Raw genomic sequence first — 56859 nt, 5'->3', positions numbered from 1 at the left:
ATCGCGTTGCAGAACGTACCGGAGAACGATCCGGCCCGCGACGTGATGGTCAGAGAAGTGGCGATGGCTCTGGCCCTGGAAACGGCACTGGCGGGCGAGGACCAGTAAACCACGTCATCGAGCCCGGCGGGCTTGAACTGGCGCGCGGGGAAAAGACCCGCGCACGAGAGAGCATTGCGGCGATCCGCACCCTGCGCACCATCCAGCAAGAGGGTCGTCCGGCGACGGCTGAGGAACGCGCGACCCTCGCCAAATATGGCGGCGCCGGCACCTTGGCGGGCACCCTTCCGCGCAGCGATGGCACCATCCGTTTTCCCGATCTGGCCGCTGAAATCGAGACCATGACAACGCCCGAGGAGCGGGCAACCCTTTCGCGCACCTCTCAATACGCCTTCTATACCGCAGAGTCCGCGCTGCGGAGCATGTGGACACTTGCCCAGCAGCTTGGGTTCACCGGCGGGCGCGTCTATGAGCCAGGAATGGGGGTCGGCGGCTTTGCTGGCACTATGCCCGGAAGCCTGAACGCCACCTACACCGGGTTGGAGCTGGATCATATCACTGCCCAGATCGCGGCAGCCCTGTACCCCCGGCACAACATCAAGAACGGCGACTTCATCAAGGAGAAGCTGCCGCAAGGGTTCTACGATCTGGTTATCGGCAACCCTCCGTTTGCCGGAACACAGATCAAGGCCGATCCCGACTACCCGCAAGGGTTCTTCATCCACGACTATTTCTTTGCCAAATCGCTGGATGCCGTGCGCCCAGGCGGGGTTCTCATGTTCATCACGTCCGCAGGGACCATGAACAAGATGGACAGCAAGGCACGCGACTATCTGGCTGACAGGGCCGATCTGGTCGGTGCAATCCGGCTGCCCAATACAGCCTTCAAGGAAAATGGAACCGAAGTCACTACCGACATCATCGTGCTGCGCAAGCGCGTGGACAGTGAGGCCGAGGCCAATCCGGCATGGCGCCAGTCCGAGGTGATCGACCTTCCCGGCAGTGACGGCACCACTGGACAGGCGGCGGTGAACCGCTATTTCATCGAAAATCCCGATATGATCCTTGGCGAACAAGGGCTCTATGACACACTCACCGCCGGGGCGCGCGTTGGTGTGCGCCCGCGCCCGAACGCCGATCTGCGTGCCGACCTCAAATCGGTCCTGTCGCAGTTTCCCAGCAACATCATGTCGGCCCCACCGGAATCGGTGAAACTGGACGCGCTGGACGCCGATCACGCCGAGACCAAGCCTGGCTCATTCTACCTGAAGGATGGCGCCCTGTGGCTGTTCGACGGCAATACGGGCCGAAAGGTCGAGCCGCGCAGCCGCGAAAACACCAAGGGGATGCCGAAAGCCGCCATGGAGGCGGTGAAAGCCCTGATCCCGATCAAGAACGCACTGCGCGATGTGTACGCCGCCGATGTGGATGGGAAGGATGCGAGCGCCGCCCGCAAGGCGCTGAATGATTCCTACGATGCTTATGTGAAGGAGCGTGGCCCTATCGGCTTGCAGCATAGGCGCACGCAACGACCTAGCATCGTGGAGCAGGAGAGCGCGCGGCAACAGGCCGAGAACGATGCCCGCGCCGCTGGTGAACCCTTCGATATTGGCAGCTTCGATGCCGGTCCAATGATCGAGGCGGGCGCGTCCATGGCGGAAATCGCGCGGGCACGGCAGGAAGCACGACAGGCGCCCGGCTATCGTGAGGGCACATTCGCGCCAGAAGCCATGGACGACAAGATCATCGTGACGCGGCCGAATATCGACCCGTTCATGGATGACCCCGAGTCCTATCGCCTTCTGGCCATCGAGAAGTACGACGAGAAAACGGATACCGCGCAGAAAACCCGCGTGTTCACCGAGAATGCTGTGAGGGTTTCGTCGCGGCCCCAGATCAATAGCCCGGAGGATGCGCTTCTGCACCTGCTGGGCGAAACCGGGCGCGTCGATCCCGGCAGGATTGCTGCGCTGTCCAACAGCACATCGGAACGGGTGATCAGCGAACTGGAAGGCAAGATCTTCCAGAACCCGCGCACAAGGGAGTGGGAAACCCGCGCGAGATACCTGTCTGGCAACGTGGTGGTGAAACTGGAAGAAGCCGAGCGCGAGGCGCGGGCGAACCCAGAGTATCAGCCGAACGTCGATGCCTTGCGCGCAGTGCAGCCCGCGCCCGTCGCGGCGCAGGACATTTCCGTCCCGCTTGGCGCCCATTGGTTTCCTACCTCGATCTATCCGGACTTTGCCGAGGCTCTTGGCCTGGAGTTGCAGGTCGAATTCAAACCGCGTCTTGGCATCTGGCTGGTGAACGGCACCACCACCGGCGCGAAGGCCACCTCGGAGTTCGGCACCGAGGATCGCCCCTTTGGCGAGTTGATGGGGCTGGTCATGGCGAACAAGAAGGTCGAGGTGCGCCGAACTCGCCGCAATCAGGATGGAAGCACAGACTCCTGGGTCGATGAAGAAGCCACCCAGGCAGCAACCGACAAGGCCAATGAATTGCAGACCCGATTCCGCGACTGGTTCTGGTCTGATCCCGCCAGAACGGCGGAGATGGAAACCCTCTACAACCGGACCTTCAATGCGGAAGTGGCGCCGAAATACGATGGCGAATACCTGACCACGCCGGGCATCCATTCCGATTGGAGTTGGCGCCCGCACCAGACGGCAGTGATCGCCCGGATCCTGCAATCTGGCGATACCTACATGGCGCATACCGTAGGGGCCGGGAAAACCTCCGCCATGATCGGCGCTGGCATGGAGGCCAAGCGCCTCGGGCTGGCACGGAAGCCTTGGTACACTGTGCCGAACCACATGCTGATCCAGTTCGCCACCGAGTTCTATCAGCAATACCCATTGGCGAAGGTTCTGGTCGCGGACGAGAAGCGGTTTCATACCTCGCGCCGCAAGCAGTTCGTCGCGGATGCCGCGCTTGGTGACTACGATGCGGTCATCATCACCCATTCTGCGTTCCAGTTGATCCCGGCATCGGAGGCATCCAAGAAAGCTGCCGTCGAAGGCATGTTGCAGGATGTGCGCGATGTTCTGGAAGGGCTGAGCGGCGGCCAGTTTGGCGAGGATGCCGGGATGGAACGTTCCGTTCTTGGCGCCCTCCACAGCATGGCGGCCACGCTGGGAGTTGATGTAAAGGGCATCACCAGCGGGGAGACCAAGACCCGCAAGAAGATCGAGGCCCTTCTTGAGGCGGCTGAACAGCGGATCGCACGGCAAACTTCGGACAAGGGCAAGGACGCCGTGTTCGATTTCGATGAGACCGGCGCCGACATGTTGTTCGTGGACGAGGCGCACCTGTTCCGCAAACTATCCTTCGCCACCAGCCTTGGCAGCATCAAGGGGGTCGATCCGCAGGGCTCGCAACAGTCGATGGACCTGTTCATCAAGACCCGCTCGCTTGCACAACGCAATCCGGGGCGCAGTCTGGTACTGGCATCCGGCACGCCCATTACCAACACGATGGCGGAACTCTATTCGATCAGCCGGTACTTGCAGCCGCAGGCGCTGGATGATCGCAACATCTCGGCCTTCGATTCCTGGGCAGCCACCTTCGGCACCACGGAGAACGCCTTGGAGCAAGCCCCCGATGGGGGGTACAAGCTGGTCACGCGCTTCGCCAAGTTCGTGAACACCCCGGAACTGTCGCTCATGGTGCGGCAGGTCATGGATGTGGTGTCGTCGAAAGACCTTGAACAGTACGTGACCCGGCCTGCGCTGAAAGATGGCAAGCGCAACCTGATCGTGGTGGAGGCTTCGCCCGAGCTGAAGGCGTACCAGCAGCAGTTGGGCGCGCGGATGCGCATGATCGAAAATCGGAAGGGGCCGGTGAAGAAGGGTGACGACATCCTGTTGTCGGTCATCAACGATGGTCGCCTTGCAGCCATCGACATGCGCCTTGTCGACCCCAGCGCCGGCGAGAACAACTCCAAGCTGGAGCGGATGATCAACAACATCTACCGCCGCTGGAAAGAAGGCGCCGACGCCCCACTTTACGGGGTGAAGAAGGAAGGTGGCTACACCGACGAACCGTTGATGCGTGGCCCGACCACGCAAATGGTGTTCTCGACCCTTGGCGTGAACCCGTCGAAACACAACCCGTCCTTCTCGGTTCACCGCTTCATCAAGGCGCAACTGGTGGCCATGGGCGTGCCAGCCGACGAAATCATCCTGGCCGAGAATCTGACATCCGATGCGCGCAAGCAGCGGGCGTTCAATGACATGAACGAGGGCAAGAAACGGATCCTGATCGGTTCCAAGACCCTGTTCACGGGCGTCAATGCACAACGGCGCATCACGGCGATCCACAACCTTGATCCGTTGTGGTTCCCTGCCGACGACGAGCAGAGAAATGGTCGCGGCATCCGGCAGGGCAACATGAACCGGGAAATCGAAATCCTCGATTACTCGGCCAAGGGTACCTACGACGCGACCATGTGGCAAATGATGGCGCGCAAGGCCGGGTTCATCGAAGGGTTCTTCCGTGGCGATCCCAATGTGCGCGACATGGAGGATCTTGGCGAGGCCAGCCAGTATGAGCAAGCCAAAGCCATGTCCACCGCCGATCCTCGGGTGCTGGAACTGACCGAGTTGCGGGCGGAGCGCGACAAGTTGCAGCGCCGGGCCGGGGCAGCGGTGCGCGAACGCCAGCAGATGGAGGCGAAGGCGCGCGGACTGGGCCGCGCCATTGCAATGGACCGTGAGGAGTTGACCTTCTGGCAGCCGCAAGCCGCCAAGGTACAAGACCTGTCAGGCGATGCCTTCGAGGCGCGCATGGGCGGCAAGACCTATACCGAGCGCAAGGAGTTCGGCGCCGATCTGATCAGCGCCGCAGAGGACGCCTTGGCCGGGACGGGTTTCAGACATCAGGATAAGGTCGGAACCGTTTCCGGCTTTCCGCTGCACATCGAAGTGTCGCACGCGATGAATGCCGTGACCTACTATATCGCCCTGCCACGCGACAACGAGGTCATGGTTGGCTGGTCCGAGGATCCGGTTGGCATGGCCCGGAAGGTCGAAGGGGCATTGTCCAAGATCGAGGCCACGCCGCGCCGGATCGAGGCCGATATTGCCCGGCGCGAGCGCGAGCGCGCCGATGTGATGGAAGGTCTGGCAAAGCTGAAAGGGTTTGCAGACCAGGACAAGCTGAACGAACTGGCAGAAAAGGTCGATGCACTGGAAGGCGCCCTTCTGGCGGAGAACGCGCCTGACGAGGCCAAGGAATCCCGCTTTGATGATCAGGAACCTGCCGCGCGCCTGACCGGCGACGAACTCGGGCCGTGGGAGGACATGCTTGATCTGCAACGCAAGGCGCGTGCGTGGTATCGCGACAACCTGCAAGGCAGGAAGGTCACGAACACTTCCACGGGCTGGGAGGTGTCGTTCACGCGCGCCGCTGCGGGCAAGATCGGCGGGAAGCCGCTCGACTATCTGCTGCGGGCCGTGCCTGCGCTGGAACAGATCGTCGCAAGCGCGGAGAAAACCGGCGAGTCCGAGGACCGCTTCGGCCGCGCGCATGTCCGCAAGATTCACTATTTCCAGGCTCAGGTTTCTGTCGCCGGCCGCCAAGAGCCCATCCATATCGTCATCCGCGAGATGGACAACGGCAGGATGTTCTATGACCTGAACTTGGGCGGCAATATCGGCGCCCCGGCACAAGGCCAGATGGACGCGCGGGAGACCCGCGTGGAGCCAGAATTACAAATCGGCGCCGACACGCTGAACCTACAGCTTGCACCACCGAAAATCAACGCCGCCGCCGTGCCGGTGGATTCCCTGCGCGACATTGCGCGGATGGCCGAGGCCGAGGTTGCGGCGGCCGGTCTGGCTGGCAAGGTGACGCCACGTGTCGTGCGCGGGCTGCTGGGGGCGTCGGGCGTACCGATCCAGGGCCGTCAGCGCGGGGCCTTGATCGAGTTGAACCCGGCGGCGCGGGATGCGCGCGGAGTCATGCGGCATGAGATTGTCCATGCCTTGCGCGATCCCGACCTGTGGGGCCAGCCCTATGGCCTGTTCACCGCCGAGGAATGGCGGGCGCTGGTCCGGGCTGCACGGGTCGATGCCGATCTGATGGCGCGTGTCGAGCGGGCCTATGGCGACAAGGTCACTTCGGTGCAGATCGAAGAGGCGGTTGCCGAGATGTACCGTGAATGGGCGACTGCACGCGATGCGGCTGGGCCCTTGGCGCGGATCTTCAACAAGGTGCGGGGATTCCTGCAAGCCATTGCGTCCGGGCTGCGCGGTCAAGGCTTTGTGTCCCCTGCGTTGGTGATGGAGCGGATCGCGGGCGGCACAGTCGGCGGGCGCGGGCCGGATGGGCCGGGTGCCGGGCGGATGGATGACCGCGAAATGCGCGATGCCCTGATGCGCAGCGGAGCGAAGGCCAAGGGCCTGATTGGCAGTCACCACTGGAAGGAACCCGGTGCCTTCGTGTCCTCGATCCTGACCGACGCCATGGTCGGCAAGGGGCGCGATGGCGAATACAACCTGCTCTCGCTGGTACCGGGCCGCCCGCTGTTCATGGAGCTTGGCAAGCGATTGGTGTCGGCGCGGGCCTATCTGCGGACCAAGGAGGAAATGGATGCCTTGCGCAATGCCTGGCATGGCCGAGCGGATGCCGTGGCGCAGGAATGGCTGGATCTGCGGCGCAAAGACCCGAGGGCGAATGACGACATGATGGACCTCATGCACCGCGCCACGCTGGCCGGGGTCGATCCCTCCAAGCCTTTGCCCTCCGATCATGTCTGGCTGCAACGGGCGCGCGAGGAACTGTCCCGGCGCGGGGACAGTGCCGAGGCATGGGCACGCGCCACGCTGGAGGCCGCGGCCCGCAAAGCCGAGGCCCACATGGAGTTGAAGCGGGCCTATGATGCGCTGCCCGAGCCATTCAAGGCGATGTATGGCAAGGTGCTGGCCGAATACACCGCCATTGCGGACGACTTCGACAAGGCGGTGATGGAGAACCTGCAAAACGCAACGCGGATCGGGTTGAAGCGCGCCGAGCGCGCCTTCCACAAGGAAGCCCGGCGGATTCAGGATGAGGGTCTGACCGGGCAGGAAAAAACCGATGCGCTGGCAGAGGCACAGGCAAAGCTGGATGCGGTGAAGGCGCGCGGTGGATTTGCGGCGCGGGCACGCCTGACGGCCCTGCGCAAGATGTTCGAACAGAACCGGATGAAGGGGCCTTATGTGCCCTTGGCGCGCTTTGGTGACTACTTTGTCACCGTGCGCAACGAGCAAGGCGAGGTGATGTCCTTCTCCCGCTTCGAGCGCGAGAGCCAGCAGCAGGCGTTCGTTCGTGAACAGGAGGCACTGCATCCCGGTCGCGTCCAGCATGGTCTGGTCTCGAACAAGGGCGCGCTACGGTCACAGGTCGATCCCACCTTCGTTGCCGATGTGGAAAAGGTGCTGGCCGAGTCCGGGGCCAATTTCGAAGTGATGGATGCGGTCTGGCAGCGGTGGTTGGAAACCTTGCCGGATAGCTCGATCCGCACCTCGAAGGTCCATCGCAAGGGGCGTGCTGGCTATAACCGCGATGCCTATCGCGCCTTTGGCAAGCACATGTTCCATGGCGCGCACCAGCTTGCCCGTCTCAAATACGGCATCCTGCTGGAAGATCACATGGACGAGGCCGAGCTTGAGGCGCGCAAATCGGACAATCCGAACCGGATGGGGGCAGTTGTGCGGGAAATGCAACGCCGCCACGACTTCACCATGGAGCCCCTGACCAGTGCCTGGGCGGCTGGCCTGACCAACCTCGCCTTCATCTGGTATCTTGGCGCAACACCGGCGGCGGCGGTCGCCAACCTGACGCAAACGACCGTGGTGGGCATCCCGTTGATGGCGACACGGTTCAGGAAGGCGGGCGTCTCTGGCGTATCAGCGGAACTGGCGCGGGCATTGCGCGACTTTTCCAAGGGTCGCGGCGCCAACTGGCGCGAGACATGGAGCGCGGCCAATGCCGAAGGACTGGCACAAGACGAACGCGATGCGCTGAACGAGGCCTATCGCCGGGGCACCATCGACAAGACCCAGGCGCATGATCTTGCTGCCGTGGCCGAAACCGGCGTGGAATACAGTGCGGTGCGTGAGCGCGTCATGCGCAAGATCGGCTGGATGTTCCACCATGCCGAACGCCTGAACCGGGAGGTGACATTCCTTGCGGGCTACCGGCTGGCCAAAGCGGACGGGTTGAGCGGGCTGGCAGCGATCGATGCCGCAGCCGACATGACGTGGGAGGTGCATTTCGACTACCAGTCCAGCAGCCGTCCCCGCGCAATGCAAGGGGATCTGGCGCGCATCGTGACCAGCATGAAGAACTTCGTGGTCAACATGCTGTGGCGGCTGTTCCGCGATACCCATCAATCACTGCACGGGGCCAGCAAGCAGGAACGCGCAGAAGCCCGGTCGCAGTTGATCGGCATCACCCTATCCATGATGGCCCATGCCGGTATTCGCGGCACATGGGGCTATGGCCTGCTGATGATGCTTCTTGGCGCCTTCTTCCCCGGTGGGGGCGACGATGCCGAGGAATGGTTGCAGGATGCCTTGCTGATGGAGGGCGACACCCCCGGCGTGGCGGCCTGGAACTATGCCATGGGCATGGCCATGAGCGGCGTACCTGGCCGGGTTCTGGGCGCCGATCTGACGGAGCGTGTCGGGATGCCAAACCTGTGGTTCCGCGGGGATGACCGCGATCTGGAGGGGCAGGATCTCTACGACGCCCATATGCGCGAACTGCTTGGGCCGGTCGCGGGCATTCCCCTGGGGTTCTATCGAGGGCTCGACTACATCGGAGATGGGGACTGGTGGCGCGGGATCGAGGCGGCAGTGCCCAAGGCCGTGCGCGACCTGATGAAGGCTGGCAGGTTCAGCACCGAGGGTGCAATCACTCGCAACGGCGATCCGCTGATCGAGGATGTCAGCCCGTATCAGGCGATCATGCAGGCCAGCGGCTTCACACCCGCGCAACTGGCCGAGCGGTATCGGATCAACAACCGGCTGAGGAATGTCGAGCGCCGCATCACCGATGAGCGCAAATCCTTGCACCGTGAGGCAGGCGATGCCCTTCGGTCGGGCCAGCCGATCCCGGAAGGCGTGATCGACGCAATCCGCGACTTCAACATGCGCTACCCCGAATATCCGATCACATCGGACACCCTGCGGCAGTCGATGCTGGGGCGCATCCGGGCCAGCGAGCGCAACGAGTTCGGCGTCTCGCTGAACCCGAAGCTGAACGACCGGATCAGGAGCGAAAGGGCACCGGCAATCTTCAACTAGCGGGCCGCATCCAGATTTGGTATGTGTGGGTCAATCGACGCATAGGACGTGCGCGGGACGTGCCTTCGGGCATGACACGCAGGAGTCCGAATGCCGTCGCATATTCCCCCCCGCGCAGATTGGGTCGATCCTCTGGACGATCTTCGTCTGCGGTTCCGCTATCAGGCCGAAGCCACGGATCGCTGGACCATCCTCGATGCAGAGGATGGGCCGCTGATCGGTGACTGCGATGATTTCGCACTGACAGCCGCATGGATCCTCAGCCAGCGGTCCTGGTGGAGATTGATCCTCAATATCGCCGTGCTGCGGATGGCGCTGTGGGTCGGCAGGACCGACCGTGGCACCGCCCATGCCGCGCTGTGGGTGCGTGGTCGGGGCTGGATTTGCAACATCCATCCCATGTTCGGCCCGCGACGCCTTCGGCGCCGACTGCCCTATGTGTTGCCGCTGTTTCTGGCCGGGGCAGTCGTAAAGGGGCTGCGCCGTGCCTGATCATCTCCTCCCCGTCCTGAACGACTTTCTGGTGCTGGGTGCCGGCGCCATCGCCTGGCTGAGCGGCGAGGCCGGCCGCATTGTCGTAGCTTCCGGGGCTGGCGGCCTCGTTCGCTGGCTGGCCTCGGAACGCAAGCGGATCCGCGAAGGCATCCTGTCCGTCTTCACCGGCATTCTGGTGGGCAGCTACCTCTGGCCGCTGGTTCTGGCGGCTATCGGGCTCTTGCCCGGCGTGTCGCCGGAGAGTGGCGACTCCCAGGCCATGGCCGGATTCATCGCAGGGATGATGGGGATCAGCGGCGCAAAGATCGTCATTGCCGTCATCGAGGCGCGGGGGCGCCAGCACACATCGGGAGGTGGGGATGGGCAAGACCGTGGAGCGTAAGCCATCCAGCCCGATCCAATGCGCCCTGCGCGAGGAAGCGCGGGCCTGGATTTTTGCCGGGGCTGTCATCGCAATCTATCTGGGGGTGAAACTGTGTCTGCCGTTCTGACGAAAGATGCCATCAAGGCCTTGCAGGGGCTCCTGACTGCTGCGGGGTTCGATCCCGGTCCGGTTGACGGCCTCTGGGGCAATCGTACCGCGTCGGCGGTGGCTGCCTGGGGGCGGGAGAACGGGCAATCTGCACCGGCGCCCCTGGCCGCGAAAACGGCCTCTGTCCTCTATCAAGGTGCAGCACGCTATCCCGTCGAGGAAATCGTGGTACATTGCGCGGCAACCTTGCCCGATTGGATGGCGGGCCGCCCCCTGTTGGAACAGGTTGCAGAGATCCGCCGCTGGCATGTTCAGGGCAATGGTTGGCGCGACATCGGCTATCACTGGATCATCGGGCGCGATGGTCTGATCCTGCCCGGTCGGCCCGAGACCCAGATCGGGGCGCATGTGGTCGAGCGCAATCAGGGCAGCATCGGCATCTGCCTGATCGGCGGACATGAAGCCGCCGCATCGGACAGCTTCGAACGTCACTTCACCCCTGAGCAGGCCGTGACGCTGCGCCAGCAGATCGCAGCCATTTCCGGCCGAACCCGGATCACGCGCGTCAGCGGGCACAATGAATATGCGGCGAAGGGCTGTCCCGGCTTCTTCGTCCCGGACTGGCTGGGACGGCCATGATGTTGCGGATGCTGCCCAACCCCTGGTTCATCCTGGCCGCGTTGGCCTGCCTCGTCAGCGCGTTCGGCACGGGCTGGCGCCTCGGGGCAGGCTCTGCGGAGGATCGCCATCTTGCCGCACTTGCAAGGGTGCAGGCCGAGGCCCTGGAGGCTGCCCATGCAGCGGCAGCGATCGAGGCAGACCGGCTGATGGCCGAGGCACAGGCGGCAGAGCTTGCACGACAACTGGAGGACATGGCCCATGCGGACCCTGCAACTGGCTGCGGCCTGCCTGCTGGTCGCGTCCTGCGGCTCAACCGCTACTGATGCCCCGCGGCACGCCCCGCCGCCCAGCCTGATCCTGCCCTGTGCCGTGCCGGTGGCACTGCCAGAGCGCAGCTTGACCGATCAGGAGGTGGAGGTGTTCTGGGGCCGCGACCGAGCAGCCTTGCGCGCCTGTGGCAGCCGTCAGGCCGGGCTGGCAGGGTGGGTGCAAGTCGGTAGCCACTAGATTGCTGCTGGCTCGCACCGGCGGCTGGATTCGGAGCCGTTCCTCTCATCCACATGCCTCTGGACTGCGCGTCGCCGCTTTCTCATGCGTGGTGAAATCTTGATCTTTACAAACTCACGAATGCGTGAACTCTTGTCTCTGCCAACTTGGAGTTGAACGTGAAGAAGATTGTAATCATTGCCGCATTGCTCGCATCAGCGTGCGCAAAATCACCGGATCAAATCGCAGCCGTAGATATTGGTTCCGGCATCTACCGGGGACAAAGCTGCGCCCAGCTCGCCCAGCAGCGACTGAAAATCAGCCACGATCTTACCAATCTGAGCGCTGAACAGAAGTCCGCGCAAAACGGCGATGCACTTGGCGTCTTCTTGCTTGGCCTGCCGCTTTCGAGCATGTCCGGCAACGACAAAGAGGCAGCAATCGCGGTTGCGAAAGGACACATTCAGGAAATTGACAGCGAGCGCCAGAGAAAGGGATGCCGCTGACCCCACTTGCCGAATCTCTCCTGCGGACACAAGTTGCCCGCAGGAGGTTCGATATGGCGAAGGAAGAAGAACTTATTCGACTGGAGCGCGAGCTCGTCGATACGCGGAACGCGGCCGTGGCAATGATCCTCGGGATGGCAGAGGGAATCGTCAGCAGCCCGGCAGGCCGCGAGGAACTGGCTTCAGGCTTCGAAGCCGCCGCGAAAGATGCAGATCAAGTGACAAAGCGGCTCGCAACCTTGGTCAGCCTAGCACTGCGGAATGGCGGGCGTTGCTAGCTGATAGCTGGTCCGGTCGGTCGTCCCACCCCCTCCAAGATCGGGCTTTCCAGAATCATCTGCGCGGTCGTAGCCTGTTGGCGCGAACTTCTGCGTCAGCCGATTTCAGGAAAGGGATCCCAACATGTCCATGTTTCCGGCGCGGGCCGCCTTCGTTGCGATTTTGCTCTCCGCGACCACCTCTGGTCAGGTGTCAGCCGACCACTGGCGCCAGACCGCCGACCCGCAGGTCGTTCAGGCGCTGAGCGAACTCGCCATGGTCTATGGCACCTACTGCCAGATGGGCAATCCACAGGCCTGCCAGGCCCATCAGGCCGTCCAGCAGGAAGGCCTGGCGATGCTGAATGCTGGCTACGACTGCCAGGTTCAGGGCAACCAGCAAGCCTGCGCCTACTACCAGAACGCCTATGGCCAGTTGGTCAACACCTACCAGCAGGTGCAGGGCATGGTGCAGCAACCCATGGCACCCGGCGTGAACCCGCTGGGTGCCACGCATGGCGAGCGTATGGGCGCGATTCAGCAATGGGGGCAGGACCGGATGCAGTGGGGACAGGACCGGATGCGCCAGATGGACGCCGATCACGAGCGTTTCATGCAAACGCTGCGCAACTGAAGGCCTTCGGGGCCCGACGCCGCCACGCCAAAGACACCACTTGCCAATCTACGACAGCAGATCATCCTGTTAAGCGACGAAAGGGAAGCTGAACTTGGCAGGTTGGGCTCGGCCCAAAGCAGCCTTTCACCTTTGGGAGCAAATTCAGCGGTTTGGCCCCTCGGAACGGCTATTAGCCGCGACTGCTAGATCTCGCTGCAAGTGAACTCACAATCTGCGGACAAAGCCCTACTTCGCTGTGGTCGCACGGATGACCGGAATACGTCAGGAGTATGCGAGCGTATGGCCTTTAAAAATATGAGGTAGCTTCTGGTAGGGGGCAGAAACCCATTTGAGGCTGCCACTTAACTAGGATAGAGCCTTTCCCCACCTTTCCATTCGAAAGCCGAGTAGACCTCGAGTAGTGTGTTGCGCAGGACGTCGATAGTTTGCACTGACACGTCTACTGCACCGTAGTGGCCATCAGACATCGTCGTGCCAAATTTATTCCCATTCAAGGCCATATTTACGAGAGCAGTGCCTTCAATGCCGATTTTGGACTTATCGACCCTCTTCAGATTTATCTTCTTTCCATAGTGTTCACCCTTGGATCGGTCTTCGGAATGTTGAATTGAGTTGCGAATCCCTCGCAAATCAGGAAGAGAAACGCGGAAACTCCTGTGAATGTCTTTTATGCTATTTGGCGCGTCTAGATCCTTCGCTATGTCTTCAAGAAACTTGTCAAACAAATCCAATGCGTGAATGAACGCTTTCGCAAAGATAAACGGCGGCTTGCTCAGAAGGCTCTGAGGCAAAAATCCGCGCTGCCACATCTGGTGGCGAACCTTAGCATCCACAAGAAGTCTTCTTTTGTCGAACTCTTCTCCAAAATCCTCATTCGGCATTCCCGTTGGCATCATGCCGTCGGGAAATAATTCCGCTTCTACTTCGCGGGATATTTTTCTGCGAGCCTCAAACTCGCCCCTATCGCGCTCCATATTCTGCCTAGAAGCTTGAACTTGATCGAACATATTGAGCGTTACAATTGCCTCTAAGATTGCGCCCTCCAGACATTCTATTTGCCTGCTGATTCGCCATGCCGCATCTTTGTCTATGCCCTCAATCCATATTCCGGGTTTAGTCCACTCTAGTATTACCAAGTCAAAATCCTCAAAGTTTGCGGATTGCTTCTGAAGGCATGATGCAACCCAAATTCTACCGTACAACCTCTTGCTATTGCCGCAAACGGACTATTCTGCCCCCACGACATCATACCCTAAAATTGAGCTTAGGGCTTCACCCTCACTCCCTACAAGCGTAATCAGTAGGACTTAGGCACGACAAGCTAGCCTTAATGGCCTTTGCGGCATCGGTGTTCTCGTGACAGGGCCGTGAATGGCCGCTTATTCCTATCTGACAGGAGCCTCTCGCAGATGTGGCGAAAGCCCGGAAACCGCACTTTGTACTGGTCTGGGCCCATAGACATAGGCAGCCCGAAGCCTACTGTCGCACTGTCAAGATGCTTCTTCGTCACGCGCCCCAAAGCCCCCGTTCATCGGGCACGCAGCAGAACCCGGCCGACATGCTAGCGATGGAGATGGAGCTACTGCTAGCAGTTCCGGCAGAGGAGCCGTCAGGGCCAGAGTGCGACCGGCCATCAGAACTCTGTGATCCGCTGGCAAGGTGATTATGCGGGCATCGTAGAATATGCTGTTTTGTTGTTGCCACCTGGCGCTTAAGTCTTTTGATCTGCAATAGCCTCTCTTAACACAAGAGTACGTCGCCATATCCCAATTACCACACCGCAGAGCGCAGCGGATGAAATCCAGAATGCAAGACTAAAGAATAGAATATTTGCCCGCGCATTCCTCTGATCGAACGCGGAATTGTAATGCGCAACGCGTGCGGCGAGTTCAGGAATGCGACTCACATCTGAATTAACCCGCGATGGTGACTTGGAAATACCCCTAGGGTTAGCAATGGCTACTATTTCACGTTTCACTGCGGCACACTCGGGCTCGCGGCCACATCCTTCTTCCAAGAACAGATAAAGCTCAGCGCGTGAATAAAATAAGTCCTTGTCTTTGCCAGTCGCATCAATGAAGATTTGGTTAATCTGTCCTTGTGTCGCCATAACAAGCATTAAAACTGTTGCAGATGTGAGTATATAGGATATTAGGTCCAACTGCGCCAAATATATCTTACTTCTCCCTCTGCGCGCGGAGAGGCCAAGCAGGGCAAGGATCAAGACCGCCACATTCAAAATTACAACGATCAAATACATTATTTCTCCCAAATGACGTTACAGGACCTACTTTAGGTATGGTTGCTGATCAGCGTCAGGATTGATTGACGTTACCTCACCAGAGTACTTCGGGCTTTGCAAGTCCATATCGAGTTCCCTCCGGCAAGCACAGCGCGGTCCTGCCAGTTGGTATCTGCTTTTCAGTCGTGCGAGCGAAGACTGCGGTTCATTACGGTGTCGTTGAAAGTCCCTGATTGGCTCCTTTTGACGACTCTTCAAACTGTTCGGCCAGCGCGATCGGGCGTCTGCTTGTGATGTAGCCTATGATGCAGACTCGCCGCCCGCTTGCCGCCCTTCGGAACCTACGCCACCCTCCGCGCAGCACCAGGCGGACCCTGTGTGCCTTCCAGCCATACTGCCGGTTGGGGTGCTTGCATGGCAGCAAGATAGGAGATCCAAAATGGCCACGGCGCGACAACTCCCTCATCGCTTTGGTGCCTTGAAGGCCCCCTGTGCCCAGTAGACCTCAGTGCGAGGGTGGGTCTGGCCGCAGTTTTGGCATCGCATCCGGGCAAGCCCCTCTTCGGTGATCGACCCCATACCATGAAGCCACAGCGGGATATCGTCCAGCCACAACACCACACGCTTGCCGCAACCGCGACAAGCAACCCTAACCTTCCAGCTTCCACGCTCCAGTACCATAAAGAACGTATGCGGAACGTCCTGCGATTCTGGAAATCACATCCGCTGTGCTAGGGTGCATGAGGAATCGGGAGGGCAGATCATGTGCGGGCGCTATGTGGACCCGAACCTGCGCAACACAGAATTCGACATGTCGCAGATCAAGATCAACCCGATCCCGCGCCGGTTCAACGTCAAGCCGACGCAGGACGTCTATGTGCTGCTCAACGGGGAACTGGTCTGGGCGCGCTGGGGGCTGATCCCGGCATGGCACCGCGGCGAGATGAAGGACTGGAAGGCGGCCACGATCAACGCCCGGATCGAGGAGGCCGCCAACAAGCCGAGTTTTCGCGGCCCATGGCGGAATGGTCGGTGCCTGATCCCGGCAGGCGGGTATTATGAATGGACGGGCGACAAGACGCCCAAGCAGCCGCATTTGTTCCAGTCAGATGGCAACGAGGCCACCCTGTGGTTCGCCGGCCTGATCAGCCAGTGGCGCGACTTGCTGACCTGCACCATCATGACCCGTGCCGCGAATGACAGTGTTGAACCGATCCACGACAGGATGCCTGTGATCCTTGATACCAACGAGCGAGAGGCTTGGCTGGGTGGGGCGGACGATCTGTCGCTTGGCGCTGAGGCGCGGGTGCGGCATCATCCAGTGCGACGGTTCGGGATCGGGGACGAGGGGGAGGGGCTGCTGGAACCTGATCTTCATGGGTAGAGTTCGGCCTAGAAATGAAGTTCATCCACCCTGCAGTTGTGGCGCCGCAGCATCCTCTAGTCAGTCATTCACGCAATTTCCACGGAATCGCCCTTCGGAGCCCTGAGGTGACGGTCAAAAGTAACTCGGATGCGAAGGAAGCGGACCAGGTCTTAGGCAAAACTTGCGCTGGGTCGGGACGACAAGATGATAAGAACGTATGCGATGCCGTTGGGAACAACTATCAGCTAATCTTGCTGGCTAGTCGATGAAGTTTACACGCTCAAATGGCTGGCCGGACGCATTGAGGATGCGACAATAGTAAAGCGGGAGGCCCAGCTTCTCGAAGAAGTTCATCTCACAGTACAGGTGCGAATGGTTCTCCTCCTCCATGGTGTAAACTGCCGCGGCAGCCCGATGTCCCAATAGCTTTTGCCTCTTCCTAGAAAACATATCCTGATAGTAAATTTCATTGCCCCTCACTTGGTACAATTCAGTCGTCCCGAAAATGAACGCCTTTGCCGCAGACGCCTCTAGGCTATCTCGATCTGTTAACCAGAAGAATCCATAGGCAGTTTTCCATATGGTTCGCTCGAAGTCCCCATTGACTTTAAATGGAAGAGATTCCATGGTGACGCTGTGCGCCTTGTACCGCCTCAGGATCGCGTCTACCCTTCCATGAAATCTCTCTCTGTCGATCTGCGTCACTTCAAGCTGGCCGAGAGACCAGATTCTCCCCTCAGCATCTTTCTTGTTGTCCGTCCTGTAAATCGGAGCGACAATGACAATTGGCGCGTCCGATAGGGGTACCAGTACCTCCCTCTTTGGGCCATATTTACCGAAGAGGACATTCACGGCGACCGTTTTCGGATACTCCTTGGGGCGCCGAGTGGGCATTTTGTAAAATGCTCGAGCCAAGTGAAAGATGCGACGGCTCACACCGAGCTCTAGTAAGGAAGTGCATCGGCAACAAGCCGAGCACGACGCTGCCTCAACTACAAAACGACCGCCTAGGCTGGCGGCAATGAGGTGCTCCTTGGTGCGCGCATCCTCAACATTATCACAATAAATGCACGATGTAGCGTGCCCGAGAACGATGTCAGCCAATTTTGCTCCGCTCTGCTTAAGGTATCGGGCCTCTGGCTATTAACGTACTTCCAAGCGGTCATATGTTCAAGTTATGCACTCCAAATCAGGCGGCAGCCCCCCCTCTGAGAGCAATCCTTCTGCTCTTGCAGCAGAAGGCGTGGCCGAGAATATGTCCTGCCCCTCGTAATCCTCGCCCATAGAGCAGCTCAGCAGTTAAGGTACCGGATGGGGTTTTGGCTCTTCAGTTTGCTGGATTCCGGCAGCCGTTTAGCGCGCTCGCCTACATAGTGCTTCCAGTTCTCGGCCGGCGCTACAATGCCGTCAGATAGTCTATTACCCTCGAAACCTCTCTCCCATGCCACAATAACTTCAGATCGAATTGAAAACTATTCGGCTTCTGCGACAGCAGCACACAACTGGTGTATTGAATTTACAATTTTTGTAAGTTCGTCATCAATGATCATAGCCGACATTGAGATATCGTTGACATACTTGATGTCAACGCCTTGTGACAAAGTGAGATCGATGGCTTGATCAATGATAGCGTCAAGCTTCTCACCAACACCAATAATCTCAGGAGCGAAGTCACTACATTGCTTCAATTGCCAACTAGCCGCAGAAATGGAGGTGACGGAGATGAGGTAAATCGCGCCTATAGACAATATTTTCAAGTATTCCTCCTACGATCTCTGTCGATGCCAACCTTTTAGGGTACGTGAATTTATACTGAATTTAATCCGGACAGTCGGTACATGACGTCGCGAATTCGAAGTCGTCCCCCCACCTTTTGATCCTACGTCCATCGTCCATATCTCGCATATAATCATCATCACCATGCGGAGCGTAGTCAATAGGGCAGTGAAGGCCACAACGCCTCCCTACCCGCCTATCCGCAATCCTCACCGTTGATGGAGAGATGCATCCTCCTCCTGCGCTGCCGGGCGTTCTCCGCCTTCCAATCGTACTGCCGCGTCGGATCGGGGATGCCAGCCCTGCGCAGGATGGCGCGCAGCTTTTCGTTCTCGTGGCGAACAGCATAGACATGGCGTTCCAGCCCGCGGATCGTTTCACGTGCTGTATCCTCGTCCCATTCCCCGCAGGTACAGGCGGCGTCGGGATCATGCACCCGGTTCCAGCAGCCGGGAATGAGGATGGAGAACCCATCCTCCCCCATTGCCCAATAGCAACGATCCAGCATCGGACCGGGTTTCACTAGCCTGCTCATGGCACGACTCTCACCTTGATCGGCACAAGCGAGGGCGCGGCCTTGATCCTGACGGTTTGCACGTTTGAGAAGCATCCGTGCAGGGCAATTCCGTAGAATATGATCCAGGCCGCCTTTTCGATGTTGCCAGTCACTCCTCTACCTTCGGATCCTGCGTTGCGAGGATGGCGTTATAGCCTGATGGGGGCGTCGGCAACGCCATCCAGTGGGTGATTTCCTCAATGAATGGGGGCACGCTCCCCCCATCTTCATCAACACCCATCCCGAACCCGCCGGCTTCTCGCCAGACCACAGCGTAATCCCATATTTTCGGGTGGCCGGGGCCGTTGTCATTCATTCCGACAATCAGGAACTCCCCGTCATTCACCCCTGGCGCGCTCTCGATGGCGCGCCATCCCGGCATATCCGCCACCTCTCTGCACCCCTCGTTGCGCTCTGATCGTTCAGCGCGACGAAGGGCCTCGTCGCGTTCGGTCATCAAATATTGGATCAGATCAGCGGCATTCTGTCCGATCCCACAGGTGCATCGCGCGTCGCCGTTCGCATGGCACCCGATTGTGCGCAGTTCTTCCAGCAGCGCCGCGATGTCCTCGGGGGTGGGGTTGACGGGGTGGGTCATTCTTCGTCTCCATATTTGTCGGCACAGGTTTTCAGGGGGTCAGCCATTTTCGTCCCCCTGGATCACCGCCCCCACGAGTCGCCATCCGGCTCCGTTGATCCTGTTGCGCAACTTGAGCCATGCCGCGTGGTCTTTCGGATTGAACCGCGCACGAATGGCGTCGTGGATGCGGAGCCATTCTGCCGGGCTGAACTGTGGGCGGGCTCCGATGCACAGCGCGTAGCAGACACCCACGCTGGCAACCGTGCTGCTTGGATCGCGCAGATGCGCGTTCAGGATAGCCTCGGCCTGATGCATCATTCGCCTATCCCCGTAGCAGGATGCCTCGGACGATCACGCAACGCGGCGATCACCTGCTCGGTCTGTGCGTCATTCAGGCCCATGCATTCGCAGGGTGCCAGCCGGAGGCCTGGTACTGGAAAGGTCAGATCGTCATATAGTATTCGCCGGGCTTTGCCGCAGAATCGACAGGGTATTTGGCGGCCAATATTTGATTCGCAATTTGATACACATTCTGATACGCTATTTCGGTCTAAGTAATTGATTTTATTATTGTTGATTGCGTCATTGGCGGACTCACTGTCCGCCACTTGCCCTCGCGAAAGCGTTCTCCCGATCCGGCTGCGGCCGGATTTTCTCGTTGTTTTCGAGGGTTATGCGGGAGAGGCTGTTAACCGGTCCGTGTGCCGCGAGGGACGAAAGCGGTCTCTAAGGGCCGATATTCTCCGGAGCTGATGACTGCGCCGCTTTGGTGAATTTATCAGAAGCCATTGAAATAGCGTCAGTTAATCTCCTGCCTTCTGAACACTTCGATTTCAGGGTCGCGCTTCGAAAAGGAACTGAAATCGAACATTATCTAGGTCGGCGCAGCGCGAGTTGACCGTTCAGCCGCCGCGATCCCCACCGGTGGCGATGATCCCGCCATGCAGTATGTCGCTCTCACCGATCTCAATGGTGACAGGCGCCATGGGCAGCCAGGCTGCGAGAAGATCGGTTGTGGCGCTTATCTGTGTAGGCTTCCGCAGGGCGCACTCCCAAATCGTCGCTACGCGCCATCCGTCTTCCAGAAGTGTCGTACGCACGGCGCTGTCCCGAGCGATGTTTGCCTCGAACTTTGTCTGCCAGAACTCCGGCCGGGTCGATGGGCTGGTCGTGTAGCGACAGCCCTCGTGGCGATGCCAGAAGCAGCCGTGTACGAAGACCACGGCGCGATGCTTCGGAAGAACGAGGTCCGGCCGCCCGTGAACCTTTCCGGAATGAAGCCGGAAGCGAAAGCCGCGCGCGTGCAATGCCCGCCTGAGAGCCAGCTCGGGCTTCGTGTTCTTTCCCCGTATTCCCGACATCATCCGGGAACGGGTTTGCTGGTCCACGATATCGGTCATATCCGTCCTGGTCTTCGTCCCTGAACCTGGTATACACCGGCTGAATGAAACTCGTCAGGAGCCTGATTTGCCTTCAACTTTCGGAATTGTCGATCTGTTTGCCGGTCCCGGCGGACTTGGCGAGGGCTTCGCTTCCCTCGTGGAGGACGGCCATGCGCCGTTCCGGATCGGCATTTCGGTCGAAAAGGAAGCATCCGCTCATCGGACCCTTACGCTACGGGCGTTCCTGCGCGACTATCGTGCGCGTCATGATGCATTGCCCAAGCAGTTCATCGATTTCCACGCAGGACTTACCTCCGAACCGGACTGGTCAGCCGTCGACACTGAGGCGTGGCGGCATGCCATCGACGAAGCCCGCGCGCTCGAGCTTGGCACTGAGCATGCGGCAAGCGCCATCGATGGTGCGATTGTAGAGCTGAAGGACAAATACGACGACACAATCCTGATCGGCGGCCCGCCCTGTCAGGCCTATTCCCTGGTGGGGCGCGCCCGCTCCAAGGGCAAGGTCGGCTATGTCCCCGAGGAGGATGCGCGGCATTACCTGTTTCGCGAGTACATCCGGGTGCTCGACAGGCTTCGCCCAGCCGCCTTCGTGATGGAGAACGTCAAGGGTATGCTGTCCTCGACGGTCGAGAGCCGCCTTGTCTTCGAGATGCTCATGGAGGACCTGTCCTCACTCGGCACTGGCCACGGCCATCAATACGAACTGCGCGCCGTCCGGATCCAGAATGGCAAGGCCAGCCTGCAAGAGGCGACACAGCCTGCGGACTTCATCGTGCGCGCCGAGGCATTCGGAGTTCCGCAGCGGCGCCATCGGGTGATCATTGTCGGGATCCGGTCCGACCTCGCGCGCAAGGCCGCTGATGCCGAGGTCGCCGTGTTGGGTATGGCGCGGACAGTCGGCGATGCAATTGGAACGTTGCCCGCCCTGCGCAGCGGCATCAGCCGCGGCCTCGATGACGTGGCTGCATGGCGAAGGGAGGTCACCGACGCCGCGAAGTTGCTCGCTGGCATCTGCAAGGGGAAGGACGACAGCGCGCTCCGTGAAGCGTTCCTTGGCGTTTCAAGGGGACTGAGTGACGAATCACCGAGCCTTCGGGTCGCGTCATGGTTGCAGGACGGCTATGGCACTTCGAACGATGAACTGCTGCGTTGGCTCGAGCGGCCGAACATGCGCGCGATTGCCCAGCACGAGACGCGTGGGCACATGGCTTCAGATCTCGGCCGCTACCTGTTCGCAGCCGTTTTCGGCACCGTCCGTGGCTACAGCCCGAAGGCTGCCGATTTTCCCTTGGCACTCAGTCCAGAACACCGCAACTGGCACAGCGGCGTCTTCAATGACCGTTTTCGGGTCCAGCTGGCCGACCAAGCTTCGACCACGGTCACGAGCCATATCTCCAAGGATGGCCACTACTTCATCCATCCCGATCCGATGCAGTGCCGCAGCCTGACTGTCCGCGAGGCAGCGAGGCTGCAGACCTTCCCAGATGATTATCTGTTTCTGGGAAATCGTACACAACAATATGTCCAGGTCGGAAACGCCGTGCCGCCGTTTCTAGCAATGCAGATTGCACAGCTGCTGCATCGCGTGCTGGCGGTCGGGCAGTCGATCGGAAGAGAACGTAAAGCCGAGCGCCGCCATGCCCCGTCGCAGGTACCTTGAGCTCTCGCTGATGTAGTTTGGTGGCCAATAGCGAGGCCGGTCCATCGCAGAAGACCTTGGGCCGGTAATGTAATAAAAACGCGGCACCGGTTTCACTACATCTCTTCTACAGGCATTCCTTCCTCCGCCATTCGCTTAACAAGAAGCTTGATCGAATTCTTGTCCGGCCGGGCCAGATTGAAATTACCTGACCCAAGCTTCTGAAGGGCTCGGTCGGCCTTCGGCGACAGGAATTTACGTTGTTCAGCAACTCGGCGAATGATCTCGGCCTTGGGAATGAGAGTGTGAAGGAGCACATCGAAGTCGATCTCGTGATCGATCATCGCGGTCGACTTCGCCTCCTTTTTCTCTCGGTGCACCTCATCTGCATCGAGCATCAGATGATCAGGCAGAACTGGCACGTTGAATTCTGCTGCCTTTATATTCTGCCAACACAGTTCAAACTTGCAGTATTCTCCTACGTTCCGGACGTTCGCGGGCGTCCGTCGTATGGCGGCCGCTATTTGTGGGGCAAGAGAGACGATCAGGTCTTGGAGCTCGTCCGGCACTGACTGTGTGTTCCAGACTTGCCCCCAGTTCAGATTTACCTTCCCCTGCTGGTCAATCTGTTCGGCGATCCAGGAAAGTGTATAGGCTACCGTCTGAGATTTGTATCCCCGGTCATCCTTGTACCAGTCAGAGCTGGCCACGTGTTTGTCTGTCCAGCGGAAAATCAGCGCCATTGCGCAGGCATTTCGATACCAGGTTTCGTTGAACTGGGTGGGAGCGGACTTCCAAGCTTTCGCAGTCTCGTCGGCAAACGCCACGAAGGCCTTCTGGGCACCCCGTGAGACGATGTAAGGCTTACGTTCAAAACTTAGTATGTATTTCGCAAGGTCCGTCTTCTCGATGAGCTTCTCCTTGGGGTACTCCAGCTGATATTTTTTCTTTCCTGCTGCTGATGCATATGCAGTGCCATCACGGTACTGGCCGCGGGCTCGTTCGTAAAACCACTTGTCGCCCGTCATCGCTCCGTTTTGCGGCGGTGCGGTGAGAGTGCGCGAGTAACGCTCCATTTGCAGATGGAAGGGATGGCTGGAGAAGAAGTCGGCCTCCGAGATCCGGTTCTGAGTGTTCGCGAACCGTGAAATCTTCGGCACGACCTGCTCAATTACAGCAGGGGAAACCACCGATAGCTTCATCTGCACGTGGACCCGCTCAAGCGACGACTTGCCAACATCCTTGGCGTACAGGATCGACGCTGTCGTCTGTCCGCCATTCACAATCTGGAGGTTGTGAATGGCCGCAATTCCCAACTGGCCGTCTTCGAGTGTCTCTAGGTCAACCGCCGATGCAGTCGCGGTGAGGCCGTTGTTGTAGGCGAAAAACATCTCCGGCGTCTTCTTGATGGTTTCCAGAATGCCCTTGTTCACCTTGGTCCTCGCCTGAAGATAAGTCCGGACATTCTGTTCGAGTAGTCGCGCTCCGTAGAGGCCGTAAACTTCCGCAAGCACTGATCCCGGAATTGCAAGAAGATAGGATTGATGCTCCTCGGCTTCCGTCGATGCCTTCAGGCAGGCGATAGGCCCACCAGCGATAGTTGAAACATCGACCTCGATAGGCTCAGGCCTGCTGAAACTTTTTTGGATGTCGAAGTAGCGAGTGGCGTCGAGCACGCTATAGACGACCGGCAGTCCGCCGACCTCTTCGCCCAGCTGCGGCGGCCTTTTGGTTGCTAGGCGCGCGTTGGAAAAAAGGATAATGCGAAGTCTCTTGATGAGGTCACGTGCCGAATAGATGGAATACGCTGCTGAAAACGCTGGACTCGTTTCCTCAAGGGAGTTGATGAATGCCGATGAACAGGCGTTTTCAAAGAAATTGGTAACCCTCTTAAGTGCTGAGGTTAGACGATCATTCTGGAGAGGTTCCAAGTCCGTCCCGTCCCGGTAATCGCAGACGGCAAGATAAAGCGTTCCACGATCGTCATCAAACCCATGGCCGTCTATCTGGTATGGTCGGCGTCCACCGTCCTGACGACTGTGGGCGTACTCCAGATCAATGGTGTCGCCATTGTCGGACGCAGCGGCGGCATAGAGTTCAAAAAATGCCTCCTGCTGGAAGACGCCCCGCGCCTCTGCCTCTAAAAGGATATCTTCTCTTAGCTCTTCGAATGCTTCTTGCAACTCGCTCATTGAATGATTCCCCCGAACACTTCATCATCGCTGACGGTAAAGGGAACACAGTCACTAACGCGGATACTGTACTTGACCATGTCGACACCGGGCCGTAGATCGCTGCGCTCAATACGCGGAAAAGTTCCGCACACCTCATAATAGGTGCGGTCCACTAATACCCAACTCTCCTCGTCATAGTCCTGCCGCTCCTCGTAGCCCGCCTCCAGAAGAGCAATATCGAGTAGTTCCGGGGCGCCCGAGCCAGCCTGAGCCATTGCGTCACGGATCTCTGACACCAGAAGGTTGAGGGTCCGAGCCGCCGGGTCGACGGAAGGCAGCGGCGCAATGCCCTGATTGCAGAGCAGGATCCGTCCCTGAACCGGATCAAGCTGGTCTTCGGAAGAAATTCGGATCCGGCGATCGGCAGTCACCACCTGCGTCTTCACCTCAAAAATGCTGCCGGCAACCACAAAATCCTGCTCATGACCGCCGGGGCCGTTCCAGCATCGGATGGCGGCATTCCAGCCAAGCCGGTCGCTGAGAACGTCTCGCAGAAACAGCAATTCGCCGACCAGGCCAATCCTCTCGGTTTTTGACAGCAGGCGGTCGGCCCTTCGGCGCAGCATCTCCTGCCAACGGTGAACTTCCTCGACGGCTTGCAGCAGCCCTTCTCTAGCCTGTGACGGAGTGAACTTGTCAGTCGCCAGCATGAGGCTTTTGCACATAAGGGCGAAATTCCGGAAGTCCGCAGCGTTGCTGAGGGTCAGGACAAATCTCGAACGCCCATCACCTGCAGGCTCGACTTCGCAGGTCATCGCTGACATCTTCGGCAGGTCGAGCGCGCCGGGCTCCGCACACTCTGCATCAAGTTGGAAGACAAAACGTCCGCGATAGTCACGGCCAATCCTGAAATCGAGCGGATGGCTGCTGTCGGCAAGTCGGACGTTGTAGGACCCCGGGTCATATGGCGGGATAATCGCTTCCCATTCATTCAGCATCCTGAGCCTCCATCATCGCTTGGGAATCATCGTCTTCTTCGGCGACATAAAGTTCGAGTTGCTGGCGATAGACAGCGTTCACCTGGTAGGTTCTCTCCTTCGCAGGTTTCCCGGTCTCAGGCATGCAGAAGGAAAGCGTGACGATGGGCGTGTCTAGCTTGAGCTCGTCGTCGCAATCGACCCGGTCGTCGCGCAGTTTTGCACCGAAAACATGCACGAGCATCATCGGCCGCTCGCGTACCGAGCACGCGGCACGTTCCTTCTTGTAAATCTCGGCTTGGTAGGCTGCTTCCGCCGCTACCTTCTGTGCGTCTGACAGGCCGATCTGCGCGTCCCCCGGGTCGGCGACGCGGTTCTTGCTGCCGTACACACGATAGGTACCCCGCTGGACCGTTCCTTGGTCGCGGGACCTCAGATTGATGTCCTGACCGGCGAACTGAACGGAGTCGCCCGACTGACGCATGGGAAGCACCACATCCCATTCAGCCAGTTCGTCAGTGACGCGGTCCTGAACATAGTCCTCAAAGAGGGATGTGTCGGAAATTACCGATAGATCGGGATGATCCACAAACCGGAATTCGCGAAGGAGTTTGAGCACGTCGCGGCCACTAGCAGACCAGCGAATGAAACCCTTGCCCTTCTCAGTAGGGTCTCCGAGCGCGGAGAGGAATTTGTCGGCTGCATTGCGCTGATTATTACCGATGACCGGATCATTGGGGAGTGCGAAGCCCTCGATGTGACGCGCGGAATAATCCTGTGCGATTTTGAGCTTCTCAGCCGTGCGCATCTTGTTTGCCGCGGTTACCCGGATGGCGAGCGGGCTTTGCCGGACTTTGAGACCGAAGTCGCGCGGAGTGCGGCGCGCGGCCTGCATGCGCTTGATCTCGCTCCTAAGTTCTTCAGTTGCCTCGTCGACAAATTCGTAATGATCGAAGGACATCTGAGGCAGATAGAGGCGACAATATTCCTCATAACCCGTGCGGTAGCCGAACCAGCGCGCCATCTGCATCAGCGTGTCGCTCGCAGTCGCATTGCGCAGGAGATAAGAAACCGTGAGGCCTTCGAGTGTCAGCCCGCGTGACAGCGCCAATCCGCCGATGGCGATGACATGAAGGCCGTCAAACTTGTGTAGTGAATAGTCGAGCTTGCCGCCCCGCATATTGACGGTGCGGACCTCTATGGACTGTACGCCCTCGTTGAGAACCCCAAGCAGCCCATGCCAGTCGAGCCCGCTATCATCAAACTCCTTGGTGAAGCTCGCTTCGAGATCGTCCATGACATCATCGCTGATCTCGTCGGGCGGCAGCGATGCGTGGACCGCGATCGCGTCCTTGATCTCGGCAAGGTATTCGTAAACCTGACCCAGAATCTGGTCCTGGATGGCATTGAATCGGCTGACGTTGATCATCATCGAGCAATGAGCTTTGCCCTTGCCTTGGAGTACCCTGATGGCCCGCGTGATGCAGAACACGCGGATCGCGTGGCGCAGACTGTCGGGGATGTCGGCAACAGTGTCACCGCTCTTGTGCTTGAGTGGCAGTAGCAGACGATAATCGTCAATGATGCGGACCATGCCTTCACGCAGGTCACCGCCTTCCCGGAAGATCCGGCGTGAGCCGGCATAGTTGGTGGGCGGATCGAGCGCCTTGATGAAATTGCCTGGAAAAAGGTCGTCCGTCTCCATCTCTTCCGTCGTTTCCGGGTCGATGAAAATGTTGGCGAACGGTGTAGCGGTATAGCCGACATACGACGAGCGCGGAAAACGTGACAGGATCTGCCTGATGACACCGTTGATAGCAGTAGTGCGCTTAGGATCACTGGCTGTATTTATGGACGCATTGTCGGCTTCGTCGTCGATTAACAGAAGCGGCAGGTCATAGCCGCCAGTCTCCCCCTGCTTCTCGATCCAGAGAGCGAGACGTTCAAGGATGCCTTTGTTCTTCTTGGTGATGAAGATCATCGGCTCCTGATGACCGGACAGGCCGAAATAGATGCCGTCCTTGCCACTCGAAAAATCGGCCACCCGGGTCGTGCCGTAGGAGGGGATCCGCCGCGTCGCTGCGTAATTCTGGATCGGCAACGATTGCTGGGCGACCGCGCCGAACATCGAGACCTTGCCAATGAAGGTTTCATCGAGCCGTTCCTGCGTCTGGGAACGCAGCGAATTGGTAATCCCGGCAAGCAGGATGATGACTCGGTAGCCTGCGTCCGCAGCTTTGCAGATCAGTGCCGAATAATTAGTGGTCTTGCCCGACTGGACATTGCCCATGACCATGCCGCGAACAGCGCCGTAATTCTCGTCTCTCGGGTTACCGCACTGGTCGAGAATCTCGTCTGTATCGGAGTCAAGCGTGGCAAGCACGTGCGACGGAAGAGTTCCCGTCTCAAGATAATATTTACGGAGCCGATTCCAGTAATAGAAGTCAATCTGCGGCCGCTTTGCCGCTAGCCAAGGCCGATGGTCCTTTGTAATGACTGCTCCGCGCTTCTGGGTTACCGTGAAGCTCGATTCTAGCTCGCGGATGATTGCATTGATTGCCGGCTCACCGAGGTGCTGGAAGGGGCCGCACCGGACGATTTTACTGATCGCACCTTCAGGTAGGCCGTTTCCTTGAGCAATGTCCTCACCATAGTCTCGGGTGATCATTGAACGAAAGTACGCAAGTTCGCTGTCAAACATTCAGTTCCACCCTTTTTCCTTAAGGTGTGTCAGCACGATATCGGCGTGATTGGACCACGGCTCGGTAGACGCGAGGATCTCGTGAAGTGTTTTCATATTGCCCCCCACATGCAAAAGTAGCGAAGGAAGAGCTGCATCGAGCTTTTCGATAAACGTGCTTCGATCCACTACGCTCTGATTCATCATTTCCGGGCGTGAAGAATAGTCTTCGCCAATGCTGACAACAGGGAAGCAGTCCTCGATGATGCCGAGCGCTGCAGCAAACGCCTTGGCTCTGTCTTTGTCATCTTCATCAAGCATTCCGGCGATCAGTGGATGCTCGCGATTGAGATAATATCGGACCTCGCCGTTCCTTACATATTTTGCCCAGACCGACGTCTTCCCAGCTTCATTCCGGACTCGACCGCCGCGGGATTGGAACACCTTTCCTGATTTTCTCTTGAGGCCGTCTACGATGTCCTTCAAACGGCTTTTCAGCCCGGACGGAAGCTGTGCGTCCGCCTTGTCTAAGGTGATCTTCCACATGGCATCGAGCGAGTTGGGGATGTTAATCGCGATCCGGACAAGTTGCGACAGTTCGCCGTGCTTCACCAGCCGAAACCATGTTCCATGTATGATTAGTCGGTGTTGTCTATATACATAGAACCCTTGATTGCGAACGAAGCCTTCCTCAGCGCCCAGCCGGTCGTGCTCGCCCGCAGTTATCTTCGAATAGTGCGGGAGGATGAAGGCCTGCACCTCGATGGGCTGACCATCGAGGGTAAGCGTTTCCTTTGGCTGGGCCTGCGTTGCGTCATGGTGGCGGAAGAAGGGGTCTGCCGGTTTTAGCGCGTCCCCATTAAAATTGACCTTGAGCTTCCGAAGACCTTCCTCGCCGCCCAGATAACGGTGGAAGATGAGAGACAGCTGCGCCTTTGCGTGTGCGACGATGTCGTTGAAGCCTTTGCCGCCGACCTGGCCGAACTCAGAAAGACGATCACACTTGCACCAGATAACCTCCGTCCCGTCGCGCTCAAGCAGCCGTTGATCGGCTAACGCCTTTATTTCCTCTGGCTCGAGGACTCCCATTTTCCAGTCGGCGAGATCATCAAGATCCCAAGATGCGCCAGACAGAACTCCATCGTGTCGGGTGACGACGGTCAGGAGCCGGCACTGCGAGAGCGATGCCGACTTCATGCCCCAGCCGAACCGGCCGAGGTCATCGCGAGCCCGTTCATCGTCGGGATTGGTGCTGGCGGGTCGCATAGCCCGATGTAGCTCGTTCGCCGACATTCCGGACCCATCATCCAGAATCCTGACCTCGGGCCCGTCATCCTTCCGGATGCATTTAATTTCGATACTACGTGCTTTTGCCTTTATGCTGTTGTCCAAGAGATCGGCAAGAGCACTCGACAAGTCGTAGTTCCCAAAGCTCCGCGCCGACGTCATCAGCGCAGAGGCGTCTGGTGGATTATTTTGATACTTCACACGGCCCCCAGTAACCCTGCCATCATGCTTACAGGGTGGCGGATAAGCCCATAATCATCAATCCCCTGCTGTTCATCCAGATGAGCACGTTGCTCAACTGGGTTGAGGCGGGCGAGAGCCTCGACCCTAGGCCACGGCCATGGGAGGCAGATGTGCCCGGCGGCTTCGCAAACCTTGACCGGCAGTCATTGCCGCTGCTGATGGGAGGCCATCAACCAACCCTTCAATTTGTAGTGGTGGACGGGTCTGCTTAGAGGTTCTCAGCGGAAATGACCGACCAGCAAGCTCCACTGCAAGGGAAACGGCTCCAGCACCCGCGCCAGCGTCATCTCTGGCCCCTGCGTGCCGTCGAGGATTGCCTCAACGGTATCCGGCGCAAGCAGCGTCAGCCGCAGGACGCGGGTTATGTAGGAGGGTGCGATCCCCTCTCGCTCGGCCAGTTCGGAAATGGTAGCGAACTCACCCGACTCGAGCATCCGCTTCCAGCGGAAGGCGCGGGCCAGCGCCTTGACCAGCGTGTTGTCCGCCTTGCGGTCTGGCCGGACGCGGTCGGGCAGGTGCATTTCCTTCCGCCCGCCGCGCTTCACGATGTGAAATGGGACATGGAGCGTCACCGTTTCGGGGATCAGAGTGCCGCGGGTCATGCGGCCGCTCCCATGTCTCCGGCCAGCATCTCGCGTGCGAGGCCGCCGAGCCCATCCACACGGAGCCGGACGTTCAACCCGTCCGTCCCGATCTCCACGCGCTCGACCAACAACTCCACGATGCGCGCCTGCTCGGCGGGGAACAGCTCGCCCCACAGCGGATCAAGCTGCTGCAGTGCCGTCCGGGCGTCGGCTTCGCTGATATCGTCGGCGTGGGCGCGCGCCGCCTTCCATGTCCCCGCCACGATTTCGGGCTGGCGGAACACGGCGCGGAGCTGATCGATGACGGCGGCCTCTATCTCCCCCGCTGGCACGCGGCCGATGGGGCAGGATCCAGCGCCATGCTTCAGCACTGTCTGGCTGACATAATAGCGGTAGAGCCGGTCGCCCTTGCGGGTATGCGTCGGCGAGAACGCAGCGCCATCGGGCCCGAACAGCAGCCCCTTCAGCAGCGCGGGCGTCTCAGCTCGGGTGCGCGCGGCACGCTTGCGCGGGCTCTCCTGCAGGATGGCGTGGACGCGGTCCCAAGTCTCGCGGTCGATGATCGCGTCGTGCTCGCCGGGATAGCTGTCGCCTTTGTGGACCGCCTCGCCGATGTAGGCGCGGTTGCTGAGCATCCGGTAGATGTATTTCTTGTCGATCCGGTTGCCGCGCGGCGTCCGGATCCCGCGTACGCCAACCTCCCGCGCCAGTTCCGTGCAGGACCCGATCTCGAGGAAGCGGCCGAAGATCCAGCGGACGTGCGCAGACTGGTCGTCTTCCACCACCAGCTTCCGGTTCTCGACGCGATAGCCGTAGGGCGGTACCCCGCCCATCCACATGCCCTTGCGCCGAGAGGCCGCGACCTTATCGCGGATGCGCTCGGCCGTGACCTCGCGCTCGAACTGGGCGAAGGACAGCAGGATGTTCAGCGTCAGCCGTCCCATGGAGGTCGTCGTGTTGAACGACTGCGTCACCGAGACGAACGTCACGCCGTTCCGGTCGAACACCTCGACCAGCTTGGCGAAGTCGGCGAGCGAGCGGCTGAGGCGGTCGATCTTGTAGACCACCACCACGTCGACCAACCCGTCCTCGATATCCTCCAGCAGCCGCTTCAGGCCGGGCCGCTCCAGCGTGCCGCCTGAGATGCCGCCGTCGTCATACTGATCGCGGACCAGCGCCCAGCCCTCGGAGCGCTGGCTGGCAATGTAGGCCTCGCAGGCCTCACGTTGGGCGTGGAGGCTGTTGAACTCCTGCTCCAGCCCTTCCTCGGAGGACTTCCGGGTGTAGACGGCACATCGCAGCTTGCGGACGACCTTCGATTTATCCGGCGGCTTCGTCATGTCCGCCCCCTGTGGTTCTTGAGCCCGAAGAAGGTCCAGCCGTTCCAGCGCGTGCCGGTGATGGCCCGTGCGATGGCGGACAGCGACTTGTACGGCCGACCCTGCCATTCGAAGCCGTCGGCGGTGACGGTCACGATCTGTTCGACGCCCTGCCATTCGCGCAGGAGGCGCGTGCCGGTGATGGGGCGGTCGCGATCGGCTCGGATGCCGCGCTTCTTCCTGTCGCCGCCGTCCAGTTCCTCGCCGAGCCGTTCGAGGCGCCGAATCGTCTCGGGCTTCAGGCCGCCGTAGGCAAGTTCCTGGATGCGATAGGCCAGCCGGGATTCAAGGTAGCGGCGATTGAAGGGCGGCGGTTCGCTGTCGAACAGATCGCGCCACTGTTGCTTCAGTTCCGGCGTCGGCGTGGTCTTCAGCGCGGCCAGGCGCGCGGGAATGGGATCATGCGTCGTCATGCGGGTCTCCGGTGATTTGCATGCCGACCAACGCTCTTTGCGGGCGGAAGGTGTAGCGAAGTTTCTCCCATGTCGTCAGAGAGTTCGCTTGACTTCCTCATGCGCAACCGGACCAGCCCGAGGGCCAGGATGCGGCACAACTCGGCCCGCCGCTCGGCGGAGGTCATCAGGAAGGGCGACAGGGGATTGGGGTGCTTCATGGCAGGGCATCCGGGGAGCATCTGCCAGGGAAAAGCCAAATCCGGTGAGGCAATGGGACAGGGGGCCGGAGAAAATCTCTGGCGAAACCGGGTGATGTCCCTACTCTCGTCGGAAATGACAGCGAGGTGGCTCATGGTTCGCGCGCCCACGAAGACCTGCCCCAGTCTTTCCCGGCTATTCGATGATGCAGAGCCGAATCTGCTGTCCGGATTTCTCGCGGCTAGAGCTTTCGAGAGGTTGAACTGGCTTTCTGCCTACAAGTTCGATGTGGACAACCCGGACGGTCCGTCGCTTGCCAGGACCATGCTGCGGCAGGAAAAGAAGGACCGGCTGGGTCCGCTCGAAACTGAAGCCGCCCGGATCGTCACAATTGCGAGTGACCGCGGTGAGTATGTCCTCCAAGGTCTCGCCACAACCAGGCTCGAACCCGACCGCGCCAGGGAGCTTCTGAACCAGCGGGACAGGCTGGCGCGCAGCCTGTGGGCCTTTGCGAACGAACACGGGCTGTTCGAAGCGGCGGAGAACAGCCTGCACCTGCGGCTCTACCGGCGCTATGACAAGCACTACCAGACCTTCATGGCGGAGCCTTCGGTCGACGGAGGCCCGGACGCCGGCAGCGCATTGCTCGAAGAGCTTCTTGTCGACCTCAACAAGCGCCTCGATCGCGGCGACGGCTACAGCATCGACAAGTTCGACATCCCCGAGGACGGCGATGAACCGGCGGCAGAGATGTACCTGCTGTATCATCCCGATCCGCCCACGAGCGTCCGGGAGATCGACGACAACGGCAATAGGTCAAGTATCTATTTCCGGCCACCCGGAGAGGCGATGATCGTCTACACGCCATCAACCGGACGGGTACATGTCCGCGCTGGCAACCGAAAGTTCAGGCACACCATCGCCGAGCGATTCATCGAAACGGCCCTCGATCAGACCTATTCCAACCAGCCCGTCGACTTTCAGGCCTACGACATCTCGCGGTTCATGCAGGCCCTCGATCTGGAACTGCCGGAACTCGACGATGTGGTGATCACCCGTGCGCAAGTGATCCGCGCTGACATCAGCATCGGCAATCTCGCCAACCGCCTCTCGCTTTCCACCACTATCGATCAGGACATCTCCGAACTCATCCACAGCCAGCCGGGCCTCCCGAGGATTTTCGAGCGGGCGGTCGCGATCCGCTTCATCGAGATTGCGGTGCGGTATCGCCGCGCGGAGCGAGACGATGTGCAAACCCTCGACTTCACGCTTACCGATCGTAACACGAGCAGCCTTCTCAGTATTGACGACCCGTTCGAACGGGTTCTGGGGCATCGCCTGCTTCGACACTGGAATATCCTCCGTGAGGGTCGCGCGCCAGGCGATGCGGAGAGCATGGCGGTCATGCCTGCGTTGCTGGCCATCTGGGACATAGGGGCAGACAGGGTCACCGGCGAGTGGCTGGTTAAACGCGGCGTCGATCCCAGCCTTCTGATGGAAATCGGATTTCTTGTCCCTGCCGGTTGGGTAGGCGACGACCTGATCGACGATGAAGACGAGATAGGCCTGGTTGCAGCCGAGGTTGTTGTCCGGGTGGAAAAGGGAGATGAGGAAGCAGGAAATCATAAGGTGGCCGATCTTCAGGTCACCGAAGGACAGCTGGCCCCTGGCGGCACACCGGATCGCTACCGGGTCTATCGAGTGCGGGACGGCTGGGTCGCACAACATCTGAAGGCGCGTCTTGAACAGGCGCTGGATGTGCCCGCCATAGAGAAGCTGACTGACCAGCTTCTCTATCTTGGAACGCTCGCGGTCGATGGCGGCAATGTGCCGGTCTATCTCGCGCGAGGTCTCGACCGGGAGAAGGTCCGGTCGGACGTCGATACGCAGCTTCGGGCGCGCCACAACCTCGGCATCGGCCTGGTCCTTCAGGCTGGCGAAGCACCTGGGCCGTGTCTGGCAGCCAACGTCCTGACGCCGCTTGCCGATCAGATCGACAAGGGACAGTCCGAAATCGCCTTGGTCGCAGACAAGCTCCGGTCCGTGTTTCGGCGTCACCGGATATTGGCCCGTGGCGGACAAGCGGTCGGGCTCACCCGTTCCGGGGAGAATATGGCCACCCTCTTCGTACCTGGAAAAGCCACCATCGACATCAAGGGTGCAAACCGTATCGCCATCATTCAGCGGCTGGTGGATGCCCATAACAATGGCCCGACGCCGATGACGACGGGTGATCTTGTCAGAGGCATTGCCGAAGGCCAGTCCCTGCCGAACATCTTCAAGCAGCCGCTCTGGGACAAGCTGAAGGGTAACTTTTTGAGAAGTCTCGGCCAGAAAGGGCCCTGGGAGATCGCCGTGTAACGGCTGGCTCCGATCCGGCTCCGATTGGGGGGTCTGACAATCTCCGATTCGCTGATCCATCTGGATTGCTCCTGAAACCAAGGAGCACTCCGATGCCGATTCCCTTCCCCTCTCGCCCGCCCGCATCGTTGCGCCGGTCGGGCGCGACGCAGAAGACCCCGCCCGCCACCCCGTCCTCGACCTGGCGCTGCATCTGCTGCGGCGGCGTGCTTGGCGTGTTCCGTGAAGGCCGGATGCACGTGAGCTTCGCGCGGGGGCACGAGTATTTCACGGGCTTTCCGGTCCAGGCGAAGTGCCGCGGCTGCGGCACGCTGAATCATACGAGCGGGCCGGCGCGCTAGAGCGCGCCTTCCCCCGTCCCCTTCAACCCCGAGAGGCGCATGACGCCCTGATCTGGTCCCCGAGAGGCGCTGGACGCCCGGCCGAAAGGCTGGCGTCCGGTGTCCTTTTCCTGGCACGAGATCCGCGAGGATCTGATGCGATCCTCGTCCAGGCTTCAGTTCCAGCGCAGCTTTGAGGCCCTGCGGCAGGCGCATGCTGCGCTAGCCCCATTCCGCGATCCGGTGGCGCTGTTCGACGGGCTGCATCGCACAAGGGACGCATCCGACGACAAGAAGCTGATCCTCACAGCCCTCGTCGAGGCGGCGCAGTCCGATGGTCCGGTGTCGGATTGCGCGCTGACCGTGATGCTGCTGGCGCTCTGGCCGGGACTGGACGCGATCCGGCACCGATCGATCCGGCGCAGGATCGGCTCCGCCGAGGAGATCACCTCGGAGATCATGTCGCGTACGACCGAGGCGGTCCGCGGACTCGATCTCGGGCGCGTCACCTGGATCGCGGCCACGGTGCTGCTCAATGTCGAACGCGACATGATCCGCGCACATCGCAAGCGGGCAGAGCACACATTCCTCACCAGCATCACCGCTCCCGATGACCTGCCCGCCGATCGGGCCGGAGGCCAGCAGGCTGCGGAGGCGGCAGCCCTGGAGGATGAACTGCGGAAGCTGCTCGGCATCGATGCCCTGCTGGTGATCCGTGTGGCGATCGAGGGATACAGCCAGGCGGAGGTGGCCGCCGAATTCGGTCTCACCCACGAGGCAGCCCGCAAACGCTACCAGCGCGCGATGCGCAGGCTTCGGGCCGCCTTCGTGGAAATCCCCTGAGCCGATGTCCCATCCGGCCTGCGCGATTGGCTTTTCCCCTGTGAGCGCCCCTCGGCGCCCCACTCGGAACAGGGGAAGACATCGATGACCTGCATCATTGCCACCACGCCCGGCGAGTTCCGCCGCCTGCCGGGCTTCTACCGCCGCTGGGAACTGGCGGAAGTCTGCGCCTCCAATCGCAGCTACCGGATCGAGGATGCCGGTCATCACGCCGACGGCACGCCGCTGCTGGCGATCTATGCCGATGATGGCGAGGATGCGATCGGCATGCCGGCCCCTGATCCGGCCGTGAGACCGCCTCAGGCCTGGGCGGTGGCCGATGTCTGATCGCCGCCATTCCCCGCTTGCGGCCAGTCTCGCCCTCGCGGCACTGCCGCGGATGATCAGCGTCTTCGGCCCGTGCCGCCTCGGTCCGCGCGAGGTGGAGGTCGCAACAGCGACGCTCGATGACCTGGCCTTTGCCCTCGACCGCCGGGCGGTGCTGACGCCCGCCGAACGCGCGGCGCTGGAGGCGCTGTACTTCCTTGCCCGCGAGCAGGGTTGCCAGGGCGGTGCCGCGGCCTTGCCCCTGGTTCATCGCCGGGGGGCGGCCTGATGACGGTTCATCCCGGCGCGCATCCGCCACAGCCCTCCCTGCTGACGACACGCGAACTTGCGGCGCGGTGGCGCCTGGCACCGCGCACGCTGCAGCGTTGGAGGGAGGCTCGCTACGGCCCGGCCTGGGTGAGGCTCGGCGGGCTGGTGTTCTATCGCCTGAGTGATGTCGAGGCCTTCGAGGCCCGGCAGAGCTTCACGCCGGACTGACCCATGGCGCGGGATCGCCAGTCCGGACCCGCGCAAGACAACAGGGAAGACAGCCAGGCTGCCGGCGGCGGCCCCTTCGGCATGGCCGGTCAAGGCTATGGCGATCTGGCGGCCCGGCTTCTCGACAATGGCTTTGAACCGCTGCCGATCCTCGCAGGAACAAAACGCCCGGCTGTGGACGCCTGGACGACAGCCCGGATCGACGAAGCGCAGGTATCCCGCTGGATCGAGACGTTTCCCATGTCCGGGGTCGGATTGCGAACCGGACAGCTCGTCGGCATCGATATAGATGTCCTTGACCCCGACACCGCGCACCAGATGGGGCGGATCGTCGAGGGCAGGCTTGGCAGTTTGCCAATGCGCGTCGGACTCTGGCCGAAACGGCTCTATCTCGCGCGAACCGAAACGCCCTTTGCCAAACTGTCTGCACGCAAGCTCGAATTCCTTGGCCTCGGCCAGCAGTTCGTGGCCTTTGGCATCCACCCGGACACCGGGCAGCCGTATTACTGGCCAGCCGGCGACACGCCGCTCGATCTGCCGCTTGCCGACCTGCCACTCGTCGACGAGGCCATCTGCCGCGATCTCCTGTTCGAGCTTGCAGCGCTCCTCCCTCCGATCGGGGAGCAGCAACGTCGGGCACGGCGAGGTGGAAACGCGGGTCCTGCGACCGGCCCGGTCCGCGATGCCGATGGGATTGTCGTCGACGGGCGTGACGGCTGGTTGTCGACGATCGCCTATCACGCGGTTCACGACGCGATCGATGCCGATCAAACCCTGGCCCCCGACATCCTGGCCGAACGCGCCTGGCAGCGGTTCAGCGCAACCACCGATCTGTCCCGGGGCAAGAAGGACAGCTCGACGTCCTATGATCTCCATGATGCTCTGACGAAGGTCTGCGATAAGCTCGGCCTTGCAGCGGCTGGCCGTCTGCCGCCACGCGCATCTCCGGACGCGGAGCCCGTCGAGGTCGAGCCCGGCCTGCCCGTCGGCGACGCCCGGGAAAAGCTCGCGGAAGCGATCGCAGCATTCTGCCGTTCGGCCGAGGACTGGAGCGCCTCGGGGTGCGAGGAACCGGGTCCACGGACCGGCCTCCGCGCCAGCGTCGGCCTCGGAAAGTCGGCGGTCTCACGGCGGGAACTTCTTGCATTGCAGCAGCGGCTGAAGGAGGCCGGCCTTCCGCATTGCATCCTCGTCTTCGTGCCATCCCTGGCGCTGGCGGACGAGGCGGCGCTCGGCTGGGCGGGCGACAATCTGCGCGTTGCCGTCCATCGCGGCTACGAGGCGATGGTGCCCGGGCTTGGCCGGACCATGTGCCGGGATCTCGACATGGTGAGGCTGGCTATCGCGTCCGGGCTTCCTGCCTTCCCCAATGCCTGCATGCGGCGCGGCGGCGCCCGTTGTCACACCTTCGACGCCTGTGCCAAGCAGGAGAACCTGCGCGAGATCGAAGAGGCCGATGTGGTTCTGGCGGCCTATGACAGCCTCTTCACCGGATTGTCGGTGCCGGCGGTCAAGGCAGCGCTGATCGTGATCGACGAGGGCTGCTGGGAGCGAGCCGTCCGTCGGACCCGGATTGGCCTCGCGGAGATCACTGCGGCCGAGGCCGTCGACACGCCGAGACTGGACGATCCCGAGGAGGAGGAAGCCGCCTGGACCGAGCTCTTCCGCCTCCGGACGCTGGCGAGTGACGCTTTGCGGGCCAACGGGGCGGGCCCGCTGATGAGGCAGCACCTTGTCGACGCAGGTCTCACTGTCGCGGCATGCGCCACCGCCGCCGCGCTGGAAATCCGGCTGCGCGTTGATCCCGGCCTGCGCCCGGGCCTGCCGCAGGGGGCGCGCCGACGCGCGGCGGAACTCAGCTGGGACGCCAATCGGTCGGTCCGGCGCGAGGCCCTGTTCCATGCCCTGGAGGGCTGCCTGCAGGGGGCCGAAGACCAGGACGGTCGTGTCCGGGTCATGCCGCCTGATCCCGGGACCGGCGCCGCTTCCATCGAGGTGACCCGCCTGCAGGGGATCGATCAGGACCTCGCCCAACTGCCGATCCTGCATCTCGACGCCACGCTGCGACCTGGCCTTGCCGGGACGGTGCTGCCAGGACTTGATGTCATCGAGATCGCTGCGTCCATGCCGCAGATGCGGTTGACCGCGGTGCAGGGCAGCTTCGGCAAGTCATCCCTGGTGGAGGATCCGAAGGCCGCTCCGGACGAGGCGCGGCGGCGGCGGAACCGGCTCCGGGACTGCGTCGACCATGTCCGCTGGGAAGCGACCCGTGTTGCGCCGGGCAGGACACTGGTGGTCACCTACAAGCAGATCGAACCGGCCTTCGCCGGAATACCAGGTGTCGAGACGGGACACTTCAAGGCCATCGCCGGACTGGATGCCTACAAGGACGTGGCGCTGCTGATCGTCATCGGCCGGCCGCTGCCCGGAAACGAGGATCTTGGGCACATCACCAGCGCCTACCTCGGACATGTGCCCATGGGTGCCTACCATCGGGTCCGGCGGGGCCTCTTGATGCGGGACGGATCCCGGCGCCCGATCGTCGCGATCGAGCACGAGGACCCGCTCGCAGAACTCATGCGTTCGGCTGTTTGCGACGATGAAGTGATCCAGGCCATCGGCCGGGGTCGCGGGGTGAACCGGACAGCGGCGAATCCGCTCGAGGTCCAGGTTCTGGCAGACGTTGCCCTGCCGCTGGTCCACGATCGCGTGCTGGCCTGGGAAGCCGTGATGCCGGACATCATCCAGCGCATGCTGCTGGCGGGACTGGCGGTGGATAGCCCAGCCGATGCGGCGGTGCTGCATCCGGGGCTGTTCAGTGACGAGAAGCAGGCGCAGAAGGCGTTGGAGAGGGCAGGATTTAAGCGACAAATCCCTATAGATAATCCTTATAGGGAAATGTCGCTTAAATCGGCTGCCTACCGCCGTCCCGGCCGGGGCCGCTCCTGGCAGCGGGCCTGGTGGATCGAGGCGATTGCGTCCGACCCGCGACGGCTGCTCGAGGGCGCAGTCGGCCCCCTTGCGGAATGGAAGCCGGGTTGATCGGGCGCTTCGGTGCGACAGGGATGCGCGATGGCGATGGCTTCACTCCTGTCCGGCATCGTCTCCATCTGTCGTCAATCAGCATTTATTGTCATTATTACAATATCTTGCCCCATCTGATATCCTTGTCCTGAGCCCCTCTGGACATGCCGCTTGTTGCGGCCCGGGGGGATGGGAGGCGCAGATGGACGGCGGACGGACCCTTACGATCGACTACCGCCCGATTGGCGACCTGATCCCCTATGCGCGCAATGCCCGGACCCATTCGGAGGCGCAGGTGGCGCTGATCGCGGGATCGATCCGGGAATACGGTTTCACCAATCCGGTGCTGGTCGACGGGACGAACGGCATCATCGCCGGCCATGGCCGGGTGCTGGCGGCGCGCAAGCTGGGGCTGGGGGCGGTGCCGGTGATCGAGCTTGCCCATCTGAGCGAGGCGCAGAAGCGGGCCTATGTGCTGGCCGACAACAGGCTTGCGGAACAGGCGGGATGGGATCGCGACCTGCTGGCGCTGGAACTGGGCGATCTGCGCGAGATGGCGGTGGACCTGGGAAGCCTCGGCTTCGAGGCGAGGGAACTGGATGCGCTGCTGAACGCAGGGCAGCCGGATGCCCGGGAGGAGGATGTCCCGGAGGCGCCCGCGGTCGCGGTCTCCCGTCCGGGCGACCTGTGGTGCCTCGGACCGCATCGGCTGATCTGCGGTGATGCGACGGATGCGGGGACCGTGGCCCGCGTTCTCGCTGGCGTGGTGCCGCATCTGATGGTGACCGATCCGCCCTATGGGGTGGGTTATGATCCGGCCTGGCGCAATCGGGCGGGACTTTCGGAGACGCGGCGCACCGGCAAGGTGCTGAATGACGACCGGGCGGACTGGCGCGAGGCCTGGGAGCTGTTTCCGGGCGAGGTCGCCTATGTCTGGCACGGCGCCCTGCATGCCACCACGGTGGCCGAAAGCCTTGTCGTCACCGGCTTCGCGATCCGCAGCCAGATCGTCTGGGCCAAGGAGCGGCTGGTGCTCGGCCGGGGCGATTATCACTGGCAGCACGAGCCGTGCTGGTATGCGGTGCGGGCCAGGGGCAAGGGTCATTGGACCGGTGACCGCAGGCAGACCACGCTGTGGCAGATCGCGAGCCGGGACCAGGACGCGGCCACGGTCCATGGGACGCAGAAGCCGGTCGAGTGCATGCGTCGGCCGATGCTGAACAATGCCTCGCCCGGCCAGGCGGTCTATGAGCCCTTCTCCGGATCGGGGACCACGATCATCGCGGCGGAGACCTGCGGGCGGCATTGCCATGCGTTGGAACTGGATCCTCCTTACGTCGATGTCGCGGTGGCCCGCTGGCAGGCCTTCACCGGGCGCGAGGCGGTGCTGGAGGCGACGGGAGAGACCTTTGCGACCGTGAGCGCCGAGCGGGCTGCGGAGGGGGGCCCGTGACAGGACGTCCGCCAGTCACCGTGACCGACGCGCAGCGGGCCGAGGTGGAGACGCTCGCCGCCGTGCTGAACGCCGAGCAGATCGCGGACTTCCTCGGCATCGGCCGGACGACCTTCTTCGCCTTGATGAACCGGGATCCCGATCTTTCCGAACGCTATAAGCGGGGGAAGGCGCGTACGGTGGGTGCGGTGGCGCAGAGCCTGGTTACCAAGGCCCGGGCCGGCAATGTCACGGCGATGATCTTCTATCTGAAGACGCAAGGGGGCTGGCGCGAGACATTGGAAGTCGCCACGCCGGCCAGTTTGCCGGAGAGCACGCTCGACCTGACCCGGCTGAGCGACGAGACTTTGCGCGAGATGCTGGCCATCTGCGAGCGTGGCCAGGCAGCGGACACCATCGAACTGGAGAAGGACAGGGCAAATGACCACTGGTCAATCCCCTAGCGCTTCGGCCTTCGAAAGCCTCACGGGCACGGTGGTGGGCTTCCTGCTCTCCCTCTGGGCACAGCGGTTGCTGTTCCCGGCGCTCGGTCATGACCTTGTTCTGGCCGAGAATGCGATGGTGGCAACGGTGTTCACTGCCCTGTCGTTGCTGCGCGGCTATGGGCTGCGCCGGCTCTTCAATGCCTTGCAGGACCGGCTGCCATGAGCGGGCCGCCCCGTAAGCCGAGCGCCTGGCGCCGGGCCGAGGGCAACCGCGGCAAGCGGGCGTGGAACCATGCCGAACCGGCGCCGCCGCGGGATCTGCCGCGCTGCCCCTCCCATCTTGGTGCCGAGGCACGCAGGGAATGGCGCCGACTTGTCGGAGTGCTGCACGACATGGGGGTGATCACGGTGATCGACCGGGCGGTGCTGGCAGCCTATTGCCAGGCCTGGGGCCGCTGGGTGGAGGCGGAGGAGAAGCTGCGCGAGACCCCGCTCTTGATCCGCACGCCCTCGGGCTATGTGCAGCAATCGCCCTGGCTGTCGGTGGCCAACCGGCAGATGGAACTGATGGGCCGCTACATGGCCGAGATCGGGCTGACCCCGGCGGCACGGTCGCGCATTGTCGTGCAGGGCACGCCGCAAACTGCGGAGCCGCCAGTTATCATCCGCCGCATCATCATCTCCGCGGCTGGCGACGAGGACAGGATGCTTGATGAGGGCGATGATGCCAAAGGGGTGATCACCCTCAGCCCCGACGCCACCAGACTTTGACGCAAGCGGCCTCTCCGCCGGTGGGCACAGACGACGACGTTCGACCGCACAAGTCATGCTTCTGCCATTAGATCATTGAAATCGCTACACTTCATGGCGACCTATCCTGTACCCTTCTGCGCAACGAACGTTACGCAGGTCTGTACGGGGGAGCACGAATGGCGGCGGCAGGGCGGCTGGTGGCCTATGAGCGGGTGTCGACGGCGCGGCAGGGGCTGTCGGGGCTCGGCCTCGAGGCACAGCGCAAAGCGATCGGGGCATTCGCGGCGGCGCGAGGTGCGGAGGTGTTGGCGCGGTTCACCGAAGTAGAGAGTGGGCGCAGGGCCGACCGGCCGGAATTGTCGCGCGCCCTGCATCTGGCGAAGGTGACCGGCTCCACGCTGGTGATCGCCAGGCTGGACCGGCTCTCGCGCAACGCGGCCTTCCTGCTCGCCCTCAGGGACAGCGGGGTGAAGTTCCTGGCCTGCGACATGCCGCAGGCCAATGACCTGACGGTGGGCATCATGGCGCTGGTGGCGGAAGCCGAGCGCGAGGCGATCTCGCGGCGGACGAAGGAGGCCCTTGCCGCGGCCCGGTCCCGCGGGGTGCGGCTCGGCAATCCGAACGGCGCCGCCAGCCTGCGGCGGGCTGGCAAGGGCGGGGCCGCCCTGCGCGCCGCCGTCACCGCCAATGCCCAGGGCTTTGCCCGCGACCTTGCCCCCGTCATCGCAGACATCCGGGCCGGCGGCGCGACCTCGCTCCGGGCCATCGCCGCAGAACTCGCGGCCCGTGGCATCAGGACAAGGCGCGGCGGGAACTGGCAGGTGTCGAACGTCAAGGCCGTGCTGAAAAGGATCGCCGGGCTGGAAGGCGGATAGGGCGATGGTCACCCCGCTGAACGGGGCGTGCCTCCGCCGTTCAGCCGGCCATCAACAGGCCAAACAGGATCGCGCCGCCCACAACCAACTCCGCTCCGGGAAGGCTGGCGAGCGCTTCCCTGATCTCGGCTCTGGCGCGGGATGACCGCGGCAGGGAAGAATTGAACGTGTGAAAAGGCATGATGCGGATCATCCAACGGGCCAGAGAATATTCGCGCAAGGGGTGTCCAACCGGGAAGTCACAGACAGGTTGAACCGGAAACACATGTAACGTCGGGGCCATCCCCTTGCGCTTCCCAAGCTAAGCCTTGCCCCGACACCCGGCCAGTTGTCTTTATCGGCAGGTTTTTGATCCGCGCAGAAACAATCCACGATGCTGCATCTCGATTGTAGTCGGGCCTGGCGGCCGTTGACGCGTAGCGCGGAGGCTATTAATCTTCGGGATGCTGCGAAGACAGCCTCGGCTGTCTTGGATGAGCCATAAGGCCATTCTGATCTGGAACTTCTTGTTCCAGGTGTCGCGGTCCGGCACGCGAACCACGAAATCATCGGGTCTTGCGCGAGCAGTCAGCTTCCAGCCGGGGAACGTCCTGTCGGACGGCGCGCATTCGCTTCTCATGAAGTCGAATGAAAGGACCCGTGCCATGGACGCGCTGAAGAATATCCGTAGGCAGAAGATGATCGAACAAGGAGGCTGCTGCTATTACTGTGGTCTGGCGATGTGGGAGAATGCCCTGAAGCCCGCCGTGCAGGCCCGAGGCAGATCGGCGGCATCTCTGAGGCTCCTGCAATGCACGGCCGAGCATTTGCATCCTCGTTCCGAGGGCGGTGCGGATACTGCCGACAACATCGTTGCCGCCTGCCGGTTCTGCAACAGCAGGCGTCACCGACGGAAACAGCCGCAGACGCCCGAAGCCTACCGCGCATATGTGCAACGGCGTATGGCAGCGGGCCGCTGGTTGGCGGCACAGATGGCGCCGTGAGGTTACGGCTGGCTGTCAGAACCTGACAGTCTCGAGGCCCGGCCTGGTCGGTCAGTTCCGGCCGCAGCATTGCTTGTATTTGCGCCCCGATCCGCAGGGGCAGGCATCGTTTCGGCCGGGCTTCGGGCCAGCCTTGAAAGGCTGGTCCGGAAGATTGGCGGGCACAGGGCGGGACAGTTCGGGTCGCGACTGGTGCAGGATGGTCGCCACGCAGTTCGGGATCAGATCGGGCGCTTCCAGATCAATCTGGTCAACCTCCTCCTCCGTGAACTTGCTGTCGCCTGTATAGATGTCCTGTAGAGCCATGATGAAGATCATAGCGCTGCGGGTCTCGTCATCTGCGCGATCGAGAAGCGCGTTCCAGGCATCCGGTCGCAATGCCATCGCCCGGGTGAACCCATCGACCCAAGGCTCCCAGAGGGTCTCGTCGCTGTTGATATCGACCTCATAGATGGGCTCGACCCACAGCGATGCCGTGATCCTGGCGGCAACATCGTTGTAATGCGCCATCACCGCCCCGATCGTTTCTTCGGCCGTTCCGAGATCGGCGAATCCAGCATTTCCGCTGACGCCCCAGACATGGGAGAGCCAATCCGAGGGTGGGATCATCTCGGGGCAGGCGAGAATGCCCGTCACGAAGCCGTCGAGTTCACTGACCGTCATCGGCTCGTTCTCGACGGCCAGCGCATGCAACAGGTCTGCAAGATGGTCGAGCCGTTCGTCTCCCGGATCCATGACACCCCCCTCTATGGTCGCAAGATCCTTAGCCGTGACGGGCTACGTCCACAATCCGGCGGCTGAGCGCCAGTCGCAATCTCGCAACAGAGGAAGGCCTGGCCCCTGATCGAGTACGCAATTGGGGTAGATGCAGGCGGAAGGGAAGGATCAAGAAAGGATGTCAGACGAACTGGTTGCCGACACCACGGTCACGCCTGTACCGGCACAGGTTCTGCCCTTCATCGCCGCACTCCGGCGAACGCTTGGAGCGCTTGACTGAACGTCTTGATACTCAAGAGAGAAATGATGTCCTCCACTTGCCTGTCTGCTCGTCAGATCGCGGCACTTTCTCAGCGCCGTCTTGTTCTATCCCCTGGGGGAGGATAGCGTCGTTCTATGACAAAGCCGCATGTCCACGCAACCCATCCCGCCCTCATCGCCCGGCTGAAGCGCGCCGATGGGCATCTTCGTGCCGTGATCGACATGATCGAGGCTGGAAAGCCGTGTCTGGAGATCGCGCAGCAGTTGCAGGCGGTCGAGAAAGCCGTGGTGAACGCCAAGCGCGCGCTGATCCATGACCACATGGATCATTGCCTCGATGTCGAGCACTCGACCGAGGATCGTGCCGAGTTGAAGGTCATCGCCCGATACCTGTGAGACCGCCCATGCTGGAAATCCTTGCCGACCGGACCTATCGCCATCTCTTCGCCGCGCAGGTCGTGGCGCTGCTGGGCACGGGACTGGCGACCGTCGCGCTGGGGCTTCTGGCCTACGATCTGGCTGGCGACAACGCGGCGATGGTGCTGGGCACGGTCTTCACCATCAAGATGGTGGCCTATGTGGGCATCGCACCAATCGCTGGCGCGTTCGCGAACCGGGTGAACCGGCGGGCGTTTCTGGTCGCACTGGATCTGGTGCGGGCGGGCGTTGCGCTCTGCCTGCCGTTCGTCACCGAGGTCTGGCAGGTCTATGTCCTGATCTTCCTGCTGCAATCGGCCTCCGCCGCCTTTACGCCGACCTTCCAGGCGACGATCCCGGACGTGCTGCCGGACGAGGCGCGCTACACGCGGGCGCTTTCGCTGTCGCGGCTGGCCTATGACCTCGAGAACATCGTCAGCCCGATGCTGGCCGGGCTGCTGCTGGCGGTGGTGAGCTACAATTCCCTCTTTCTTGGAACGGTGGTGGGGTTTGCGGCCTCCGCGGCGCTGGTCGTCTCGGTGCTTCTACCCAGCCCAAAACCCTCCGAGCCGCGCGGCATCTACGACCGCACGACGCGCGGCATCCGCATCTACCTCGCGACACCGCGCCTGCGCGGACTGCTGGCACTGAACCTCGCCGCCGCAGCGGCGGGGGCGATGGTGCTGGTCAACTCGGTGGTGCTGGTGCGCAGCACCCTGGGGCTGGACGCATCGGCGCTGGCCTGGACGCTGTTCGCCTTCGGTGCGGGCTCGATGCTGGCCGCGCTTGCGCTGCCGAAGCTGCTCGACCGCGCGCCAGACCGGCCGGTGATGGTTGCAGGCGCCGCGCTCATGGTGCTGACGCTTCTTGGCCTCGCCGTGGTGGTCGCCGTGCTCGGGCTCACCTGGCCTTTCCTCCTGACTGCGTGGCTGCTGGTGGGTTTGGGATACTCCGCGGTCCTGACCCCAAGCGGTCGCCTGCTGCGGCGGTCAGCGCACGCGGAGGATCGCCCTGCGCTCTTCGCCGCCCAGTTCGCGCTCAGCCATGCCTGCTGGCTGGTGACCTATCCCCTCTCGGGATGGCTTATGACGCAGTTCGGACCTGTCGTCGCATTGGGGCTGCTCGCGGCGCTGGCGGGCGTTGGCGCGCTGTCGGCCCTTCGCCTCTGGCCGCGGAAGGACCCCGAGATCCTTGAGCACAATCATGACAACCTTCCGCTCGACCACCCCCATCTCAAGGGTGCGCGGCGCCACGCGCATCCCTTCGTCGTGGACGACCAGCACCCCCGCTGGGCATCACAGCTCTGAAGGGCGCCCCTGCACCAGAGGCAGGTGAGCCGTAGCCCGCAATCCGCCCTCTGCGCGATTCGACAGGACCACGTCCCCGCCATGGGCGCGCAGGATGGCCCGCGCGATCGGCAGGCCTAGGCCGATCCCGCCGGTCTCACGCGAGCGCGACGTCTCGAGCCGGGTGAAGGGGTCAAAGACCTTCTCCAGCTCGTGCTCCGGGATGCCGGGACCCTCGTCCTCGATCAGCATCTCCGTGCGATCGCCAAGCTGCGTGACCGACACCCGCGCTCCGCTACCGAAGCGCTGCGCGTTCTCCATCAGATTGCGCAGGGCACGCCGGACCGCCGTGCGGCGGACTTCGGCCCGGACCGGTTCAGATGACATCACCGCGATCTGCGGACCCGTCTCGGACAGTTCGTCCGCGAGCTCGCCCACGAGCAGGGCAAGATCGCATGTCTCCATCGGCTGGTCGGTGGAGACGCCTCGCGCGTAGGCCAGCGTCGAGTCCACCATCTCCTGCATCTCGTCGAGCGTGGCGGCCATCCGTTCGCGCGTCTCGTCATCATCGACCATCTCCGCGCGGACCCGCAGCGCCGTGATGGGAGACCGCAGGTCGTGGCCGAGCGCGGCGAGCATCCGGGTGCGATCCGCGATCACGGCCGTAAGGCGCGCATGCATGCGCCCCAGTGCGTCGGAAAGGGCGCGCACCTCGCGCGGGCCGTGCCTCGGCATCTCCGGCGCAGGCACATCGAGGCCGAACCCGTCCGCGGCGTCGGCAAGCTGCCGGAGCGGACGGGTTATCCGACCAAGCCCGAACCAGAGCGCCGCCATCAGGAGTGCCAGCGACAGAAGCGTGGCGCCCATGAGCGCGGGCGGCGCCTGGATGTCCGGCCTCTGGAACCGGGCTTGGACGTTGAGCCAATCGCCCCCCACGAGCGGAATGGATATCCGGAACTCCACCGGCGCGACGCCAGCCGCGCGCATCCGCTCGTGTAGCCAGGCGAATGCGGCGGGCGGCTCTGCGGGCTGTCCATCATGCGGCGACACGGTGATTTCCGACGCGCGGATGTCGCTGCCGCCTTCGAGCGCCGGCAACTCCATGCGCCCTGTCTCGACTAAAGGCGCATCCCCCACGCTGAAGCGGACGAGGCGGGAGTTCACCGCTGCGAGGATGCTCTCCCGGCTCTCGGCCGGCGCCGTGTCGAGCGCACGGGCCACCGCCTCGGCGCGTTCGACCGTCTCGAACCGCTGCGCCGCCCGGATCGCCGCGCCGCGTTCGTCGGCGAAGAGCCAGATGCTGATCGCCTGTGCGGCGAGAAAGGCCCCGAGGATCAGCAGCGCCAATTGGCCGAGCAGGCTGCGGGGGGCGAGACGCATCACGTCACCTCGCGGACGTCGGCGGCGAGGCTGTAGCCGCCCGACCGGATCGTCGCGATGATCTGCGGATGCGCCGGGTCGTCCTCGATCTTGCGGCGCAGGCGGCTCACCTGATTGTCGATGGTCCGGTCGAACACATCCGCCGTGCGCCCGCTGGTGATGTCGAGCAGCTGGTCGCGCGATAGCACGAAGCGCGGCCGTTCAAGGAAGGCCGTCAGCAGCTTGAACTCCGCCGTGGTGAGCGAGACCTCGCGCCCGTCCTCGTGCGTCAGCGCGCGCGTGTCGGTGTCCAGCACCCATCCCGCGAAGGCGAGCTTGCGCCCGCCAAGCGTGCCCGCCAACGGCTCGGGCCGGTCGGAGCGGCGCAGGATCGCCTTCACTCGCGCCAGAAGCTCGCGAGGGTTGAAGGGCTTCACCAGGTAGTCGTCGGCGCCGACCTCGAGCCCCACGATCCGGTCGGTATCCTCGCCAAGCGCGCTCAGCATTAGTACCGGCGGGCCGCCTGCCGCAGCCAGCCGACGCGCCGCCGACAGCCCGTCTTCCCCCGGCATCATCACGTCGAGCACGACGAGATCGAAGCGGCCCGCGCGAAGCGCCGCGTCCATTTCGGGGACATCTTTGGCGGCGCTCGCGCGCAAGCCGTTCTTTTCAAGGTAGCGCGTCACCGCATCGCGGATTTCACGATGATCGTCGACGACAAGAATATGCGGTGCGCGGGCGGGATCGGTCATAAGTCCTTGATAGCGCGGGGCGACCCTGTTCGGGAGATTATTCTGTCCGGATCCGTCGCAACCGGCCGGATTTGCGACAGAGCGATACAATTCGGGGGTCGGACTGGCACTCTTCTGCGACAAGGGACCTCCATCTTCGCCTCATCGAAACGAGAAACCCGAAGAGGTGACCCATGAAACGCAAGACCATCCTGACCCTCGGCGCAGCCGCCACCGCCGCCGTGATCGGCGCCATCGCCATCCCCGCCATCGCCGGTGGCTGGGGTCCGCATGACGGTTGGGGCCCGCGACAGATGATGCAGATGATGCATGGCGACCAGGCCGGCTTCATGCAGGACGGCCGCGGCCCCGGCATGATGATGCAGCGCGGAGGACATGGACCGATGGGCATGACCGGCATGGTCGACAACCCGGTCTACCAGTCCTTCGACGCCGATGAGGACGGCACGGTGACCGCCGCCGAACTTGAGGCAGGCATCGCCGCGCTGCACACCGAGCACGATGCTGACGGGAATGGCGCGCTGTCCTCGGACGAGTTCGCAGCCCTCTTTGCTGAGGTCACCCGCGGCATGGCCGCGCGGCCCTTTACCATGCTCGATGCCAACGATGACGGCGAAATCAGCGCCGAGGAGATGGCGTTTCCGGCGCAGATGATGGCCCGCATGCAGCGCATGCACGGCGCCGATACCGAACAGCAATGACAAGAGCGTGCGGTCGGCGTCGCAACGGCGCCGGCCCGCTGCGCACGACGAGGGACCTGAGCCATGACCGCCACGACCACCGCTCCACAAGGATATTCCGCCACCCAGATCGCCCTGCACTGGGCCGTCGCCGTGCTCGTCGCCGGGCAGTACATCTTCAAGGACGCCATCTCCGGCGCTTGGGATGCGACCCGCGCGGGCGAGACCTATGCCTTCGACCCGCTGATCCTCGCCCATGTGGCGGGCGGCGCCTTGATCCTCGCCTTCGTCGTCTGGCGCCTCGTGCTGCGCCTGACCCGCGGTGTGCCTGCGACCCCCGAAAACGAGCCCGCGCCGCTGAAAACCCTGAGTCACATCGCGCACTGGGCCTTCTACGCGGTGCTCGCGGCGATGGCCGTTACCGGCTCGCTGGCCTGGTTCGCTGACGTGACACCCGCCGCACAGGCGCACAACGTGCTCAAGGTCGTGCTGCTGGCCCTGATCGTGCTGCACGTGCTCGCGGTGCCGTTCCACCGGCTCGTCCTGAAGAACAACGTGATGCGGCGGATGATCCGTCCCGCTGCCTGATCTGATCGCCCGATGCGGAGCCACCGGATCGGGCCACCCCACACCGGGAAAACTAGGGAACACACTCATGAAACGCCACCTGATTGCCACCGACACGTCGACCGATGACGCCCGCCCGGATGTCTTGGCAGAACTGCAGCTTGAATGGTTTCGAATGTCGACGGTAGGGACTTCGTGACGTCATGAGCCTTCTCCGAGCAAGGCCCGTTCAGCGTATCAAATCTTCAGTCCCCATGCTCCAGCCCGAGGGCGTCATTCCGATCAGGTGTCAGTTCCTCGTGGAAATCAACATCCTGGTGTTCTGACGGCTCTGATGTTGACGCTTGCCGCCCTCGCGGCCGACCCGGATCGCTTTCACCTGATCGACGTCCGCGACGCCGATGACTACGCGGCCGCCCAAGTGACGGGCGCCGTGCATATTCCGCTGGCTGCACTCGAAGCTCGGGTGGGTGAAATCCCTACCGACAGAACACCCAAGAAGATTCCGAGGCTGATCTGGCTCAAAGACTACGGGCTGCGCTGGGTGTATGATCCAAGTTTGAACAGAGGGAATTCGAACCATGCCTGAGACAAAAAATCAATCGCTGCCTATCGTCGATCTCGCGCGCAAGAATGACGAATTCCGCAAGGTCCTTTGGACCGGCGAGAAGACGCAGCTTGTGCTGATGGCCATCCCCGAAGGTGGGGAGATCGGCGGCGAGGTGCATGAGGGGCACGACCAATTGCTCTACTTTGTCGCCGGTAGCGGCCTTGCGAAGATCGGCGAGACCGAAAGCGAGGTCTCCGACGGCGACGTCAGCATTGTGCCGTCAGGAGTCTTCCACAATTTTTGCAACACCGGATCGGGTATGCTGAAGCTCTTCACCACCTATAGCCCGCCCGAGCATGAACCTGGCACCGAACATGCCACCAAGGCGGAGGCTGACGCGGATGACTGATCCAGCGTAGGACAGGCATGGCGCGAGCTCACCCTTAACAGGAACGAGCTGTTACTGCTGTCAGGCACCCCAGCATATCAAAAGAAGTGCTGGGGTGGAGAGCCGGCCTTAGAGCCATCTGTTTTCAAGTTCTCGTGGCGCTTCGGCTCCCAATAAAGGCCCGATCGAATGACACGCCCTGCCGAAACCGAATTGCCACTGCTTGTCGATGCACCGACCGAGGATCTTCCACGCAAAGGCAGTCGATTTCGTAAGCGTTACCTTCTGGTGCTGCTGATCCCGATCTTCATGTTCACTGGTGCGGTCATCGGTCTCTATTTCCAGCCGCCCGCCTTGCAAAAATTCTATGAACTGACGGGTCTGCAACCAGGCGGAGGGTCGGGCGCGCCGATTGCGTTGCCCCCCGGTGTCGAGCTGCCACGGGAAATGGCCGAAACCATGCTGCCCACCGATGTCGTGGGTCTGGCGCGCGTGATGCCGCGGGGCGATGTGGCCGTCGTGGCCGCACCTTACGGCGCGAGCGATGCGCGGGTCGCGGAGATCCTTGTCGCCGTCGGGGATCGTGTGGAGCGCGGAGCACCAATTGCGTATCTCGACAACCGGGCGGCGTTGGAAAGCGCCGTGTTCCTGGCGCAGGCCAATCTCGCGGTGCGACAGGCGACCCTTTTGCAGACCCGCAGCGCCGTGCAGGCCAGCAGGGACGAGGCGCAAGCCACCCTGGACCAGGCCCGTGGCACATACCGCGAAGCGCAATCGACCCTCGAGCGCACCGAGGAGCTGGTCGAGCGCGGCATTTCGACAAGCGTCACACTCGACGCGGCCCGCACCGCAGCCCAGGAGGCGGCACTTGCGATCACGCGCGCAGAAGCTACGCTTGCCCGGTTTTCATCCGCGGAGATCGACGACCAGCCCGATGTCGTGGTCGCGGCCCGCAATCTGGAGGCGGCTGAGGCCGAACTCGCGCGGGTGGAGCTCGATCTGGCCCGCGGCATCGTCGTCGCCCCGATCGCAGGAACGATCCTCGACATCCATGCCACTCCCGGACAGCGCCCCCCCTCCGAGGGCGTCATGGAGATGGGCGATATCAGCGAAATGACGGTCGAAGTTGAAATCTATCAGGACCGGATCGCCGCCGTTCAGCCGGGCCAACCGGTCGAGCTTGTTGCCGGCGCCATCGGGCGCACCCTGCACGGAACCGTCGAGACCATCGGCCTGACGGTCGGACGGCAAGGGCTGATGTCGGATGACGTTGCCGCGAATACCGATGCCCGGGTGATCAGGGTCGTGGTCGGGCTTGACGCAGAGTCATCGGAAATCGCCTCACGCTTCACCAATTTGGAAGTTATCGCCCGGATCGACACTGGCGCGGGTGGCAGGGGCGCGCAATGACCCGCTTTCTCGCGCGACTGTTGGGCCGATTGCCCATAGGCTGGCTGCAACTTGTCCACCAGCGCGGGCGCTTCGCCGCCGCGCTGTCAGGCGTGGCCTTTGCCAACGTTCTTGTCTTCGTCCAGCTTGGGCTCATGAGCTCGATGGGCGTCTCGACGCTGCGCCCCTATCAATTCTTCCAGGGTGACATCCTGATCTCCGCCGCCGACGCGAACACGCTGGTCGACGGCGGAAACGTCGCGCGGCAATGGATGCTCCAGGCCCTTGCCGACCCGGACGTCGTGGACGGCATGGGACTGTTCGTGGCGATGGTGCCCTGGGACCGGGGCGAGACCGACATAAGCCTGACGACCTTCGGCATCGACCCCTTCCGCGCCGATTTCCTTGCGCCCGAAATCGCAGCCGACATCGACGTGCTGCAGGTTCGGGACGCAGCAATATTGGACCGGCTTGCCCGTGGGCTCACGCAGGAGGAAGCGGCGGCGATCCGGTTGCAGACGCCGCTTTCCTTTGAGTCGCAAGGAAGGACCCTGACGGCCTACGACACCTTCGCAGGGGGTGGGGGCTTCGGTGGAGACGGATACCTGCTTGTATCCGATCAGACATTTCTGTCGCTGTTTCCGGCCCGCAGTTCCGGCGCCCCGGATCACATCCTCTTGCGCCTCCGGCCCGGAGCACAGCCCGACGCGGTGGCGGCGCGTCTGAAGGAGCTGATTGCCGACCCGACGCTGCGCATCCGCAGCTATGCAGATGCGATGGACGAGGAGGTGCGCTTTCAGCAGACCCAGCGGCCCACTGGCGTCATCTTCGGTTTCGGCGTGCTGATCGGCGTCCTCGTGGGGATCGTGATCGTCTTCCAGGTCCTTTCCGCCGATGTCGCCGATCATCTGCGGGAATACGCGACCTTCAAGGCCATGGGCTACGCACAGGGCTTCTTCCTTGGCGTCGTTGTCGAGGAGGCGGTCATCCTCGGCGTGCTCGGCTTCATCCCCGGCGTCATCGCCGGTTGGGGCATTCTGACGCTGATGGCCAAGGTGACGACCTTGCCGTTGTTCATCTCGTTCGGGATGGCGCTCACCGTCTTCATCGGTACCGTCGTGTTTTCGGCCTTGTCGGGGATGATCGCGACCCGGCGGCTGGCCGCGGCCGACCCTGCGGACCTGTTTTGAAGATGCCAGGCGAGGATTTCTCGATTCAAGCCAGCGCCCTGAACCACTGGTTCGGATCCGGCGAGGCGCGCAAACAGGCGTTATTCGATATCGATCTGCGGATAAGGCGCGGCAGTTTCATCGTGATGGTCGGCCCCTCAGGGTCGGGCAAAACCACGCTTCTGACCCTGCTGGGTTGCCTACGAGAAATCCAGGATGGGTCCGTTCTCCTGCTGGGTCAGGAACTGCGCGATGCGACGACCGCGCAAAACGTCCGGCTACGGCGTCGCCTCGGGTTCATCTTCCAAGCCCACAACCTCCACGAAAGCCTGACCGCGCACCAGAACGTGCTGATGGGCCTGCAGGTGAAGGGACACCTCGACCGGGAAGCGTCGGACAAGGCCGCCGCCCATGTCCTGACCCTTCTCGGGCTTTCTGACCGGCTGGACTACCTCCCCGCGAACCTGTCGGGCGGACAGAAGCAACGTGTGGCGATCGGCCGGGCCCTCGTCGGCAACCCCGATGTCGTTCTGGCGGACGAACCCACGGCAGCTCTTGACTGGGAAACGGCTGCCAAGGTCGTCGACCTCCTGAAGCAACTGGGGCGGGCGCGCGGCACAACGACCATGATGGTCACGCATGACAATCGCATCCTCGATCGCGCGGACCGCATCCTGACGCTGGAGGACGGCCGTCTCGTCGGCGACGAAGACCGAACAGGAAAAGGACTGGAAACATGACTACAAATTCATCTGTCAGATGGCCGCTGAGGGTCGCGGCCGGCGTGGCCGTCATCTTTGGCCTACTGACTATCGTATCCGGCGGCAGCGCGCTGTTCGGTGGCCCCGCCGCTGCGGCCGCCGCGGGAGATGCGGTCCCCTTCGTCCTGTGGTTCAATTTCCTGTCGGGGTTCGTCTACGTGCTCGCAGGAATCGGAATCGCCATGGGTCGCCGTTGGGCGGTCATGTTCTCCATTGGTCTGGCGGTGACGATCGCAGCGGTGTTCGCTCTCTTCGGCCTGTACGTCTTCCAGGGGGCAGCGTTCGAGATGCGCACGGTCGGTGCGATGAGCCTTCGCTTGGTTGTCTGGGTCGCTATCGCTGCGGTAGCGGCTCGGTACATTGCGTCAGGCAAAGCCGGTGATCGGGAGGATGACGCTCTCCGCTGACGGCATCGCGAGATTTCAATGTCGTGGTGTCGACGTGGAAGCAGACGGATGTAGCGTCAATGGATGAGTCTTGGAATTCAATGAAAACAATGGCTTAAGGTGGAGAAGGTTGTCTTTCAGGCCCATCTCCTCCGCCACTTGCCCTCGCGAAAGCGTTCTCCCGATCCGGCTCCGGCCGGATTTTCTCGTTGTTTTCGAGGGTTATGCGGGAGGGCCTCAGCACTGCCCCTGCTGCCAGGAGGCCCGGAAGCGGTCTCTCAAGGCCGATATTCTCCGGACCTGTTGACTGCGCCAGTTTGGTGAATTTCCGGCAAGTATCTGAAAATACAAGGATTGTTTAGAGCATCAACTAAGCACTTCGACGTGAGTGGCGTTCGCGAGATGGAACAGAAATCGAACTGCCGCCATCAAAAGATTTCGGTGCTGCCGTCGTCAAGAATGCGGACGGCCGATCCAGCACGAGCATAAGCCGTTGATCCGTCTGCAAACCGCCTCCGGATCCCCTGAGAGTGTTCGAAATTCAGCAGGGTGAATGCAGCGGACTCCGTGGGACCATCCGCCGATAAGCCTGCGCCGATCATGATCCCGCCAAGGTCTGTCAGAACGAAGCGGTCGTGGAAGTCTTCACCTCCTCGTATCTGCGACCATGCATAGAGCTCCAAACAATAGCCGGGTGGTAGCAGTCCTTTAACTTGAGCGGCTCCGTCTCGGGCGAGGAGCGCAGGCGGGGGACGAGAATTGTGATCACGGAAGTGGATTCTGATCGCCTTGGACGAACCAAAACCACCGGCAAGCCGAGCAAGCAGGCAGGCCAGTGGAGCGAGATAATTGCCCTCCGTTGGCCGAAGGTCGAAAAACGGGTCGACGATATCGACCTCCTTGGACACCGCAGTAATGGTGTAAAGGGCGCCGGCAATTTCATCTGCCGTCCTGATGACGTCACAACTGGTCACTGCTCCAAAGAGCGGATGCCCATCTGAGCAATCGTCTGGCTGCATGGCCTCGGCGCAGGCCGTCCTGCCAGCGTCGCATACGATCGCCTTGAAGGGTCGATTGGCATGTTCGCGCAGGGCGTTGTCTAACCAGTCCGCCTCGTGGTCATATGTGCGATTGAAATCGACGACTTTGTGCTTCGAGTTGCGCAACCGTTCGACGATGTCGGTCATGCGAACGTCTGGAACACCGGCGTCTCTCGCTGCCTGGATGACCTTTTTCTCCCACTTGACTGGAAGGCGTGAAATCAGCCGCCCCCGGTCCGCTCCAAAGCGGTCTATCAGGTCCTTGAAGGTTCGCCAGTCCGCGCCGATGGCTGCTGGATCTACCGCGTATTCCGACAGCATCAGAACAGTTCCTCGGCCCGTTCTGCGAAGAAGCCATGCGGCCATCGGTCTACGAAATCACCGTCTGAGCTCACGCGGAGTGGCCGGAAGCGGACGCCCTCGACCGAAGCCTCGACGTAGATTACCGAGAGATCATCCGGCGTCAGTCCGAGCATCCCGGGCGGCACCTCACCCTCGGTCTGCTCCCGCACACGGCGAAGAAGACGCAGCATGATATGCTCGCTGTGCGTCTCGATGATCAAAGTCTTTCCAGACGAAAGTCTGTCCTGGTCGCCATTCGCAGCCTTGATGAACAGATCGCCCATGCCGACCTGGATGGCGGGATGAACATGAAGCTCAGGCTGCTCAATCCCGAGAACGCCGTCCTGCTTACGCAATGAGGCGACGATCACCGGGACCATCTGCGAGATGCCGACGCCGACGTCACCCGGTGCAACCAGGATGCCCTTTTCGAAGTCCCGCAGGGCGATCTCCGTCCGCGTGCCGAGGCTCAAGTAGAGCTCCTGCAACTCGCCGATATCGTCCTCGTTGATACCCCGCTCGAACATCTGGTGCATGGCGCTGGGAACCGGGATTTCTTTGAACTCCACCCGCTCCAGCCTGTAAGTCGTTCTCAGCCGCTCCTCGCCAGAGAGCCGTAAGCGGCGGCTGGCTCCCACCTTCCCCCGGTTCCTCGGACCTGAGATTTCGCGCCTTACGGAGATGGGTGCGGGAGTTTCGCGATGGCGACTA

General features: G+C 61.9%; 56 protein-coding genes (1 of these 56 only partly in view). 35 read left to right on the top strand and 21 right to left on the bottom strand.

Annotated features, from left to right (window positions below; translation table 11 throughout):
• The 10 genes from BW970_RS16575 to BW970_RS16540 all read left to right on the top strand — a co-directional run.
• Nucleotides 1-9290, top strand: the 3' portion of a protein-coding gene (locus BW970_RS16575) for a PLxRFG domain-containing protein (protein WP_076533527.1). It extends 5362 nt beyond the left edge of the window; 9290 of the gene's 14652 nt are visible here — the last part of the coding sequence; its start codon lies off the left edge, out of view; it ends in the stop codon at nucleotides 9288-9290.
• A 90-nt stretch (nucleotides 9291-9380) separates the two neighbouring features.
• Nucleotides 9381-9782, top strand: coding sequence for a hypothetical protein (locus tag BW970_RS16570; protein ID WP_076533525.1), 402 nt, complete (start codon nucleotides 9381-9383; stop codon nucleotides 9780-9782).
• Complete coding sequence (locus BW970_RS16565; RefSeq protein ID WP_076533523.1) at nucleotides 9775-10167, top strand: hypothetical protein; 393 nt, start codon at nucleotides 9775-9777, stop codon at nucleotides 10165-10167. The genes BW970_RS16570 and BW970_RS16565 overlap by 8 nt, the downstream gene beginning before the upstream one ends.
• The gene (locus BW970_RS21255; RefSeq protein ID WP_268235106.1) at nucleotides 10145-10276 is read left to right on the top strand and encodes a hypothetical protein; all 132 of its coding nucleotides are present in this window, start codon (nucleotides 10145-10147) and stop codon (nucleotides 10274-10276) included. The genes BW970_RS16565 and BW970_RS21255 overlap by 23 nt, the downstream gene beginning before the upstream one ends.
• Complete coding sequence (locus BW970_RS16560) at nucleotides 10261-10896, top strand: peptidoglycan recognition protein family protein (protein ID WP_200799307.1); 636 nt, start codon at nucleotides 10261-10263, stop codon at nucleotides 10894-10896. The genes BW970_RS21255 and BW970_RS16560 overlap by 16 nt, the downstream gene beginning before the upstream one ends.
• An 8-nt stretch (nucleotides 10897-10904) precedes the next feature.
• Complete coding sequence (locus tag BW970_RS16555) at nucleotides 10905-11201, top strand: hypothetical protein (protein ID WP_144038987.1); 297 nt, start codon at nucleotides 10905-10907, stop codon at nucleotides 11199-11201.
• Entirely contained in the window at nucleotides 11137-11385 is a 249-nt protein-coding gene (locus BW970_RS20595) for a hypothetical protein (RefSeq protein ID WP_144038986.1), read from the top strand. The genes BW970_RS16555 and BW970_RS20595 overlap by 65 nt, the downstream gene beginning before the upstream one ends.
• A gap of 158 nt (nucleotides 11386-11543) precedes the next feature.
• Nucleotides 11544-11870, top strand: coding sequence for a hypothetical protein (locus BW970_RS16550; RefSeq protein WP_083701342.1), 327 nt, complete (start codon nucleotides 11544-11546; stop codon nucleotides 11868-11870).
• Nucleotides 11871-11923: 53 nt separating this feature from the next.
• Nucleotides 11924-12148: a hypothetical protein gene (locus tag BW970_RS16545; RefSeq protein WP_076533520.1), complete on the top strand. Its 225-nt coding sequence runs from the start codon at nucleotides 11924-11926 to the stop codon at nucleotides 12146-12148.
• A 124-nt stretch (nucleotides 12149-12272) separates the two neighbouring features.
• Nucleotides 12273-12761 carry a hypothetical protein gene (locus BW970_RS16540; RefSeq protein WP_076533518.1) on the top strand — a complete coding sequence of 163 codons (489 nt, stop codon included), beginning with the start codon at nucleotides 12273-12275 and terminating at the stop codon, nucleotides 12759-12761.
• Between the two features lie 344 nt (nucleotides 12762-13105).
• Here BW970_RS16540 and BW970_RS16535 read toward each other — a convergent pair whose 3' ends face one another.
• Together BW970_RS16535 and BW970_RS20590 are read right to left on the bottom strand one after the other, a co-directional pair.
• On the bottom strand, nucleotides 13106-13900 hold the full coding sequence (locus tag BW970_RS16535) for a hypothetical protein (RefSeq protein WP_144038985.1): 795 nt from the start codon (nucleotides 13898-13900) through the stop codon (nucleotides 13106-13108).
• A 575-nt stretch (nucleotides 13901-14475) separates the two neighbouring features.
• Entirely contained in the window at nucleotides 14476-15024 is a 549-nt protein-coding gene (locus tag BW970_RS20590) for a hypothetical protein (RefSeq protein ID WP_144038984.1), read from the bottom strand.
• Between the two features lie 745 nt (nucleotides 15025-15769).
• Here BW970_RS20590 and BW970_RS16530 point away from each other — a divergent pair.
• On the top strand, nucleotides 15770-16390 hold the full coding sequence (locus BW970_RS16530; protein ID WP_076533515.1) for an SOS response-associated peptidase: 621 nt from the start codon (nucleotides 15770-15772) through the stop codon (nucleotides 16388-16390).
• 240 nt (nucleotides 16391-16630) lie between these two features.
• On the opposite strand, the gene BW970_RS16525 is transcribed toward BW970_RS16530, so the two are convergent.
• The 6 genes from BW970_RS16525 to BW970_RS16500 all read right to left on the bottom strand — a co-directional run bounded on the left by BW970_RS16525 (nucleotide 16631) and on the right by BW970_RS16500 (nucleotide 20684).
• Nucleotides 16631-17308 (bottom strand): hypothetical protein, encoded by a 678-nt coding sequence (locus tag BW970_RS16525; RefSeq protein WP_144038983.1) that lies wholly within the window; start codon nucleotides 17306-17308, stop codon nucleotides 16631-16633.
• Nucleotides 17309-17844: 536 nt separating this feature from the next.
• Nucleotides 17845-18129 carry a hypothetical protein gene (locus BW970_RS16520; RefSeq protein WP_076533511.1) on the bottom strand — a complete coding sequence of 95 codons (285 nt, stop codon included), beginning with the start codon at nucleotides 18127-18129 and terminating at the stop codon, nucleotides 17845-17847.
• A 215-nt stretch (nucleotides 18130-18344) separates the two neighbouring features.
• Nucleotides 18345-18683: a hypothetical protein gene (locus BW970_RS16515; protein ID WP_144038982.1), complete on the bottom strand. Its 339-nt coding sequence runs from the start codon at nucleotides 18681-18683 to the stop codon at nucleotides 18345-18347.
• A gap of 130 nt (nucleotides 18684-18813) precedes the next feature.
• Complete coding sequence (locus BW970_RS16510) at nucleotides 18814-19302, bottom strand: DUF551 domain-containing protein (protein ID WP_076533508.1); 489 nt, start codon at nucleotides 19300-19302, stop codon at nucleotides 18814-18816.
• Between the two features lie 39 nt (nucleotides 19303-19341).
• Nucleotides 19342-19602: a hypothetical protein gene (locus BW970_RS16505; RefSeq protein WP_076533505.1), complete on the bottom strand. Its 261-nt coding sequence runs from the start codon at nucleotides 19600-19602 to the stop codon at nucleotides 19342-19344.
• Nucleotides 19603-20186: 584 nt separating this feature from the next.
• A complete protein-coding gene (locus tag BW970_RS16500; protein WP_076533503.1) occupies nucleotides 20187-20684 on the bottom strand; it encodes a very short patch repair endonuclease in 498 nt (165 codons plus the stop codon).
• Nucleotides 20685-20751: 67 nt separating this feature from the next.
• Between BW970_RS16500 and BW970_RS16495 the strand changes: the two genes are divergently transcribed.
• Nucleotides 20752-22347 carry a DNA cytosine methyltransferase gene (locus tag BW970_RS16495; protein WP_076533501.1) on the top strand — a complete coding sequence of 532 codons (1596 nt, stop codon included), beginning with the start codon at nucleotides 20752-20754 and terminating at the stop codon, nucleotides 22345-22347.
• Between the two features lie 95 nt (nucleotides 22348-22442).
• Here the strand turns inward: BW970_RS16495 and BW970_RS16490 are convergent, their stop codons facing one another.
• The 7 genes from BW970_RS16490 to BW970_RS16460 all read right to left on the bottom strand — a co-directional run bounded on the left by BW970_RS16490 (nucleotide 22443) and on the right by BW970_RS16460 (nucleotide 32063).
• Nucleotides 22443-24518: an AIPR family protein gene (locus BW970_RS16490; protein ID WP_076533499.1), complete on the bottom strand. Its 2076-nt coding sequence runs from the start codon at nucleotides 24516-24518 to the stop codon at nucleotides 22443-22445.
• Nucleotides 24515-25498 (bottom strand): PD-(D/E)XK motif protein, encoded by a 984-nt coding sequence (locus tag BW970_RS16485; RefSeq protein WP_076533497.1) that lies wholly within the window; start codon nucleotides 25496-25498, stop codon nucleotides 24515-24517. Before BW970_RS16485 ends, BW970_RS16490 begins: the two co-directional genes overlap by 4 nt.
• Nucleotides 25488-28178, bottom strand: coding sequence for a Z1 domain-containing protein (locus BW970_RS16480; RefSeq protein ID WP_076533496.1), 2691 nt, complete (start codon nucleotides 28176-28178; stop codon nucleotides 25488-25490). The genes BW970_RS16485 and BW970_RS16480 overlap by 11 nt, the downstream gene beginning before the upstream one ends.
• Nucleotides 28179-29645, bottom strand: coding sequence for an ATP-binding protein (locus BW970_RS16475; protein ID WP_144038981.1), 1467 nt, complete (start codon nucleotides 29643-29645; stop codon nucleotides 28179-28181). It abuts the gene before it with no gap.
• Between the two features lie 260 nt (nucleotides 29646-29905).
• Nucleotides 29906-30289 carry a hypothetical protein gene (locus tag BW970_RS16470; RefSeq protein ID WP_076533492.1) on the bottom strand — a complete coding sequence of 128 codons (384 nt, stop codon included), beginning with the start codon at nucleotides 30287-30289 and terminating at the stop codon, nucleotides 29906-29908.
• Nucleotides 30286-31611, bottom strand: coding sequence for a recombinase family protein (locus BW970_RS16465; protein ID WP_076533490.1), 1326 nt, complete (start codon nucleotides 31609-31611; stop codon nucleotides 30286-30288). The genes BW970_RS16470 and BW970_RS16465 overlap by 4 nt, the downstream gene beginning before the upstream one ends.
• Nucleotides 31608-32063: a DUF2924 domain-containing protein gene (locus BW970_RS16460; protein ID WP_076533488.1), complete on the bottom strand. Its 456-nt coding sequence runs from the start codon at nucleotides 32061-32063 to the stop codon at nucleotides 31608-31610. The genes BW970_RS16465 and BW970_RS16460 overlap by 4 nt, the downstream gene beginning before the upstream one ends.
• A gap of 198 nt (nucleotides 32064-32261) precedes the next feature.
• Here BW970_RS16460 and BW970_RS16450 point away from each other — a divergent pair, with 198 nt between their 5' ends.
• The 12 genes from BW970_RS16450 (at nucleotide 32262) to BW970_RS16395 (ending at nucleotide 43101) form a co-directional block, all read left to right on the top strand.
• On the top strand, nucleotides 32262-34604 hold the full coding sequence (locus tag BW970_RS16450) for a hypothetical protein (RefSeq protein ID WP_144038980.1): 2343 nt from the start codon (nucleotides 32262-32264) through the stop codon (nucleotides 34602-34604).
• 92 nt (nucleotides 34605-34696) lie between these two features.
• Nucleotides 34697-34945, top strand: coding sequence for a hypothetical protein (locus tag BW970_RS16445; RefSeq protein ID WP_076533484.1), 249 nt, complete (start codon nucleotides 34697-34699; stop codon nucleotides 34943-34945).
• A gap of 99 nt (nucleotides 34946-35044) precedes the next feature.
• The gene (locus tag BW970_RS16440; RefSeq protein ID WP_076533483.1) at nucleotides 35045-35767 is read left to right on the top strand and encodes an RNA polymerase sigma factor; all 723 of its coding nucleotides are present in this window, start codon (nucleotides 35045-35047) and stop codon (nucleotides 35765-35767) included.
• Between the two features lie 84 nt (nucleotides 35768-35851).
• Nucleotides 35852-36094, top strand: coding sequence for a hypothetical protein (locus tag BW970_RS16435; RefSeq protein WP_076533481.1), 243 nt, complete (start codon nucleotides 35852-35854; stop codon nucleotides 36092-36094).
• Nucleotides 36087-36362, top strand: coding sequence for a hypothetical protein (locus BW970_RS16430; protein WP_076533479.1), 276 nt, complete (start codon nucleotides 36087-36089; stop codon nucleotides 36360-36362). Before BW970_RS16435 ends, BW970_RS16430 begins: the two co-directional genes overlap by 8 nt.
• Nucleotides 36362-36571, top strand: coding sequence for a helix-turn-helix transcriptional regulator (locus tag BW970_RS16425; RefSeq protein ID WP_076533477.1), 210 nt, complete (start codon nucleotides 36362-36364; stop codon nucleotides 36569-36571). The genes BW970_RS16430 and BW970_RS16425 overlap by 1 nt, the downstream gene beginning before the upstream one ends.
• A 3-nt stretch (nucleotides 36572-36574) precedes the next feature.
• Complete coding sequence (locus BW970_RS16420; RefSeq protein WP_076533474.1) at nucleotides 36575-39613, top strand: bifunctional DNA primase/polymerase; 3039 nt, start codon at nucleotides 36575-36577, stop codon at nucleotides 39611-39613.
• A gap of 184 nt (nucleotides 39614-39797) precedes the next feature.
• Complete coding sequence (locus tag BW970_RS16415) at nucleotides 39798-41048, top strand: site-specific DNA-methyltransferase (RefSeq protein ID WP_076533472.1); 1251 nt, start codon at nucleotides 39798-39800, stop codon at nucleotides 41046-41048.
• Complete coding sequence (locus tag BW970_RS16410; protein ID WP_159441455.1) at nucleotides 41045-41491, top strand: hypothetical protein; 447 nt, start codon at nucleotides 41045-41047, stop codon at nucleotides 41489-41491. The genes BW970_RS16415 and BW970_RS16410 overlap by 4 nt, the downstream gene beginning before the upstream one ends.
• Entirely contained in the window at nucleotides 41469-41696 is a 228-nt protein-coding gene (locus BW970_RS16405; RefSeq protein WP_076533469.1) for a DUF7220 family protein, read from the top strand. The genes BW970_RS16410 and BW970_RS16405 overlap by 23 nt, the downstream gene beginning before the upstream one ends.
• Nucleotides 41693-42244, top strand: a complete 552-nt coding sequence (locus BW970_RS16400) for a phage terminase small subunit P27 family (RefSeq protein ID WP_076533467.1) — start codon at nucleotides 41693-41695, stop codon at nucleotides 42242-42244. The genes BW970_RS16405 and BW970_RS16400 overlap by 4 nt, the downstream gene beginning before the upstream one ends.
• A 158-nt stretch (nucleotides 42245-42402) precedes the next feature.
• On the top strand, nucleotides 42403-43101 hold the full coding sequence (locus tag BW970_RS16395; protein WP_076533465.1) for a recombinase family protein: 699 nt from the start codon (nucleotides 42403-42405) through the stop codon (nucleotides 43099-43101).
• Nucleotides 43102-43141: 40 nt separating this feature from the next.
• On the opposite strand, the gene BW970_RS16390 is transcribed toward BW970_RS16395, so the two are convergent.
• Complete coding sequence (locus BW970_RS16390) at nucleotides 43142-43321, bottom strand: hypothetical protein (RefSeq protein ID WP_144038979.1); 180 nt, start codon at nucleotides 43319-43321, stop codon at nucleotides 43142-43144.
• A 253-nt stretch (nucleotides 43322-43574) separates the two neighbouring features.
• Here BW970_RS16390 and BW970_RS16385 point away from each other — a divergent pair, with 253 nt between their 5' ends.
• Nucleotides 43575-44084: an HNH endonuclease gene (locus BW970_RS16385; RefSeq protein WP_200799305.1), complete on the top strand. Its 510-nt coding sequence runs from the start codon at nucleotides 43575-43577 to the stop codon at nucleotides 44082-44084.
• A 51-nt stretch (nucleotides 44085-44135) separates the two neighbouring features.
• On the opposite strand, the gene BW970_RS16380 is transcribed toward BW970_RS16385, so the two are convergent.
• The gene (locus tag BW970_RS16380; RefSeq protein WP_076533460.1) at nucleotides 44136-44819 is read right to left on the bottom strand and encodes a UPF0149 family protein; all 684 of its coding nucleotides are present in this window, start codon (nucleotides 44817-44819) and stop codon (nucleotides 44136-44138) included.
• A 378-nt stretch (nucleotides 44820-45197) separates the two neighbouring features.
• Between BW970_RS16380 and BW970_RS16375 the strand changes: the two genes are divergently transcribed.
• Together BW970_RS16375 and BW970_RS16370 are read left to right on the top strand one after the other, a co-directional pair.
• Nucleotides 45198-45458, top strand: a complete 261-nt coding sequence (locus BW970_RS16375) for a metal-sensing transcriptional repressor (protein ID WP_076533458.1) — start codon at nucleotides 45198-45200, stop codon at nucleotides 45456-45458.
• Nucleotides 45459-45466: 8 nt separating this feature from the next.
• On the top strand, nucleotides 45467-46786 hold the full coding sequence (locus BW970_RS16370) for an MFS transporter (RefSeq protein ID WP_076533456.1): 1320 nt from the start codon (nucleotides 45467-45469) through the stop codon (nucleotides 46784-46786).
• Here BW970_RS16370 and BW970_RS16365 read toward each other — a convergent pair.
• Together BW970_RS16365 and BW970_RS16360 are read right to left on the bottom strand one after the other, a co-directional pair.
• Nucleotides 46775-48145, bottom strand: coding sequence for an ATP-binding protein (locus BW970_RS16365; RefSeq protein ID WP_076533455.1), 1371 nt, complete (start codon nucleotides 48143-48145; stop codon nucleotides 46775-46777). The two genes, BW970_RS16370 and BW970_RS16365, sit on opposite strands and share 12 nt — an antisense overlap.
• On the bottom strand, nucleotides 48145-48876 hold the full coding sequence (locus BW970_RS16360) for a response regulator (protein ID WP_076533452.1): 732 nt from the start codon (nucleotides 48874-48876) through the stop codon (nucleotides 48145-48147). Before BW970_RS16360 ends, BW970_RS16365 begins: the two co-directional genes overlap by 1 nt.
• Nucleotides 48877-49049: 173 nt before the next feature.
• Between BW970_RS16360 and BW970_RS16355 the strand changes: the two genes are divergently transcribed.
• The 8 genes from BW970_RS16355 to BW970_RS16315 all read left to right on the top strand — a co-directional run bounded on the left by BW970_RS16355 (nucleotide 49050) and on the right by BW970_RS16315 (nucleotide 54787).
• A complete protein-coding gene (locus BW970_RS16355) occupies nucleotides 49050-49577 on the top strand; it encodes an EF-hand domain-containing protein (RefSeq protein WP_076533450.1) in 528 nt (175 codons plus the stop codon).
• A gap of 63 nt (nucleotides 49578-49640) precedes the next feature.
• Nucleotides 49641-50144: a cytochrome b gene (locus BW970_RS16350; protein WP_076533448.1), complete on the top strand. Its 504-nt coding sequence runs from the start codon at nucleotides 49641-49643 to the stop codon at nucleotides 50142-50144.
• A 313-nt stretch (nucleotides 50145-50457) separates the two neighbouring features.
• A complete protein-coding gene (locus BW970_RS16340) occupies nucleotides 50458-50712 on the top strand; it encodes a rhodanese-like domain-containing protein (protein WP_076533445.1) in 255 nt (84 codons plus the stop codon).
• A complete protein-coding gene (locus tag BW970_RS16335; RefSeq protein WP_076533443.1) occupies nucleotides 50705-51082 on the top strand; it encodes a cupin domain-containing protein in 378 nt (125 codons plus the stop codon). The genes BW970_RS16340 and BW970_RS16335 overlap by 8 nt, the downstream gene beginning before the upstream one ends.
• A gap of 168 nt (nucleotides 51083-51250) precedes the next feature.
• The gene (locus BW970_RS16330) at nucleotides 51251-52471 is read left to right on the top strand and encodes an HlyD family efflux transporter periplasmic adaptor subunit (RefSeq protein ID WP_076533440.1); all 1221 of its coding nucleotides are present in this window, start codon (nucleotides 51251-51253) and stop codon (nucleotides 52469-52471) included.
• Nucleotides 52468-53640 (top strand): FtsX-like permease family protein, encoded by a 1173-nt coding sequence (locus tag BW970_RS16325; RefSeq protein ID WP_076533438.1) that lies wholly within the window; start codon nucleotides 52468-52470, stop codon nucleotides 53638-53640. The genes BW970_RS16330 and BW970_RS16325 overlap by 4 nt, the downstream gene beginning before the upstream one ends.
• 2 nt (nucleotides 53641-53642) lie before the next feature.
• Nucleotides 53643-54359, top strand: a complete 717-nt coding sequence (locus tag BW970_RS16320; protein ID WP_076533436.1) for an ATP-binding cassette domain-containing protein — start codon at nucleotides 53643-53645, stop codon at nucleotides 54357-54359.
• Between the two features lie 44 nt (nucleotides 54360-54403).
• Nucleotides 54404-54787, top strand: a complete 384-nt coding sequence (locus tag BW970_RS16315) for a hypothetical protein (protein WP_327078260.1) — start codon at nucleotides 54404-54406, stop codon at nucleotides 54785-54787.
• Nucleotides 54788-55194: 407 nt separating this feature from the next.
• On the opposite strand, the gene BW970_RS16310 is transcribed toward BW970_RS16315, so the two are convergent.
• Both BW970_RS16310 and BW970_RS16305 read right to left on the bottom strand, forming a co-directional pair.
• Nucleotides 55195-56127 carry a hypothetical protein gene (locus tag BW970_RS16310; protein WP_076533431.1) on the bottom strand — a complete coding sequence of 311 codons (933 nt, stop codon included), beginning with the start codon at nucleotides 56125-56127 and terminating at the stop codon, nucleotides 55195-55197.
• Nucleotides 56127-56859: AAA family ATPase (locus tag BW970_RS16305; protein WP_234978503.1), on the bottom strand; the 733-nt coding region annotated here is incomplete at its 5' end. The genes BW970_RS16305 and BW970_RS16310, both read right to left, overlap by 1 nt.

This window comes from Gemmobacter megaterium (assembly GCF_900156815.1).
GTDB classification, from domain to species: domain Bacteria; phylum Pseudomonadota; class Alphaproteobacteria; order Rhodobacterales; family Rhodobacteraceae; genus Wagnerdoeblera; species Wagnerdoeblera megaterium.
The sequence above is the reverse complement of the archived record's forward strand: the minus strand, read 5'-3'. Positions and strand labels throughout refer to the sequence as shown.

What these genes read in the sequence shown, in the direction of transcription:
- BW970_RS16570 (WP_076533525.1), top strand. Translation starts at nt 9,381, where the DNA reads ATGCCGTCGCATATTCCCCCCCGCGCAGATTGGGTCGATCCTCTGGAC.
- BW970_RS21255 (WP_268235106.1), top strand. Translation starts at nt 10,145, where the DNA reads ATGGGCAAGACCGTGGAGCGTAAGCCATCCAGCCCGATCCAATGCGCC.
- BW970_RS16555 (WP_144038987.1), top strand. Translation starts at nt 10,905, where the DNA reads ATGCTGCCCAACCCCTGGTTCATCCTGGCCGCGTTGGCCTGCCTCGTC.
- BW970_RS20595 (WP_144038986.1), top strand. Translation starts at nt 11,137, where the DNA reads ATGCGGACCCTGCAACTGGCTGCGGCCTGCCTGCTGGTCGCGTCCTGC.
- BW970_RS16545 (WP_076533520.1), top strand. Translation starts at nt 11,924, where the DNA reads ATGGCGAAGGAAGAAGAACTTATTCGACTGGAGCGCGAGCTCGTCGAT.
- BW970_RS16540 (WP_076533518.1), top strand. Translation starts at nt 12,273, where the DNA reads ATGTCCATGTTTCCGGCGCGGGCCGCCTTCGTTGCGATTTTGCTCTCC.
- BW970_RS20590 (WP_144038984.1), bottom strand. Translation starts at nt 15,024, where the DNA reads ATGTATTTGATCGTTGTAATTTTGAATGTGGCGGTCTTGATCCTTGCC.
- BW970_RS16530 (WP_076533515.1), top strand. Translation starts at nt 15,770, where the DNA reads ATGTGCGGGCGCTATGTGGACCCGAACCTGCGCAACACAGAATTCGAC.
- BW970_RS16515 (WP_144038982.1), bottom strand. Translation starts at nt 18,683, where the DNA reads ATGAGCAGGCTAGTGAAACCCGGTCCGATGCTGGATCGTTGCTATTGG.
- BW970_RS16510 (WP_076533508.1), bottom strand. Translation starts at nt 19,302, where the DNA reads ATGACCCACCCCGTCAACCCCACCCCCGAGGACATCGCGGCGCTGCTG.
- BW970_RS16505 (WP_076533505.1), bottom strand. Translation starts at nt 19,602, where the DNA reads ATGATGCATCAGGCCGAGGCTATCCTGAACGCGCATCTGCGCGATCCA.
- BW970_RS16500 (WP_076533503.1), bottom strand. Translation starts at nt 20,684, where the DNA reads ATGACCGATATCGTGGACCAGCAAACCCGTTCCCGGATGATGTCGGGA.
- BW970_RS16490 (WP_076533499.1), bottom strand. Translation starts at nt 24,518, where the DNA reads ATGAGCGAGTTGCAAGAAGCATTCGAAGAGCTAAGAGAAGATATCCTT.
- BW970_RS16485 (WP_076533497.1), bottom strand. Translation starts at nt 25,498, where the DNA reads ATGCTGAATGAATGGGAAGCGATTATCCCGCCATATGACCCGGGGTCC.
- BW970_RS16480 (WP_076533496.1), bottom strand. Translation starts at nt 28,178, where the DNA reads ATGTTTGACAGCGAACTTGCGTACTTTCGTTCAATGATCACCCGAGAC.
- BW970_RS16470 (WP_076533492.1), bottom strand. Translation starts at nt 30,289, where the DNA reads ATGACCCGCGGCACTCTGATCCCCGAAACGGTGACGCTCCATGTCCCA.
- BW970_RS16465 (WP_076533490.1), bottom strand. Translation starts at nt 31,611, where the DNA reads ATGACGAAGCCGCCGGATAAATCGAAGGTCGTCCGCAAGCTGCGATGT.
- BW970_RS16460 (WP_076533488.1), bottom strand. Translation starts at nt 32,063, where the DNA reads ATGACGACGCATGATCCCATTCCCGCGCGCCTGGCCGCGCTGAAGACC.
- BW970_RS16450 (WP_144038980.1), top strand. Translation starts at nt 32,262, where the DNA reads ATGGCAGGGCATCCGGGGAGCATCTGCCAGGGAAAAGCCAAATCCGGT.
- BW970_RS16445 (WP_076533484.1), top strand. Translation starts at nt 34,697, where the DNA reads ATGCCGATTCCCTTCCCCTCTCGCCCGCCCGCATCGTTGCGCCGGTCG.
- BW970_RS16435 (WP_076533481.1), top strand. Translation starts at nt 35,852, where the DNA reads ATGACCTGCATCATTGCCACCACGCCCGGCGAGTTCCGCCGCCTGCCG.
- BW970_RS16430 (WP_076533479.1), top strand. Translation starts at nt 36,087, where the DNA reads ATGTCTGATCGCCGCCATTCCCCGCTTGCGGCCAGTCTCGCCCTCGCG.
- BW970_RS16425 (WP_076533477.1), top strand. Translation starts at nt 36,362, where the DNA reads ATGACGGTTCATCCCGGCGCGCATCCGCCACAGCCCTCCCTGCTGACG.
- BW970_RS16420 (WP_076533474.1), top strand. Translation starts at nt 36,575, where the DNA reads ATGGCGCGGGATCGCCAGTCCGGACCCGCGCAAGACAACAGGGAAGAC.
- BW970_RS16415 (WP_076533472.1), top strand. Translation starts at nt 39,798, where the DNA reads ATGGACGGCGGACGGACCCTTACGATCGACTACCGCCCGATTGGCGAC.
- BW970_RS16405 (WP_076533469.1), top strand. Translation starts at nt 41,469, where the DNA reads ATGACCACTGGTCAATCCCCTAGCGCTTCGGCCTTCGAAAGCCTCACG.
- BW970_RS16400 (WP_076533467.1), top strand. Translation starts at nt 41,693, where the DNA reads ATGAGCGGGCCGCCCCGTAAGCCGAGCGCCTGGCGCCGGGCCGAGGGC.
- BW970_RS16395 (WP_076533465.1), top strand. Translation starts at nt 42,403, where the DNA reads ATGGCGGCGGCAGGGCGGCTGGTGGCCTATGAGCGGGTGTCGACGGCG.
- BW970_RS16385 (WP_200799305.1), top strand. Translation starts at nt 43,575, where the DNA reads ATGAGCCATAAGGCCATTCTGATCTGGAACTTCTTGTTCCAGGTGTCG.
- BW970_RS16380 (WP_076533460.1), bottom strand. Translation starts at nt 44,819, where the DNA reads ATGGATCCGGGAGACGAACGGCTCGACCATCTTGCAGACCTGTTGCAT.
- BW970_RS16375 (WP_076533458.1), top strand. Translation starts at nt 45,198, where the DNA reads ATGACAAAGCCGCATGTCCACGCAACCCATCCCGCCCTCATCGCCCGG.
- BW970_RS16370 (WP_076533456.1), top strand. Translation starts at nt 45,467, where the DNA reads ATGCTGGAAATCCTTGCCGACCGGACCTATCGCCATCTCTTCGCCGCG.
- BW970_RS16365 (WP_076533455.1), bottom strand. Translation starts at nt 48,145, where the DNA reads ATGCGTCTCGCCCCCCGCAGCCTGCTCGGCCAATTGGCGCTGCTGATC.
- BW970_RS16360 (WP_076533452.1), bottom strand. Translation starts at nt 48,876, where the DNA reads ATGACCGATCCCGCCCGCGCACCGCATATTCTTGTCGTCGACGATCAT.
- BW970_RS16355 (WP_076533450.1), top strand. Translation starts at nt 49,050, where the DNA reads ATGAAACGCAAGACCATCCTGACCCTCGGCGCAGCCGCCACCGCCGCC.
- BW970_RS16350 (WP_076533448.1), top strand. Translation starts at nt 49,641, where the DNA reads ATGACCGCCACGACCACCGCTCCACAAGGATATTCCGCCACCCAGATC.
- BW970_RS16340 (WP_076533445.1), top strand. Translation starts at nt 50,458, where the DNA reads ATGTTGACGCTTGCCGCCCTCGCGGCCGACCCGGATCGCTTTCACCTG.
- BW970_RS16335 (WP_076533443.1), top strand. Translation starts at nt 50,705, where the DNA reads ATGCCTGAGACAAAAAATCAATCGCTGCCTATCGTCGATCTCGCGCGC.
- BW970_RS16330 (WP_076533440.1), top strand. Translation starts at nt 51,251, where the DNA reads ATGACACGCCCTGCCGAAACCGAATTGCCACTGCTTGTCGATGCACCG.
- BW970_RS16325 (WP_076533438.1), top strand. Translation starts at nt 52,468, where the DNA reads ATGACCCGCTTTCTCGCGCGACTGTTGGGCCGATTGCCCATAGGCTGG.
- BW970_RS16320 (WP_076533436.1), top strand. Translation starts at nt 53,643, where the DNA reads ATGCCAGGCGAGGATTTCTCGATTCAAGCCAGCGCCCTGAACCACTGG.
- BW970_RS16310 (WP_076533431.1), bottom strand. Translation starts at nt 56,127, where the DNA reads ATGCTGTCGGAATACGCGGTAGATCCAGCAGCCATCGGCGCGGACTGG.